The following is a 57,671-nucleotide window of genomic DNA, read 5'->3' as shown; positions in this document are numbered from 1 at the left end:
GCAGAAATCTCTCCATAGGAAAAGAGGGACACCACCCCGGTCCTAGAAAACTTCGCAGACTCAGTCAGGATATTCACTTCCTTGGCATTATCCGCCATGGCCCGCACCGCTTCAGTGCGCATAAGGTCACCGGACATGGCTCCTCGCTCATTGAAGCCGTCCGTGCCAACAAAAAGCTTGTCCACATAAAAGGACTCGGCGCATTTCCGGACCAGCGGCCCCACCATCACCTGGGCCTCCTTCTGGAACTCCCCGCCCATCAGGATGATGCGTGCCCCTTGCTTGTCCCTGACAAAGTTGGCAATAAAGACCGAATTCGTGATAATGGTGATGTCTCTCCTGACAGTTGCCAGTTCCTCTGCCAACAAAGCACAGGAAGACCCCGACTCTATCATCACTGTTTCCCCATCAACCACAGACGCCGCCGCACACTTGGCGATACGACGCTTGACCTCGTAGCCTATGGCCATGCGCTTGCTTACATCGTCGATCTCCACCATGGTGGCAAAGCCATGTTCCCTCTTCAGAAGCCCCTTATCCTCCAAAACAGACAGGTCTTTCCTGATAGTGACCTCCGACACGCCAACAGCTGCCGCCAGCTCAGTCACAGCACTGCGCTTTTCCTTGTTGACAATATTCAGGATTTTTATTTGACGCTCATTCATAGCCAAAGCCCCCTTTATGTTAAGTATAGCATAAAGGGAGCTTTTACAAAAGCATTATGTTTTCGTATGAAAGTATTTATCGTTTATTTTATCCTCTTATTTTGGGGAGAATAATGCGCTATATCATCTTTAGCATAGAGCAGGAAATCGGCTGGGGCGGAGCGAAATAAGAGGAAGTGGAGTATATGCTGTCGAGCTTTACGAGGAGGGTGATTTGTATGGCTGTGGAAATCAAAGGCCTGGAGGATATGGAAGTGCTTACGCATAAAGGGTACAGCATCCCGCGCTGGGATTTCGTGGAACCTGTACACGGTGAGGGCGAGAAATTCGTGATGTTCTGGCGCAGCCGCCCCCATTCGGATGGCAAGCTGGCCGAGGAATGCCTTTCGCCCTGGTTCGCGCGCAAATTCGAGGCTGACGGCGTGACATATTCCTTAGTGGAACAGTATATTGTCGCCCAAAAGGCAATGCTCTTCGGCGATCGCGTCAATCTCAGGAAGATCAGGGTCAATACCGATCCCAAGGACCTCAGGATCATCAGTATGCGCATCCAGGGAGTGGACAATGCAGTCTGGCAGGAATTCAGCCACAGCATATCCTGCACAGGCAATTTCCTGAAGTTCAGCCAGCACCCGGACATGAAGGCATATCTCTTGAGCACGGGGGACGCTACCCTGGCTGAAGCCAGTCCCTATGACAGGACAGGTGGCATTGGCCTGGACAGGCTTGACGAAGACGCCACCCACCCGGAGCGCTGGCTGGGCAGGAATCTCTTTGGCTATGCCCTGATGCAGGTCAGGGAGAAGCTGCGCAGCCTGGAATAAGGAACTGTGCATCAATAATCGCAATCGCTTCATTCTGCTTGTCTGCAGGTTGTTAAAGAAAGTTTCTTAGAAGAATAACGGAATAACAAAAGGGGCTGTTGCACAAACCATGCGACAACCCCTTTTATTTTTGTATCCTGCTTTGTTCCCTTAGTATCCCAGCCCCTCAGCAGCTCTCATTGATTAGTATCCAAACACGCTCTTAGCCTTCTCCATATTCTCCCGAACCTTCACACCGAAGGGGCATCTGGTTTCGCAGATGCCGCATTTTATGCACTCTCCCGCATGGTGCTCAAGAGCCCTGTAATGCTCCCGCACTGTCTCCGGAATCTCTCCCTGGGCTACAGTGAGGTTCAAGAACTTCGTGACATATGCCACATCTATCTTCTGAGGGCAGGGAGCACAGTGGCTGCAATACATGCAATGCCCTGTCCAGCTGATCTTCGGGAAGGAGGCAAATGCCTCGGCATAATCTTTTTCTTCCTCTGAGGCCTCCTCATAGGCCAGGCTCGTCTTCAGCTGCTCTATGGAATGGGCACCTGCCAGCACCACTGCTACCCCGGGACGTGTCAAGGCATAGTGTATGCACTGATTCACGGTAAGCGCAGCACCGGCGGGAGACAGCTTGGCATCCAGCAGATCTCCGCCACCAAAGCATTTCATGACCGTGATGCCTACTCCCAGCCTCTGGCATGTTTCATAGAGCCTCTGCCGCTCCGGATCCATGTTTGTCAGGGTGCCGCTGTAGTTCTTGGCCGCCCACAGTTCCTCTACATCCTCATTGGCTGGCTGAAGGTCATAGCAGGGATTGACACTGAACATCAAAACTTCAATGGCGCCACTTTCCACAGCCTTGAGAGCCACTTGAGGATTATGGCTGGAAAGTCCTATATGACGTATCTTTCCTTCCTTTTTCAGCTGACGTGCATAGTCCAGCACGCCGCCACTTACTATCTCATCCCAGTCAGACAAGGCATCGCAATAGTGTATCATGCCCACATCAATGTAATCCGTCTGCAAAAGCTCCAGCATTTCTGCAAAGCCAGCCTTCACTTCAGAGATTTTGCGGGTGCGCTTGTACTGACCATCCTGCCAGACAGAGCAAATATGGGACTGCACGATGAACTTTTCCCTGCGCCCTTTCATGGCCTCCCCTACAGCCCTTCTGATAGCAGGATTGCTGGTATATAGGTCAAAGTAGTTGACCCCGCGCTCCTCCGCCAAATCAAACAGCTTCCTGGTCATTGCACAATTGCTTTCTCCGAACCCTTCACAGCCCATGCCAATCTCGCTGACCATAATTCCGGTATTTCCAAGTGCTCTATATTTCACAGCAAACACTCCCCTATGAAGCACACATCTACTATTGCAATTCTACAACCTGGAGTACGCTTAAAGTCAAGCTTATTTAAAACATAAATTCCGCACGATTCCTTAAAGCTCACCAGCCGCTCAAATATAGCCCGCTATCTGCTCCAGGCACCGACTCAGATTACGCCTGATTTCGCTCTCCCAGAATCTCAGCACCAGCCAGCCTTCTTCGGTCAGGGCATCGTTCACCTCTTTGTCCCGCTCCACATTCCTGCCCAGATGCTTCTGCCAGTATTCCTTGTTGCTTCGCACCTGCTCACCGGGATTGTCCTGATGGCCCTTGGCGTGCCAGAAGTCGCCGTCCACGAAGATGGCTATTTTCTGCCTGGTCAGGGCTATGTCGGGAGTGCCGGGTAGTTTCCTGTAGTTCTTCCTGTAGCGTATGCCCTTATGCCAAAGGGCCTTGCGGAGCATGACTTCCGGCTTCGTGTCCCTGCCCTTTATCCTCGACATGGTGTAACTACGCTGCTCTTCTTTCGTCCTTGCCATCTGCATCCTCCGCCAGCAAGATATCTTCTTCTCTGATTCTATTCCTTCATCACGGAAAAGACAAGATTACTGGTGCAAATATCCTTACATAGACCTTGATCTTATTGACATCAGATGGTAAGATATTATATGCGATACATAGACAAGGAAGAGGATCATACATGAGCTTAGATAAGACGATATGCGAACTGTTCGCCGGGGTCGGCGGTTTCCGGGTGGGCCTTGAGCGCGCAGATGCGGGCTGGCAGACGGTCTGGGCTAACCAATGGGAGCCAAGCCGCAAGCGGCAGGACGCTTTTGAATGCTATTGCAGCCACTTCGGGGGGCATAAGGATATATATGTCAATGAGGACATCGGAAAGATTGACAAGGGCACCATCCCTGACCACAATCTGCTGGTGGGAGGCTTTCCCTGCCAGGACTATTCTGTGGCAGCCACCGGTGCCAAGGGCATCGAGGGCAAGAAGGGTGTCCTTTGGTGGCAGATCTATGATGTGCTGGAGCAGAAGCACCCGCCCTTCGTGCTGCTGGAGAATGTGGATCGCCTGCTGAAATCCCCTGCCTCCCAGCGGGGCAGGGATTTCGCCATCATCCTGGCTTCCTTCTGGAAGTTCGGCTATAGCGTTGAGTGGCGTGTCATCAACGCGGCAGACTATGGCTTCGTGCAACGCCGCCGCCGCACTTTCATCTTCGCCTACCGCAATGATACGGACTTCGACCGGTCACAGGCAGGTAAAAGCCCCCTTGACATCATCAATCGGGATGGGTTCTTTGCCAGCACTTTCCCTGCTGAAGCACACGACAGCGTTGATGAGGGCAGGCTTCCTTCCCAGGACTTGCTGGAAATCTCCGAAAGGTTCTCTTTCCCCTTCGAGACTTCTGGCTTCATGACTGAAGGCCACCTTGCCACGGCCAAGGCTGTGCCGGTCTACCACGGTCCCCGCAAGGTGCTCCGTGACATCATGGACCATGATGTAGACGAGAAGTATTTCCTTGGGGAGAACCTTGCCCAATGGGAATATCTCAAGGGAGCGAAGCATGAGGAGCGCACGGCGAAGAACGGGCACAAGTATTTTTACTCGGAAGGGCCGATTGCTTTCCCCGATTCCATCGACAAGCCTGCCCGCACCATGCTGACCAGCGAATCTTCCGTCAACCGCAGCACCCATGTGGTGGCTGACCTTGATACTGGCAAGTATCGGCTCCTGACTCCTGATGAGGCCGATCAGATACAGGGCTTCCCCAAGGGCTGGACGGACACCGGCATGAGCGAGCGTTTCCGCTATTTCTGCATGGGCAACGCCCTGGTCACCGATGTGGTCTGGAAGATGGGGCTGACGCTCAACAAGATTTTTGCAGGGCAGCCCATAACTGAAGATAACTGATGAAAAATGCTGATGCACAAGACCTTTCGGTCTCAGGCATCAGCATTTCTTATTTCTTGAACCTGTCATCAAGCTGGCTATAGATGTAGCTGTTATTGAGCCAAAAGCAGTGCTTCGGGTAGGTGGTGATATCATCCCAGCCATAGCTGCCCTTGCAAGTTATGTTCAGCTTGGTGCCCTCCGGCAGAGGATAGCGGTCATCACGTGTCTGGGCGTGGGGCCGCACATGGGAGATTGGGTGCTGGCTCTGCTTGGGGAAGTTGTTGCGAATCTTGCCATTGGCTTCTATGACCAGCTGGATCCTGCCCTCTTTCACTATGTCGTGCATTTCCTGCCACACGCTCCGCACATCACCCTCGATGTCTCCAAGGGGCATATTCCAGAACTGGCCTCCGACCAGGTGCAGCACGCCTCCCTCATCTGCCTTGAAGACCACAAAGAAGAATCTTGTCTCCTGCAGGTAACTGCCGAAGGTGCTGGTCTCCCAGGTCTCTTCGGCCAGTTCCCGGTATTTGAAGGCAGGGAAGGACATATTCTCCTTGATCTTGCCATTCGCGCCGATGCGTATGGACTTCACAACAATGCCCGCCTTCTCAAACTCTTCCGCATGATTTCCTTTTATGCCCAGGATACGGAAGGCTATCATGGCCTGGAGGGACTTGGCGTTCTTCTCAAGGCCGAACTTCCGGCAAAGTTCTTCGACCGTCTCGCCCTTGTGGGCATCTATCCTGCCCACCACATAGGTCTCGAAGTCCGTCAAAGGCTGGCCCGCCTTGAGGATTGGCTCATAAGTTGCCTTACCTGGCATGATGTAGTTGTTCAGCACATAGGTCATGTACTGGCTTTTCAAGGAAAACGCCCGGGGTTTAGCCAGTTCCTGGCTGAAAGGCTGCCTCCGGCGGTCTTTGGAGGTGCTGGCTTTCGTGCAGGCTCCAAGGTACAGGGTGTCTCCCTCTGATAGCTCATGGGCCTTGCCAGCGCGTATCTTGGCCATGATCTTCCCATAATCTTCCCGGATTATTTCAAGGTCTGCTGCAGGCGGCGTGAACAGCTGCACGAAGTCTATGGTGCTCTGCAGGTCGCTTTGCCCGCTTATGTGGAGATACCAAACCAAAAGCATCAGCTGGGCCTTCGACCAGACATGGCTGTGCTCGAAGTCCCGCTCCTTGATAATCTCCATGTAGTTTATCATAGTGAGCACAAGGCGCTCCTTGGCGGCATAGCCTTTCTTCGTCTGCTTGTAGGGCGTGACCTTCAGCTCCACGCCAGCCTCGGCAAAGTCAGCTCCCGAATCACTGTTGGCCTTGTATCCGAAAAAGCATTCTTCCACCAGATTCCCCATGCCGCCCTTGTATTTCTTGTCCGCATGCTTCACAGCATACTCGGCTGGGGATTCTTTCAGGATTCCCTGCTCTATGGCTGAATCATATATGTCCTGAAAAGTCCGGCCTATCATCTTCTGCCCGTACTTCTCAATGCTCTTGGGGTCTTTCCTGTCATATAGCCCCATTTCCATTGAACCTCCCCCTACCAGAGTAATTGATACCATTGCAAATCAGGAAATAAGGCCGCTCTTCCACGCCCTACTCCACCTAAGATAAAACAGCAAAAACGGGTCGAGTATATAAAGTTCCCCCTCCTTCCAATCCAAAGTGTCCGCATTGGGCATGGCTTCTTTGACAATCTTTTCCACATTCTTGGCCGTCTTGCTCAAATTCAAGGGAGCAGGCATTGCTTCATTTTCCGCTATAACCTTCTTGATCCGCCTTTGAATCTCCTCCAGGGAAAATTTCAGCATAGGCGGGTCATCGCTTATGCCCAGCAGGAAGATGTCGTAGATATCTCCTTCCCTGCCATCTTTGGTCTTATACATCCTGCGGCGGCTCCGTCCTTTGCTGGGGCCTTCCAGAATCTGTGCCACTACATCCTGATAATGCTTGTATTCCGTTACTGTATCATGAAAAGCTGCCCTGACATCCTCTAGAGTTATTGCCCGCTCCTGCCCTCTCATGGCAAAAGCCAGATTGAAGCAATTCTCCTGCATCAGCTGAGGCGACAGGGCACTTTCACTGGCAAGCATGTCAAGCGCTTCATCGCCTATTTCCATTCCCAAAAGAGCAAAGCCCTTTCTGCCGATCTGCTCAAGGTCGCTCTTTGACCATGGCGCCAGTTCTATGAAAGACACTCTGCCAATCAAATCCGGATTCAGACGAATAGCCTCGTCTGCACGATGCGGCAGGGACAAAAGGACCGCCCGCAGGCCATGGAATATCTGGGCTTTCAGCACCCTTGCAAGATAAAACTGAGTTTCCTTGTCGATGTAATGGAAATCATCTATAACCAGCGTAATGCCGCTTTTTATGAGGGCATTCATAATAAGCGCATTGCTGCGCCTCAACTTTTTCACCGTGTTCTGCCCACTGGTCTGGGTGCTGTCCTGTCCGGTGGCAATACTTGTGGATAAAAGATTAAACAAGGCGGCTTTGGCCGAAGTGGCAAACTTCGTTCCTTCCAACTCCTGCTGTGACAGGCTTACCTGTATTTCCTCAGGTATTTCCAAAGCCTCTGCAATATATTGCCAGAAGTCCTCAGGCTTATTTACCTCCGAACCGTTGATAACTACGCACTGTCCTGCTCCCACTACTTTATTGCAAAGGACACTCTTGCCTGTCTTGGTGCCGCCAGTAATGGAAATCAGATTGCCTTTCTTCATCAAGGCTTTCTCAAGCCGCGCCTCATAAGTGACACCATTCTCTTCTGAGGAACGGTTGATATATGTATGGTCCGGCATGGAACCAGGTGCAAATACATCTGCCAACTGTATTTTCATGAAAAATGCCCTCCTTTTCGTAGCTCTTATTGTTATAGTATAACATTTAAGATGTTTTGCTACAAACTTGAGGGCATTTATGAACTTTTAAAAGTAAAATCCTCCGCTGTTGCTTCCCTGCATGCTTTGCATAACTGTGCTGTTCATCATGGACAGCATGACAGCGCTCTGCAGGGCGGTGTTCAGGGATTTGTGCAATTCCACGGCAGACTTGGCATCTATATTGCCGTTAGCCAGGTCTGCAAAGTTCATGCGCTGGAGGTCGGAAATGTGGAAAACCAGGCTGTTGATGGCTTGCTGGTTCTGATTCTGCTGCTCCCGCAGGGCGTATTTGTAGGCCAGGTTCTGGTATTTGTGGCTGCCGGTCCAAAAGCTGTCCATGGCCTGTATCTTGTACTGGGCGATGTCCAGTTCCTTCATCTTGGCATCCCAGTCCTCCTGCTCTTTCTGTATCCTGGTAAAGATGCTCTGGTAATCATCTTCATCATCTGTCTGCTTCGTTGCATTTCGTGCGCTTGTGGCTGACGACACGGCATTATTGGCCAGATTCTGGAGTTGCTGGAGGTATTTCAGGGTTTCAGCGCTGCTTATCATAAAGGGTGCCTCCTCTCAATGCTATCTATATACTTGTTATCGTCAGAAAGCTGCTCGCACTTAAACAGGCCCGCCAAATTCGGCGGGCCTGGAATGTTGCAATATAATTAGCTAAGTTAGGGATATTGGCATCGTTGCCATTTCCCCCTTCCACCACCTTCGGTGGTCCCCCTCCCCCGCAAGCGGTGGAGGCTAAAACCTTACACAGCGTAGAAGTTGACCAGCTTGGCATCGAAGATGCCATCCACGGCCTTGACCTTTTCAAGGGTAGCAGCAGGCAGGTCGTTGTCGATGGTGAGCACCATAAGGTTGGTTCCTTCCTTATCCGTCTTGCCCACCTGCATGGCAGAGATATTGATGCCATCCCCACCCATGATGGAACCCACCTTGCCGATGATGCCGGGGCGGTTGATGTGGGGGCAGATCAGGATGCGGGCATGGGGCGCCACATCTACGCGGAAGTCGCCTATGGAAACAATGCGTCCTTCCTGACCGAAGAGAGTACCCTGAACAGAAAGCACCTTGTCCCCTGCTTTGGCTTTCACCGTAATGAGGTTGGCAAAGTCCACAGGCTCCTTGTCCTTGATTTCCGTCACCTTCACGCCGCGCTCCTTAGCCAGACTGGGTGCGTTGACATAGTTGACCTCGCTTTCCATGATGGGGTTCAGCATACCCTTCATCACAGCAGTAGTGAGGAGCTTGGTATTGACCTCGGTGATCTCGCCGTTGTATGTGACCTCCACGCTCTTGATGGGAGCTTCGGCCAGGGGGCACAGGGTGCCGCCCAGGCGCTCTGCCAGCGTGAGGTAAGGTTCTATGACCTTCATAGCCTGGGGGGATACAGGAGCCATATTCACGGCAGTAGCCACCGGCTCGCCGTGGAGAGCTGCCCAGATGCCCTCGGCCACATCCACGGACACGCCAATCTGTGCCTCCACGGTGGAAGCACCAAGATGGGGGGTCAGCACGATGCCCGGCACGCCAATGAGAGGATGGTCAGCGGGGATGGGCTCGCTGGTGAAAACGTCGATGGCAGCCCCTGCCACGAGGCCTTCCTTCACAGCTTTGGCCAGAGCCTCTTCATCGATGATGCCGCCCCGGGCGCAGTTCACCAGGCGCACCCCCGGCTTCATCTTCTTCATTTCCTCATAGCCGATCATGCCCTTGGTATCCGGGGTCAGGGGCATGTGCACGGTGATGAAGTCAGCTTCTTTTATGACCTCTTCCAAAGTGCCCACCTTGACGTCCAGTGCCTTGGCACGCTCCTCGGTAACATAGGGGTCATAGGCAATGATATCCATATCGAAGGCCTGCGCCCTCTTGGCCACGCCGCTGCCGATGCGGCCCAGGCCCACCACGCCCAAGGTCTTGCCTCTGAGCTCTACGCCCACATATTTCTTGCGATTCCACTCGCCCTTCTGCATGGTCTCGTTGGCCACGGGAATATTGCGGGACATGGAGAGCATCATGGCCATAGTATGCTCCGTAGCGGCAATGGTGTTGCCACCCGGGGAATTGATGACGATGATGCCCTTGGCAGTAGCCGCAGGGATATCAATGTTATCCACGCCAACGCCTGCACGGCCGATGATCTTCAGCTTCTCTGCCTTCTCAATGACCTCTGCCGTAACCTTGGAAGCAGAGCGCACCATCAGGGCGTCAAATTCAGGGATAATTTCCAAGAGTTCCTCTGCGGAAATCTTGTCCTTCACCACTACCTCGAACTCCTTCTGCAGGAGCTCAATGCCCTTTGGGGAAATGCCATCAGCTGCCAAAACCTTCATACCCATCTCTCCGACTCTCCTTTTTATAGATTATACAATATTCTTTTTCAGACTAACAATACTATAAGCCATCCTCTTTCGAACGTCAAGTGTTCTCTTGAGAAAAACAAAGTTTATTTTCATCCTTGCTTTTAGTCAAAATTACAGTTACAATATTAAAAACGGCGCTGTTTACACTAAATAAAACAGTGTCGGCAAAAGCAAGAAGTCCCATGAATCTCTTTGTTTTAGGAGGTATTATCATTGGAAGCAGATCGTATCTATAATTTCAATCCGGGGCCGGCTGTGCTGCCCCTGGAAGTACTGAAGGAAGCCCAGGGCGAATTCCTGAATTTCAACCACAGCGGCATGAGCATCCTGGAAATCAGCCACCGCGCCAAGCAGTTTGACGAAGTACTGGAGAAAGCCAAGGCAGATGTGAAAGAGCTGATGGGCCTGGGCGATGATTACGAAGTCCTCTTCATCCAGGGCGGCGCCAGCCTGCAGTTTGACATGATTCCCATGAATTTTGCCACCAAAGAACACAAGGGATCTTATGTGCTGTCCGGCAGCTTTGCCAGCAAGGCATATAAGGAAGCCGAAATCCTTGGCGTAGGCGAAGTAGCTGCTTCAAGCAAGGACGTGGATTTCCGCCACATCCCCACCCAGGATGAGCTGAAGATAAACCCTGAGGCTGCCTACGTGCACCTCTGCTACAATAATACTATCTACGGCACTGAGTACCATTACATCCCTGAGACCAATGGCGTGCCCCTCTTTGCAGACATGTCCTCTGACATGCTCTCCCGTCCCCTGGACTTTTCCAAGTTCTCCTTTATCTACGCCGGTGTCCAGAAGAACCTCGGCCCGGCCGGCACCGTGCTGGTAGTAGCAAAGAAGTCCCTGCTGGAAAAGAGCCCGGAAACTTTGCCCACCATGCTGCGCTATGACACTTTCTATAAAAAGAACTCCCTCTACAACACCCCCCCTGCCTTCTGCATCTACATGGTAGGCAAGGTGGCAGCCTGGATCAAGGCCCAGGGCGGTCTCTCCGTCATGGCAGAGCGCAATGCCAAGAAGGCAGCCCTGCTCTATGAGGCCATCGACAGCTCCGAAGGCTTCTACAAGGGACATGCAGACAAGGACAGCCGTTCCTTCATGAATGTCACCTTCCGCCTGCCCAGCGAGGAGCTGGAGAAGGAATTCGTAGCCGAAGCCGGAAAGGTTGGCCTGGGCGGCGTCAAGGGCCACCGCAGCGTAGGCGGCATGAGGGCTTCCATCTACAACGCCATGCCCTATGAGGGCGTAGCCAAGCTGGCAGAGTTCATGGAGAGCTTCCGCAAGGCTCACAAGTAAAAAAAGCAATGCAAAAGGCATCTGCAACCATCATGAGATGGTCAGCAGATGCCTTTTTATCATTACTGTTCGTTCTTCAGTTTCTGGACTTCATCCAGCAGGTACTCATTGAGAACCTTGATGTAGGTGCCCTTCATGCCCAGGGACTTGGACTCGATGACACCGGCGGACTCGAACTTGCGCAGGGCATTGACGATGACGGAACGGGTGATCTTCACCTCGTCTGCAATCTTGGAAGCCACCAGCAGGCCTTCGGTGCTGTCCAGGGCAGACAGGATGGCGATGGCTGCCTTGCGCTCGGAGAAGGACAGGGTGTTCAGGGCAATCTGCACCGTAGCCTTCTTGCGTGCCTCAATCTCAATCTTCTGGGCGTGGTCGCGGAGCATCTCCATGCCCACCACGGTTGCGCCATACTCGCAGAGCAGGAGGTCATCATCGGTGAACTCTTCATCGTATTTGGCGATGATAAGGGTGCCAATGCGCTCTCCTACGCCATAAATGGGGACAACTGTGGTATTCTTGCCATTGAACAGGCAGCGGCTGTTCTCAGAATATGCGCACATGCCAGTCTTGGAGCGCAAGTTGGCATTGGTCTCGTCCATGCGCATGAGCCAGTTCACATAGTGCTTGGGGAACTCGCCCTGGTTGATGACCTTGTCCACCATCAGGTCGCATTCGAAATCGTCCACAAAGGCATAACCAAAGATCTTGCCCTTCTTATTGGTGATATAGACATTCGCATTGAGTACGTTGCTAAGGACACGGGAGATGCCATCGTACTCCACGTTCTCGGAACGCTGCAGCAGACGGTTGATCTTCCTTGTTTTTTCCAGCAATGATGACATGTAAGCCTCTCCCTTTCTGACTTTTGAAACTTTAAAACACAATAGCTGTATTTTCGCACTTTTTACATACCATTGTTATTTTATCATATTTTTCACAATTATCATAGATGGCAAGGAAATTTTTTTAATTAAATTTTCTGCTTTTACTCACTTTCAAAGACAGAAAAGGAAAGACGGCAGCCAAAGAAGCTGCCGCCTGCCATAAACTTTCTGAAATAGTTACTTCGGAACTGTTCATAAATAAATTTTCGATTTTACTTGTCTAAATCTCCATAGGCATCGTTGTCGTCAGTCGACATAGCACCCGCTATGCCTCCTTCCTCCGCCTTGTCTATGAAGATTTATCCTGCGTCCTATCTTAAAATTTATTTATTGCCAGTTCCTTACAGTATGAACTGGGAAAGGTCCCTGTTCACCACAATATCTGATAACTTCTCATCCACATAGGATGCGTCAATGGTCACATGCTTCTCGGTAAGGTCGGGAGCGTCAAAGCTCACCTGCTCCAGGAGCTTCTCCAGAAGAGTGTGGAGACGGCGGGCACCGATGTCCTCAGCCTGCTCGTTCACATCGCAGGCCAGCTCAGCCACCCGGCTGATGGCATCAGGCCGGAACTCAATGGTCACACCTTCGGTAGCCAGCAGTGCCTCATACTGCTTCAGCAGGGCATTCTGAGGCTCGGTGAGGATTTTCTCAAAGTCTTCCTTGCGCAGGGACTTCAGCTCCACGCGGATGGGGAAACGGCCCTGCAGCTCGGGAATCAGGTCGGAGGGCTTGGCCGTGTGGAAAGCACCGGCAGCGATGAAGAGGATGTGGTCAGTCTTCACGGGGCCGTACTTGGTCATGACCGTGGAACCTTCCACGATGGGCAGGATATCACGCTGCACGCCCTCCCGGGACACATCAGCGCCGCCGGAGGTGCCGTTCTTCACTGCCACCTTGTCAATCTCGTCCAGGAACACGATGCCGGTATATTCGGCTACCTTCACGGCCTCTTCTGCCACAGCTTCCATATCGATGAGCTTGGCGGCCTCTTCCTGGGCGAAGATCTTGCGGGCCTGGGCCACGGTGACCTTGCGCTTCTTGCGGTTCTTGGGCATCAGGCTGCCGATCATATCCTGCAGGTTGTCACCCATGCCCTCCAGGCTGGAGCCTGCGAACATGCCCACCATGGGCTTGGAGGACTCTTCCACATCGATCTCGATGGTTTCCTCCTCCAGCTCGCCCTTGTCCAGGCGCTTCTTCACCCATTCACGCCCGGCAGGATATTTGGGTTCTGCGGGCTTCTCCTCTTCCTCCTCGGCAGCCCCGAAGAGCTTGCCCAGAGGGTTCTGGGATTTCTTGGGCTGGGGCACGAAGACATCCAGGATGCGCTCCTCTGCCAGTTCCCTGGCCTTGTCCTGCACGGCTTCCATGCGCTGCTGGCGCACCATGCGCACGGCAGTCTCTGCCAAATCACGGACAATGGACTCCACATCCCGGCCCACATAGCCCACCTCGGTGAACTTGGTGGCTTCTACCTTGATGAAGGGAGCCTTTACCAGCTTTGCCAGGCGGCGGGCAATCTCCGTCTTGCCCACACCGGTGGAGCCGATCATGAGGATGTTCTTGGGTATGATATCCTCCTTCATGGCTCCCGTCAGCTGGCGGGAACGCCAGCGGTTGCGCAGGGCGATAGCCACGGAACGCTTGGCCTCCCCCTGCCCCACTACGTATTTATCCAGCTCCGCCACGATTTCCCGGGGAGTCTGCTCATTCACGCCAATTTCCTCTATCTTCTTCTCGATGTCGCTCATGCCAGTTCCTCCACCTTGATATTATGGTTCGTGTAGACGCAGATGTCTGCGGCAATGGAAAGAGCCTCTTTGGCCACCTCTTTGGCTTCCATATCCGTATGCTGCACCATGGCCCGGGCTGCTGCCAGGGCGTAGAAGCCGCCGGAACCGATAGCTGCTGCATCCCCGTCCGGCTCTATGACTTCGCCGTTGCCTGAGAGCATGAGGATTTTCTCCTTGTCAGCTACCAGCAGCAGGGCCTCCAGCTTCCTGAGCACCCTGTCCGTGCGCCAATCCTTGGCCAGCTCCACCGCAGCCCGCTGCAGGTTGCCATTGTAGCTTTCCAGCTTGCCCTCGAACTTCTCGAAGAGGGTGAAGGCATCTGCCACGGAACCGGCAAAACCTGCCAGCACCTTGCCATGATAGAGAGTACGCACTTTCCGTGCATTGGCCTTCATGATGGCGCTCTGTCCAAAGGTCACCTGGCCGTCACCAGCAATGGCAGTCTTGCCATTCTTGCGCACGGCACAGATAGTAGTAGCATGAAATTCCATTCTGCTTTCCATAAGATCAACTCCTAGTAAGGCTGTGTCAGATATTGATGTGTCAGATATTAAGCTGGGACTTGAACTTTTCCAGGCTTTCCAAAGCCCGTTTGGCCAGCCATTCTTTCTTGTATTTTTTCCGCTCACTGCGGGGGATAGCTCTCAAATCCTGCTTGGTCAGCCCCGCATCCGGCAAAAGACCGAAATTCACATTCATGGGCTGGAAATGCTTGGCTTCGCTGGTGGTGATATAGTGAGCCAGGGCTCCGTGGCAGGTTTCCTCCGGGAACACCAGCGGCTCCAAATCCATGGCCACCCTGGCGGCATTGATGCCTGCCACCAGTCCCGAAGAAGCGCTTTCCACATAGCCCTCCACCCCTGTCATCTGCCCGGCAAAGAAGAGATTGTCATTGCCCTTCAGCTGATATGTAGGGCGCATGTGGCGGGGAGAATTCAGGAAGGTATTGCGGTGCATGACACCGTAGCGCAGGAACTCTGCATGCTCCAGGCCAGGTATCATGCCAAAGACCCGTCGCTGCTCAGGCCACTTCAGGTGAGTCTGGAAGCCCACGATATTGTAAAGGGTGGCTCCCGCATTATCCTGACGCAGCTGCACCACGGCAAAGGGCAGTTCCCCGGTCTCCGGGTGCTCCAGCCCTACAGGCTTCAATGGACCGAAAAGAAGCGTATCTTCGCCACGGGACGCCATGACCTCCACAGGCATGCAGCCCTCGAAGAATTTCTCCTTCTCAAAATCCTTGGTGGGAGCTTTCTCGGCATTCACCAGTTCCTGCCAGAAGGCCCGATACTCTGCCTCGGTCATGGGGCAGTTGATATAGGCAGCCTCTCCCTTGCCATAGCGGGAAGCACGATAGGCCTTGGTCATGTCCACGGATTCCAGGCTCACGATGGGCGCTGCCGCATCATAGAAGTACAGGGAATCGCTATCCGTGCGGCGGGCAATATCCTCTGCCAAAGCCCCTTCCGTGAGAGGGCCGCTGGCAATGATGGTCACCGCCCCCTCTTCTTCGGGGATGGCAGTGACTTCCTCATGAATCACCGTTATGTTTGGATGGTTGCTTACCTTTTCTGTAATGTAATCGCTGAAGCCGTGCCGGTCCACCGCCAAGGCGCCCCCGGCGGGCACCTTGGTAGCATCAGCAGCCTCCATGATGATGGAGCCCAGCCGGCGCATTTCTTCTTTCAGCACGCCTACGGCATTTTCCATGCCTGCCCCACGCAAAGAGTTGCTGCACACCAGCTCCGCAAAACCTGCAGTCTTGTGGGCCGGAGTGGATTTCTCCGGGCGCATCTCATATAAGGTCACCTCAGCGCCCATTTTGGCTGCCTGCCAGGCGGCTTCCGCCCCTGCCAGGCCTGCGCCGACGATGATAACTTTCTTCATGCCTTTTCTCCTTCGGCTGCGGCCTCTGCCTCAGCTTTTTCCAATTCCTTGGCCCGCTTGGCCTCGGCCCGCTGGCGAATCTTCTCCAGCTCCTTGTTGATGGGGTGATTGATGCGGCTCTCGCAGTCATCGTTGCTGCAGTAGGTGATGCCTCTGCCGTTCTTATAGTGGTGCTTCAGCATAAAGGCACCGCACTTCTCGCACTTCTCCTGCAAGGGCTGATCCCAGGTGTTGTAATCACACTCAGGATAGTTCTCGCAGCCGTAGAAGGTGCGGCCCCTGCGGGTGCGACGCTCCACGATGCGTCCCCCGCACTTGGGACAGGTCACCCCCGTGTCCTTCAGCAGTGGCTTGGTATTGCGGCACTCGGGGAAACCCGGGCAGGCCAGGAACTTGCCAAAGCGCCCCTGCTTCACCACCATCATGCGGCCGCAGAGATCGCACTGCACATCGGAAACCTCCACCGGCAGCTCCACATGGCCTATGGCCTCGTCAGCCTTTTCCAAAGTCTCCTCGAAGGGGCCGTAGAAGCCCCCCAGCAGGTCGTTCTTCTTCACCTGGCCCTCGGCAATGCCGTCCAGCTCGTTCTCCAGGTCTGCCGTGAACTTCACATCAACGATATCCTGGAAATACTCCTCCAGCATATCCACCACCACAAAGCCCAGCTCCGTGGGCTGGAAGTGCTTGTCAATGCGCTGCACATAGCCCCGGGCCTGAATGGTCTCAATGATTGGGGCATAGGTGCTGGGGCGCCCGATTTCCTTTTCCTCCAGGGTCTTGACCAGGGAAGCATCGTTGTAGCGGGGAGGCGGCTCCGTGAAGTGCTGCTGGGGCAGGGTCTTCACGAGATCCAGAGCATCCCCTTCCGCCAGCTCCGGCAGGATGACATCCTTTTCCTTCTTGGTGGCATCTGCCCCGGCATAGACTGCCGTGAAGCCCGGGAATTTCAGGCGGGAGCCTGCAGCCCTGAGGCCGTAGCGGCTGCCGGCCTGAATGGCAATGCTCATGGTATCGTACACTGCCGGCACCATCTGGCAGGCAATGAACCGCTGCCAGATCAGGGTGTAGAGCTTCAGCTGGTCCTTGCTCAGATACTTTTCCACCGCCTCAGGAGTCAGCTCCGCCTGAGTGGGACGGATGGCCTCATGTGCATCCTGGGCCTTCTTGCCCGCCACATAGACATTGGGCTTTTCTGGCAGATAATCCTGGCCGAAGTTCGCCTCAATGTAGCTGCGGGCCTCATTCTGTGCCACCTCGGAAAGGCGGGTGGAGTCGGTACGCATGTAGGTGATAAGACCCACGGGCCCCTTGTGGCCCAGTTCCAGACCTTCATAGAGCTGCTGGGCCAGCATCATGGTCTTGCGTGAGGTGAAGCCCAGCTTGCGGGCAGCATCCTGTTGCAGTGAGCTGGTGGTAAAGGGCGCTGACGGCTTCCTGCGGCGCTCGCTCTTCTTGATGGCCTGCACGGCAAGGTCCTGCTTCTGCAGGTCAGACACCAAAGCCATGGTCTCAGCTTCTGTATGGAGTTCCAGCTTCTCGCCGTCCACCTGAACCAGTTCCGCTTCAAACTGGGGGGACTTGGCTTTCCTGAGCTTCAGCCCTACTGTCCAGTATTCCACAGATTCAAAAGCCTGGATTTCCTTTTCCCTGTCGCAGATGAGCTTCACCGTCACGGACTGGACGCGGCCCGCAGACAACCCCTTCCTTACCTTACGCCAAAGCAAAGGAGACAGCTTGTAGCCCACAATGCGGTCCAGCATGCGGCGGGCCTGCTGGGCATCCACCTGGTCAAGGTCAATAGAGCGGGGATGCTTGACTGCCTCCTGGATGGCAGGCTTGGTTATTTCGTTGAAGACAATGCGGCAATCCCCGGCAGGGTCCAGTCCCAAAATATAGGACAGATGCCAGGCAATAGCCTCACCCTCGCGATCCGGATCGCTTGCCAGATAGACTTTGCTGGCGTTCTTGGCATCTTTCTTCAAAGCCTTGATTAGGTCGCCCTTGCCCCTGATATTGATGTACTTGGGCTCGAAATCGTTCTCCACATCGATGCCAAACTGGCTCTTGGGCAGATCCCTGAGATGTCCCATGGAGGCACGCACCATGTACTTCTTGCCCAGGTATTTCTCTATAGTCTTGGCCTTGGCCGGTGACTCCACCACCACCAGGGTCTTCTTCACTTTGCTGGCCGTAGCTTTCTTCTTTGGCCTTACCTTTTTCTTCTCTTCTGCTTCCGCAACTGCTGCAGCCAAACTGTCACTCCCTCTCCGCACGCCTGTAGGCATGCAGTTCGTTTTCTACCACAATGCCTTCCATCTCCATCTGCAGGAGCAGGAAGGACAAGGTGGAAACCTCCCCTTCCGGCAGGCATTCTATTATTTCATCCATAGTCAAAGGGTGCTCAAAAGAAAGCACCTGATACACACGGCGCTGCTCCGGGGTGAGCTTTGGCTCCTTGCGGGGCTTCTTTTCCTCTGCAGCCAGCCCCAGTCCCTCCAGCACATCCTCTACCGAAGCAGCCATGCTGGCCCCTTCTCTCAGCAGATGATGGCAGCCTTCACTCGTGCTGGAGAAAATGCTGCCAGGCACGGCAAACACCTCCCGACCTTCGCTCAGGGCCAGTTCCGCCGTAATCAGGGAACCGGAGCGCTTTGCCGCCTCCACCACTACCGTGCCTCTGGAAAGGCCGGCGATGATGCGGTTTCTGGCAGGAAAATAAGCCGGCAGCGGCTGAGTGCCTGGCTCATATTCCGAAATAATTGCCCCGCCCCGCTCCACGATAGTCTCAAAAAGACGGCGATTCTCGGGAGGATAGACCACATCCACCCCGCAGCCAAGCACCGACACAGTCCTGCCATTTGGGGCCTGCAGCGCCCCCTTGTGGGAGGCGGTATCAATGCCCCTGGCGCCGCCGCTGACCACCGTCAGCCCGGCCTTGGCAAGCCCCATGCCAAAACTCTTGGCCACGGCCTCCCCATAGGGAGAAAACTTCCTGGCCCCCACCATGGCAATGCGGGCAGCTTCCTTCTGGATAGTTCCCTTCACATAGAGGATGGCGGGAGCCTCGTAAATCTCCTTCAGCACGGGGGGATAATCCTCATCCCAGATGGTGAGCAGCCTGACGCCAAGGCGGCTGCACTCTTCCTGCAGCTTCTCTGGCAGTCCGGGTTCCTCCTTGCGGAACTCCGCCAGCCGCCTGAGGAGCTTCTCCCCCACTCCAGGCACTTGCCAGTCTGCAGGCTCAGCCTCCCAGACCGCCCGGGCAGATCCCAGGCACGTCACCAGCGTCTGCAATTTGCTGCCGCCCACCCCCGGGCAACGGGATACCGCTGCGCCGTAAAAGGGGTCCATTCCCTCCATCTGCCTCACCATCCCAGCTCAAGCCTTCCATGCTTGCCTATACGTTTCATTATCTTACATTATATTGAAGCATTCTGCAACTATCTCACTGCAAATTCAACAAATCCACTGGCGCTTACAATTGCATCTATCAGCTGCTTGTCCGGCCTTTTGTAAAAGTAAAAATCATTTTCATGGGATATGACCTCTCTTATTTTTTCTTCATCAATTCCTCAGCAATGCAGTAGGTCCGCTTGAGGATTCCTTCCCCGAAGGATTTGACCAATTGTGCCCCACAGCAGTTGTTGGAGTGTATGAAGGTATCACAGCGGGAGACAAGATAAATGCCGTAGAAATAGTTCACCGTGGTGTCTTCCACATAACGCTCGTATTCCTCCGGCCTTCTGCGCATGGTTTCCAGCTCGCTTATGGTCTGGGCCACCTCGAAATCCGAGACACTATAACGCTCCTGGGCTACGGTGATGACCTTGCCGGGAAATGCTTCCTTCGTGGCATGGAGAAGATCCCTGTCCTCCGTGGCCAGCATAATGCCATCATATCCCCCCTCTTCAAAAAATTTCCTGATAATGGGAATAGCAGTTTCGGCAGGAATGGCAGCTGCGCCACCCTCGAAATTGGCCTTGAAGAAGTCCGAGCCACGCAGGAGCACGCCAAGCATCCTCCTGCCCTGCAGCACGAAGCTTTCGTACTCCCGCAGATGTTCCAGGAGGGTGGGGCTCAAGGTGCTGAGCTTGAAGCTGGTGACGCGTTTGCCGCCAAAGTCCTTGCAAATCAGCAGGGGCAGAAAATTCTCGATGCTGAGGACACTGTTCCTGCTGTAGGCATCCAGCGGCGTCATTTTCACATTGAAATACTTTGACAGCAGCCTGTCGCTGTAGCGGGAGGTGCCGGGACGGGCGGTGACCTTCAGCCCCGTGGGCTTCATGAAATTCACCAGATCCGTATAGGTGCCCAGGATGGAGCCGATGCCTTCATCCCTGGGAAGGTTCAGTTCCACATAGCGGGCACTCCGGTGCCTGCCTTTGGCAATCCACTGATGGAGCATCACATGGTGGAAGCAGGTGATGGAATCCACCGTGTCATAGTTCTTGTTGAACATGGAGGAAAAGTAGGTGGCTATCACCCTCAGAAGCCCCGGCTCATCCTTCTCCGGCATCTTCCCTCCCACCTGCAGCCTGTCAGAAGCCGGATAAAACCACAGCATACGCTCATCCTGGCAGAAAATCTTCACTTCCGTATCCCGCAGGAAAATCAGCGTGAGTGCCACGGTGTATTCATTGGCTTCCTCAAACCACACCCTGTCTTTCCCCTCCAGCAGGGTGAAACATAGCAAGTGGCTGTGTTCATCGTAATCGTGGTATGGGGGGAAGGAGTAATAGGTGCGGAAAAGCTCAGCAGTGGAATAGTCAGGAGAGGCCTCAGCCCAGGCTTGATTGTCCACATACTCCAGGTCATACATTTCGCCGTTTTCCCGCTCCACATGGAAAAATCTTTCCCCATCCATGATGCCCTCCTGAGCCGCATGGAATACCAGCGGGCTATGAGGAATCATGCGGTAGGATTTATTTTTGTCATAGGGTACGATTTTGAGCATCGTCTCAACCTCCCAAATAAGCCAGGCTTTCCCGCAGGTATCTGACAAAGTTCTCCGCCTTCGCCTCCGAGTAAAAGCCTCCTGAATAGACGAACTGGCGGGTAAGTTTTTCAGCGCTTTCCGTATCCACCAAAGTCAGCAGCAACACTCCCATGGGCTGGGAGTGGTCAGCTGGGATGGGCACCTCCTCCGCCAAAGCGGCGATTTTCCCCAGGGAAAAGATATCCTTTTGGTAGAGGTAAATCAAGCTATTAACCGTCGAGTTATCCTTGAAAAGCCCTCCCTGGAAGGCCCTGTTATGGGAAAGAGTGAAGGCGGTCTGGGCCTGCACCCTGGCCTTGATAAGTGCAGGGGAAGCCCCCGGCTCCACTTCCAGCTGCAGGGGCAGGTACTTCACAAAGCCCCCAGCACTATTGCTGCGCAGGTAATCGTCCCGGCCATTGTATGTCCAGTAAATAGCAGCTCTGTCTTCCCCGTTGCACCTGGCTGCCGCCATGGCAGCAGCTGCCAGATGGCAAAGATTCTCGTCATCATCATGACGGGGAAAAGTTTCCGTCAGCACCTGAGGGGACGCATCAGGCCCAGGCAAGTCAGGCGCCAGCAGGCCGCTGCAATTTTCCAGGCCATACTTCTCCTCATATTCCCGCAGCACAGCCTCCCTGTCCTCGCTGAATTCCTGCTCCAGCAGATAGTAGTAATAGTCCGGGGGCAGTTCCTCGCCCTCATAGGCACGGCAGATATTGTCCCGGATTACCTGCAGGCCTGTGCCGTCCATCAGCACATGGTGGAACAGCATATAGAAGTAAATACCCTGCTCCGTCTTGAAGATGCGCCGGTGATGCAGCAGCCCCTTAGCCATATCAAAGGCATAACCGCCTCCCTGCACCAGTTCCCACATCTCCGCTTCCGTCACTTCCTCTGCCTCGGTAGGTGCAAAGAGTTCCTGGTCATATCGCTGCACGAAGCTGCCTGATTTCGTTTCGACCAGCCTGGTCAGCAGAATGGGATGATGGCGGTAGACCTGATCCACCGCCTGAAGGAATCTGTCCAGTTCCACAGACTCCTTCAGTTTCAGGAGAGTCTGGACCCTTGCAATGGGGTAATTCAGCTCCGTCCCCAGCCTGTCCTGCCAAAGGCACATCAGCTGCAGCAGGGGCATATCCTTTTGCCGCGCCTTCCTCTCCCTCTCCTCCATATCTGCCGCCGCTTTTTTCATCAGCGGAGCTAGTTTCCGGGGAGTTCTGGCCTTGTAGAGATCTGCTGCGGAAAAAGTCCAGCCCCTTTCCCCCGCCAGGGCAATCAGGCGGATAGTGCCCAGGGAATCTCCCCCCAGCAGATAGAAGTCATGCTCTGCGCCAAAGTCTTCCACGCCCAGTTCCAAAACCTCTGCCATGATCTGGCAAAGATCCTTTTCTGCCTCCCCTACGGGCGCAACGTAGTTCTGACTGCCAGCATCCACCTTGGGCGGCTCCAGCAGACGGCGCACAATCTTGCCGTGGGCATTGGTGGGCATCTTCTCCAGAGGCACATAATAAGTGGGCAGCATATAGTGGGGCAGGATATCCGCAAGGGGTGCCAGGCTCACCGTCAACTCGCCCGACGCGCACGGATGCGCTAGTGCGGACTCAGGAGCGTGACGCGACTGTTTTGAGTCTGCCTCCTTGAAGATTCCCGCCGCTTCCGCTTCGCCCTCAAGGTAATACAGGCAGATGTAGGAGCGGCCTTTTTCCTCGAAGCACTTAGCCATGACGGTATCAAGCCTCGTGAGCTTGCGGAAGGCTGACTCGATTTCCCCCGGCTCCACCCGGTTGCCGTTGATCTTGAACATATCATCAGAGCGGCCCATGTAGTAGTACATGCCGTCTGCCTCCCTCCGGGCCAGGTCTCCCGTGTGGAAATAACCTCCCCGGAAGGCTTCGGCAGTTTTCTCCGGCAGGTGCATATACTCGCGCATATATACGTTTTTGAAGCAAATCTCTCCTTCGCCGGGCCCTTCGATGCGGTTGCCCTCCTCGTCCTCCAGATGCAAATCCAGGCTTTCAATTACAGGCTTCCCCAGAGGGGCGTTGTCATAGCTTCTGTCCAGCTCCTTTTGCAGCACGCAGAATCCTGCTTCGCTGAGGGAATAAAGAATCCGCACCCGGGGGCTGCCACCCTCGTAATAGATGCCGCTGGCACTTTCCCCACCGATGACAATGTAATCCAGATAGGGGCTGGGGTCTTTATACATGCGCAGATAGGAGGGGGTGACAAAAAAATTGTATACCTTCTTTTCCTTGAAGACAGCCTGCAGCCTTGCAAAGTCGCGCAACAGTTCTGCAGAAACGATCAGCAATGGGCGCAGGTAGTTGAAGAAATTTACTGTATAGATAATGGTGGCCACAAAGGAAAAAGGTGTCAACAGGGCCACAGGCTCATCATGGTACTCATGCCGACGTTCTTCATACAGGGCAATGAGATCCAGATTGCCATACTCATGCAGGATGCCCTTGGGATTGCCCGTGGAACCGGAGGTGTAAATGGCCAGGGCGGCATCATGAGGAGCAGTCTCCTCGAAACCTTCAAGCATTTTTTCTTCCGACATGATACGGTTATAAGCTATTTCGTCAATAAGGGCCTTCGCTCCCGTATCCTGGTGTATGAACTCAAGTCGGTGGGCAGGATAGCCCTGTTCCGAAATCACCAGGGCCGCCCCGGCTTTCCACACCCCCATCATGGCCACCAGCCCCGTCACGCCCCGGGGCATGACCAGCTGCACAAAGTCCTCCCGTCCTATGCCCTGGCCCTTCAGCCAGCCATAGATTTTCCCGGAGGCCTCGTCCAGTTCTCCGTAAGTCATTTCCCTTTTATCATCAATCAAGGCGATTTGGTCCGCATATTTTTTCATCACGCCTGCGGCGTGCTGCATAAAATCTCCCATGCTTATCCCTCGCTCAAATAAGCCACTGCTTCCAGGTAAAGCTGCTGGAACTTCTCCACCTTTGCTTCGGAGAAACGCTCCGGGGAGCAGATCACGCAAAGGCGCAGCATCTCCTCCTCCGCATCGTCCACCACCGAAGCCACGAAGAAGGGCCAGGGCTGCTCCCCGCTGGGCAGGTGGTTCAGCTCGCAGTCAATATATTTGCCCAGCTTGCCCAGGCTGAACACATCCTTCTGATAGAGGAACTGCACCGTATCATTCATCTCTGCTGCTTCCTCGGGGAAATGGCTGTAGGGGGCGTGATTTGCGCCGAAATAAAACTGCTCCGCTGCCTTCTTCATCAGGCTCCCGGGAGTGTCCCCCTCTTCCATGACCAGATAAACAGGCACATTGAAGGCAAAGCCCCCGGCGCTGTTCATCTTCAGCTGCTCATCCCTGCCGCTATAGGTGCTGTAAACCAAAGCCCTGTCCCTGCCATTGGCCTTGGCCATAGCCAGCGCAGCTGCCGTCAGATAGAAGACATTGGTCCGTTTTTCATCCCGGGGAAAAGCATCCGGCTGGCGGTAGAACATTAGGCTCCTGCCCTCCCCCTGTAAATCCGGCTGCAGGCGGCAGGCCCCCTTGTCCATGTCCAGCCCCTCATAGTAGGCTTCTGCCTCCCTATAGGCATCACCTGCCCGCCCCTGCTCTGCCTGCTGCAGGAGATAGTAATAGTAATCCGGGGCAGGCTCATAGCTCATGTCCTCATAGCACTCATAAAGGCTGTCCCGGAAAAGAGCCAGGCCCCCGCCATCCATATAGGCATGATGGGCGTGGAGCAGCAGATAACAATTTTCCTCAGTCTGGTAAATCTTCACCCTGCAGCCCCCGGCAAACATATCCAGTTTTTCCAGAGGAGTGACCTGCAGTTTCTCCATCTCAGCTTCCGTGGCTTCGATGATTTCCGAAGCGGGAATGACAGCTTCATCATAGACCTGCCTAAGCTGCCCGCCCACCCCCTTCACGAAGCGGGTGGCAAAGATGGGGTAGTGCCTGAGCACCTTGTCCACAGCTGCTTTCAGCCTGACGGCCTCCGTATGGGGTTTCATCTTGTAAAACACCACAATATTCTCCATATTCACCTGGGGATTGACCTCTTCCAGAGCAGCCCAGAGCCGCTGCATGGGCAGCAAAGGCTGGGGCTTCTGCCTTGCCAGCTGCTCTGCCTCCTGCAGTTCTTTGCCCGTCAGAATTTTCATGCCGCCTAAAAGCTCTGCCAGCTGCCGGGGGGTGCGGGCGGCATAAACATCAGCCGCCTTCAGGGCCAGGCCCCTATCTCCTGCCAGAGCAACCAGACGGATAGTGCGCAGGGAATCTCCCCCCATCTGGTAGAAATCAAGATTGCGCCCATATTGATTGATACCAAGGATTTCTCCCATCAATCCGCAGAGGATTCGTTCCTTCTCATTGACTGGCGGGACATATTCTATCTGCTGAATCTTGACCTGCGGTGCAGGGAAAAGCTTGCGGCTCACCTTGCCATTGGCATTGGTAGGAAATTTTGCCAAAGTCTCATAGCAGGTGGGAATCATATACTGGGGCAGTCTGGCAGCCAGCTTTTCCCGGAGGGCTGGAATATTTTCCTCAGCGAACCCGTCCCCTATTTCTTCTGCCATACCATAGAGGGCCACAAAAGCGCCATCTTCGCCGGAGAATCCCTTGGCAATGATATTGTTCACCCCCAGGATTTCCTTGGCGGCAATTTCAATTTCCTGGGGTTCCACGCGATTGCCATGAATCTTTATCATATCGTCTGAGCGGCCACAGATAACCAGGTTGCCCTCAGCATCTTTATACCCCATATCCCCCGTATGGAAAATGCCACCTCTGAAGACCTTTTCGGTCTGCTCGGGCAGGTTGATATAGCCCCGGAAATAGGGATTGTCAAAGCAGACTTCAGCTTGCTCGCCGTCTTTGACGGGATTCCCCTCCTCATCCAGAATCTTGATTTCCAATCCGCAGGCATTCTTCCCTACCGGGGTTCTGTGATAGGGCCGGTCAATGGAGAATGCTGACACGAAAAAGCCTGTTTCGCTCATGGCGTAACAATTCCTGAGCTTTACATGAGGAAAATACGACTCGCTGACACTATCACTGCCGGTGCAGATTAGGCGCAGAGTGCCCGGGGCATCTTTGTATAGCTTCAGCAAGGAGGGTGAGAGGAAAAACTCGGAAATCTTTTCCTCTGCTACAAACCTGCTGAAAGCCCGGATATCCTTGACCAGCTCGTAGGACAAAATGTATAAACTGTTGCCATAATAGAGGTGAGGCAGGGACCACATAAAGCAAGCCACGAAATTCAGCGGAAAGAGGGTCGCAAAGCGATAATTGCCATCGTAGGCAAAATCAGGTTCTACATGATAGCTGTCAATGACCATCTCCATCTTGCCATACTCGTGCAAAGCCCCCTTTGGGTTGCCCGTGGTTCCGGAAGTGTAGACGGCAAAGCAGGCATCATGTGGATCAGTTTCCTCCCAGCCCTCCCTTGCTTCACAGGCCATCATTTCCTCGTAAACTTTTTCGTCAATAACAAGTTTTGCCTGGCAGTCCTTCCGTATGTACTCCACCCGCTCGGCAGGATAGCCTTTTTCCGTGATAGTCACCGCTGCCCCTGCCCGCCAAACGCCCAACATGGCCACGGCAATCTTCGGGCCGCGGGGCAGGTTGATTAAGACAAAATTCTCCGACGCGCACGAATGCGCTAGTGCAGACGCCCCTAAAGGGACTAACTTTCGCGTCGAAGGAGCGTGATGCGACTGTTTTTCGTCTGCCTTATCAATGTCGTGAGCTTTCAAGTAAGCATATACTTTCCCCGACAGTTCCCACAGTTCGCCGTAGGTTACAGTCTCATCTCTATAATCAAGCGCAAAGGCCAAACGCCCGGCAAACTTCGTGCAGTTGCGGGCAAGTTGTTCCATAAAGGGCCGCATGGGTTGTCCTCCTTCAGACTATCTCTATCCCCAACTCCTTAAAAGTTTCCCTAATCGCTGCCACATAATCTTCACCGGCAAATCCCTGTGCATACTGGACACTTATCTTCTCTCCCATTTCCCAGAAATAAAGCATCACAGGGAAGGGCGGCTGGCCCTTATAGGCAGGTTCCATCTTCACCACGGCCTCACTCATATCCGCTCCTGTAGCGCCGCCGATGTAGCTGACACAGAGATTACTTCTTCCTACATAGTCAAGGATCACCTTCGTGAATTCTGCCGCATCGCCCTTGGCCGCTCCGGCCAGAACATTGGTCTCATGGGCGATATGCTCATAGGACAGTTGGCGATAGAAAGACGCGCTGATTCTCTCAGCTTCTTCCCGGGGCAGGCCGGGCAGCAGCTTATCGGGATAAAAGTCCAGATACATGTGGGGCACGCTGGCATTCTGGAAGGTTTCCTTCACCCCCAGGATATCTCTGGTGTCAATGGGACAGCGAATCCTGATGGTCTTGTCATTGTCCAGCGCTGCCAGCTGCAAAGCTCTGGCCAAAATATAAGCTGACAAGCTCTGGGGCGACAAACCCATTTTCCCCCGGCAGGCCTCGAAGGACTGGCGGTCTATCAGGAAGTCCCGGCAAAGGCTGCCCTCATTTCCCTGCGTTTCTTTGACCTCGAAAATTTCCTTTGAGTCCGCTTCCTCCGGCTTGAATGTTTCTGGCAGAGGCCATTCGTACTTCATCACATCAGCGCAGCAGTCCTTTGATGCCTGGAAGCTGACTTCTTTGCCGCCATAAGCCTCTAAAAGAGCCTGCATAAATTTCATAAAGCCATGGCCATCAGTGATGGCATGACATACGCAGAGAGTCAGTTCGCCTCCCCGATAGCTGGCAAAGGCGAAGTGCCCCTGCAGCTCTGGTTCATCAAAGCGCTGAGGCAGATAACCCTGGAAAAGAGGAATCATGTCATCCAGCCTTTTGAACGTCAGACGGGGCACATTTTCGTGGAACTCCAGTCCAAAGGCCACATAGGGGCAAGCCTGCACAGCCTTCCGCACAGCCCGCTCCAGCCTTTCTCCGTCCACTTCTTCCCGCAGGGTAAACTTGAAATTGATTCCTGCGGCAGCAGACATGACCTCGTCCTTATTCCGGGTGAAGAAGCTGCCTGTATAGGAATCCAATTCCCCGGTGGCCAGATACTGCTGATAGTCCCCGGCAAAATGCTGTCGGATTTCCGCCAGTTTCCTCAGCGTTTCCGGGCTCGTCCCGCTGCCCTTTTCCAACAGCCGGGCAAGTTTCCTGGGGGTGCGGGCTGCATAGATATCCCCCGCTTTCAGGGCATAGCCCCGCTCCCCTGCCAGGGCCACCAGACGGATAGTGCGCAGAGAGTCCCCACCCATCAGGTAAAAGTCGTGAGTTGCGCCTATACAATCCAGTCCCAGCACCTCTGACATAAGCTGGCAGATAATGCTTTCCATTTCGCTGGCCGGGGCTGCATAGGCCTGCTGTTCAGCCTCCACCTTGGGCGGCTCCAGCAAGCGGCGCACAATCTTGCCGTGGTCATTCACCGGCATCTTTTCCAATGGTATGTAGTAAGTGGGCAGCATATAGCGTGGCAGGATATCCGCAAGCTGCGCCAGGCTCACCGTCAGCTCACCAGCTTGTAAGATTCCCGTCGCTTCCGCTTCGCCACGGAGATAATACATACAGATATAGGAGCGGCCTTTTTCCTCAAAGCATTTGGCCATCACGGTGGACAGGCCTGTGACCTTGCGGAAAGCTGACTCGATTTCTCCCGGCTCCACCCGGTTGCCGTTGATCTTGAACATATCGTCAGAGCGGCCAATATAGTAATACATACCGTCCGCATCCCGCCTGGCCAGATCCCCCGTATGGAAATATCCTCCCCGAAAAGTTTCGGCGGTCTTCTCCGGCAGATGCATATACTCGCGCATATATATGTTTTTGAAGCAGATTTCTCCCTCGCCGGGTCCTTCTATGCGGTTGCCCTCCTCGTCCTCCAGATGCACATCCAGACTGGCAATCACAGGCTTGCCCAGAGGTGCATTGTCGTAGCTCCTGTCCAAATCCTTCTGCAGCACATAGAACCCTGCTTCGCTGAGGGAATAAAGAACCCGCACCCTTGGCTTGCCGCCTTCATAATAGATGCCGCTGGTATTTTCCCCGCCGATGACAATGTAATCCAGATAGGGGCTGGGGTCTTTGTACATGCGCAGATATGACGGGGTGACAAAGAGATTGTAAACCTTCTTTTCCCTGAAGAAGGCCTGCAGGCCGGCAAAATCACGCAACAGTTCTGCAGAGACAATCAGCAGGGGCCTCAGATGGTTGAAGCAGTTGACAGTATAAATAATGGTGATCACAAAGGAAAAAGGCGCCACCAGAGCCACCGGCTCTTCGTGGTACTCCTGCTGCCGCTCATCATACAGGGCGATGAGGTCCAGATTGCCATACTCATGCAGGATACCCTTGGGATTCCCCGTAGAACCGGAGGTGTAAATGGCCAAAGCGGCATCGTGGGAGTCAGTCTCCTGGAAACCGTCAAGCATGGCTTCTTCCGCCATAATCCGCTGGTAGGTCTTTTCGTCAATAACCACCTGCGCCCCCATATCCTGGCGGATAAACTCGATGCGGTGGGCAGGATAATCCTGCTCCGAAATCACGAAGGCCGCCCCTGCTTTCCACACGCCCAGCATGGCCGCAAGGCCCGTCACCCCCCGGGGCATGACCAGCTGCACGAAGTCCTCCCGGCCTATGCCCTGTTTTTTCAGCCAGCCATAAATCTTGCCGGAAGCCTCGTCCAGTTCCCCATAGGTCATTGCCCTGTTTTCATCAAGCAGGGCAATTTTATCCGCGTATTTTTTCATCACGCCTGCGGCGTGCTGCATGAAATCCCCCATGCCGCCTCCTCCTTCAGGAACGCTTGGTATCCAGCACTATATGGGTGCTGTTCATGCCCATGATATAGTCATAAGTAATCTGGCTGGCCAGCTTCTGCAGCAGGCAGAGATTCACCAGATTATCCTTTTCGCTGTACTCCGTGGGATTGCCTGACTCCCCCAGGCTGCGGTAGTCTATCTCCACCCTGTTCTCATAGAGCCGCAGCAGCACATCCAGCGGCTGGCCCTGTTTTTGATACTGGCTGGTATAGACGGCCATTTCCTCCACGGCCAGCCCCGCAATATTCGCTTTGTTCTCCGGCAAGCCAGCCCTTTTCAGCCTCCTGTAAACCTCCTCCGAAACCTGGGAAATGACCTCTGGCTCACTGGTCATGGTGAAATCCAAAGTCTCACAAGCATCGCTTTTCTCCTTCAGGAGGAAGCCCTCATATACTCCCTGGGAAGACAGAGCCGTGAGCCTGTTTTTCCCCAGAACAATCAGCAGCAGCAGGAGGGAATTCAAGGGGAAGGTCCACCAAAGCCCCGTAAGCCCCCCCACATAGCAGCAGAGCAGGGCCAGGGGCACCGTGCCCCCAAAACCGTCGAAGATGCTGATGAACATGGCATAGCTTTTCCGTCCCAGTATCTGCAGATAGTACATGAAGATGATGTAGAAAGCCCGGGGCAGGAAGGCCAGGGCCACAATGGGCAGGGCAGACATGGACAGAGCCAGTTCCTCCGCTGCCGTAACCTGATAGATTTCTGCCACCCCTGCGGGAGCCAGCATAACCCAGAGGGTAAAGGGTGCTGCCAGCACAATGCCGTAAAGCAGGGAAATCTTCAGCAGCCTGTGCCTACCCGACAGATCCCCCTGCCCCTGCAGCATGGACAGCAGAGGATTGGCTGCACCCAGGGGGCCCGCATAGAAGATGGAGCCAAAGGAGCTGACCTGCACGCAGAGGGAAAAAGCCACGGCCCCCTCAGCTCCCCCATACTTGATGGCCAGCACGTTGCAGGCCGCAAATTTCAAGGACATGCCCAGCTGGCTCATGGCCGCTGCGCCCCCCCGGCTCAGGGCCTCCCACAAAAGGGGCAGGTCAGCCCGGCCCGCTTTCTGCACCTTGAGGGGCGTCCTGCCCAGCCACAAGGGCACAATCAGGATGGCAAAGCCCACCAGATAGCCGGTGATGGTAGCCCAGGCCGCCCCGGACACATCCATGCCGAACCGGGCGATATACACATAGTCCATGATGAGGTTCACGGCGTTGGCCGCTACATGTATGCAGGTAGCCAGGGCAGGAGCCCCTGCCGTAGACAGAAAGCCGAAGAGAGTCAGCACCGACGTCATCACCGGCGCCGTAATCACCAGGGCCCGATAATAAGCCGGGAACCCCGCTGCCATCAATTCCTCATCGGGGCAGAGCAGGGGCATGATGGCATCGGCAAAAGCCAGGCCGATGAACATCAGCAAGAGCCCCGACAGGAAGGAGGCCCAAAGGCTGAGATAGCAGACCTTGGCCGCCTCCTCCGCCTTGTGCTCTCCCAAAAACAAGGCATAGAGGGTACCTCCCCCGGTGCCTATGAGGGTGTAAAGGGTGGCGATGATAAAGAGGATGGGATACCCCAGGCTCACCACCGCCATGGCATGGCTGCCTATGAGATTGGCCACCAGCATGCCGTCCACAAACTCATTCACCGTCAGGGCCACAATGGCCAGCATGGCGGGGAAAAGATAGATGTGAAATTTTTTCAGCAGTATCCAATAGGAACGTCCCGGCAGCCAGTTATTTTTCGTCGTACTGTCTCCCATAACTTCACGCCCTGCCCATGACACAATCCGCCCGGTCTCCCGCAAGCAGCTCCAGCTGCAGACCTATGATGAGCATCAGCATCTCTGCCCCCTGGCGGCCATAGGTGATGCAGTCCAAAGTGCCGGGAGGGATGATCACCCTGCCGCCTTCCCTTACAAGGGCCATGGTGTCGAAGAGGAGCTTCAGCCTCTCGCTTTCCTTCAGCCCCACCAGAGTTTCCCTGTAGGCCAGTATCACATAGTCGAAGCCCTTGTGGGCATCAGACAAAGTATCCGGCGTCACCCACTGGGCCCCTTCCCGTTCCTGCAGCTTGTCCCCGGCTATAAGCACTGCTCCGTGGCAGTCGAACTTCTTCAGGACTGCTTCTATATCATCAGCTGCCCCAGGCCGGGTGACGGCCATTTTCCCGTCACTGAGGAGTAATTGGAAAAATTTCTTCTCCAGCCTGCGCAAGAGTTCCAGCTCGGACAGCACCACCTGAGGGTCATCATGCACCATGAAAATAGTGCCGCCACTGGTTTCCAGATCCCGGGTCTTGGGATAGTGGGCAGGGCCTGTCTCTTTGGCATTGACCTTGAAGACGCTCTTCAGCCGCCTCGTCACCTCCCACAGGGGGAAATCCACGGCCTCTATCTCCTGGGGCACGATGATGTTCTTGAACAGGCCCTTTCTCAGCATGCGGTAAGGACGCTCCCCCCCTGCCAGACGCTGAGGCTCCAGCATGGTCTCCAGGGCCACATCTGTCTCATGCTGCCCCTGCACCAGGTCCAGAAACTCAGCCGGATTGCCACCGCCCATGGGACGGCAATTCACTTCAATGAGTATGGGGCCTTTTTCATCAAGCATGTATTCCCCGTGAATCACGCCGTTTCGGAAATGCACCGCCTCTGCCACCTGCAGGGCATAGCTGGCCAGCTGGCTGGCGGCTTCATCCAGCACCTCGACGTTTTCGGTATAATCGTAGACATAGCCCCCCTCCGGGGTCTTTTCCTTGGTATAGACCCAGATGTCATTGATGCGGTGTACCCCTGCGGCGGAGAAGGTATTCACCACATACTCCCTTCCCACAATCCGCTCCTGTATCAAAGCTTCCTTGATGGGGTGGCCGAACATATCCAGCATGGTGAGGATTTTTTCCATGGCCTCAGCCGCTTCCTCACGGGAATCGCACAGGAACAGCCCCTGGCTGCTGGCGCTTTGCAGGGGCTTCACCACCGCCATGTCCAGTCCATACTCCTCACAGAAAGCCAGCGCTTCCTCCGGGGACTTGATCTTCCGTCCCCGGATATAGCGGAGCCCTGCCTCTTTCAGGGCCTCGTGCATGCCGTCCTTCCTGGTCATGGCAGGCAGGTGGACGGTGGGATTGGAGGGCAGCCCCAGGTCCTCTCCCAGGTGGTTGGCCAGCAGCACCCCGGATTCCGCTCCAGGCAGAACGGCCGCAGGCGCATAACTCCGCACCATGGCAAGGGTTTCCTCATAACTTTCCTTCGCCTGCAGCCACAGGGGCTTATGATACATAGCTGCCAGGATATCTGCCCTGGTTTTTTCAATTTCATCCTTGAAAAGAGCCAGTATCTCAGGCGGCACATCCTTCCACGCTTCCAGGACCACGGGATTATACCCCCGCCGCACGATGTCTTCCACAAAGTTATAGCCAGTGGAGCCAGGCTCCACGATGATGATATTCCGCATGTCTTACCTCCAGCCAGTTATGAGCGTATCTCTTTGTCCTTACTTCGACAACGATATCTTTTTTCCTTTTCCTGGCTGGCACTACAAAACTTCGTGCGAAACAATGTTTCGCATCCATAAAGGGACTAACTTCGTGTCGCTACGCCCTTACACGAAATCTAAGTTCATCTGCGCCCTGTCGGGCTTGATTCACTAAGATTTCATAGTAAAAAAGCCCCGGCAACATAAGCTGCCGGAGCTTCACAAAACTTATTTATTTGGCATGACGGGTAATCTCTGCCTCTACATAATCGATAGGTCCGGAAATAGGCACAGAAGGTTTCCTGATGGTGGTCCTCACCGATGCAAAATGAGCATACTTAGCCAAGATCCTGTCACCAATATGGGCAGCCAGGGCGAGGAGCATCTGGAAGCGCTTGTTCTCAGTGACATCCTTTACAATATCATAGATGGCTGCTGTATCCACACCATCGCTCAGGGCATCAGTCTCAGCCACCTTGTCATCCTTGGTCTCAACCTCTACATCAATGTAGAATTTCTGCCCCTGCTCACGCTCATACTCGTAAACACCATGGAAACCATAGAACATCATGTTGTGAATCCTGATCTTTGCCATTACGGTCACTCCTTATACAAGCAATTATTTGGGAAGCTGAGAATCCTGCTTAACTACCTGCATATTTCGCTACATTGGGCAAAAATCCTGCTTAGTTCGTAAAAAGTTTATCCCAAAAAGCATAGGCGGCCATAAGGCCAACCAATGCCAAAAGAAAGAGGTCTCCCATAAGCTTATTCCTTCCTCAGATTAAAAGAAAATAAGGAGAGGCTTACCACCTCTCCTAAAGTGCAATATCACATTACACGGCGTGCCCCAATGTAGCAGGAACCCCAATAGGAGCTGTACAAAGAGTCAATGGCAACGCCACGGCTGGAAGAGGCATTGATGAAGCTGCCATCCCCCAGATAGATGCCCACATGGGAAGCACCATAGTCATACGTAGAGAAGAATACCAGGTCACCTGCCACCAGTTCGTCGGTAGAAACAGGATAGCCGCATTCATACTGCTCGTCCGCCATGCGGGGCAGATAAATGCCTGCCTGGGCAAATACATAGCGCACATAGCCGGAGCAGTCAAAACCGCTGGGCGTCGTACCGCCAAAGACATAAGGTACGCCGATATACTGCATGGAGTCCGCCACTACACGGCGGGAAATATAGTTAGAACCACGGCTTACCTCAGGCATTGCCTTGCCCAAAAGTGCGGTATAAGTGGTAGGACCAACCAGTCCGTCAGCCTCCAGCCCCTGTGAAGCCTGGAATGCCTTGACGGCCTCGGCCGTCGCCGGCCCGAAATCACCATCCGCAGCAACATCATACCCTAAACTAGCCAACTGTCCCTGGATTTCTGCTACATCGCTGCCCTGATCTCCCACGCGGAATGCGGAAGCCGCTGCCACCATTGTAAACCAGCACATGAGGACAACCGATAAAGTCATAATGCGAAACGCCTTACTCAAAAAACCTCTCCCTTCCTCACACTACATTCATTTGTTTCAGACAATTTTCAGATTTGCCTCAAACATAGAAACAGGCTGCCTCAAAAGGAGCAGCCAGTCCATATTTCAAGCAAATATAAGTCAGCGTAAGCAATCAATAAGCCGAGTTCTGTGCCGCCGGATGGCGGTGATGATCATTTATCTAGGCAGGGGGATTGCTCCCTCGCTCAAGCGACTTAACCCGGAAGGTCCGCGGGCCGCATCAACCCTTCCCTATTCAGTCTTGCTCCGTGTGGGGTTTACCAAAGCCAGCCAGTCACCTGACTGCTGGTGCGCTCTTACCGCACCTTTCCACCCTTACCGGAATCCTCCGGCGGTCTAAATCTCTATGGCACTTTCCCTAAGGTCACCCTCGCTGGACGTTATCCAGCACACTGCCCTGTGGAGCCCGGACTTTCCTCATCTGTGCACAAGGCACAGCCGCGATCATCCTGACAACTTACACCAACGTGGACGATTATAACACATTTAGTATGTCATGTCAAATCAGGTACTAAATATGCTTATAACGTCGTTGTTCCAGTTTTGCCAAAGGCAAAACTACCTCTTAACGTTTCAACGAGGAAGGTATTCCTCGTTATAAACATTTTTATGCGCGCGCACACGCAGCAAAAATGCCCCCGCCGAAGCGGGAGCACTTGATATTGCTTGTTATTTCTTCGCAGTATTAAAAGTAGTTATACCCTTCTGGTACAGATCCACAGCTTCATCCCTCAGCTCAGGGTTATCAATGAGCTCTATCCTGTAGCACTCCCCATTGTCCCCGCGGAAGAAGGTCACTGCACTCTGGCTGTTGGCCTCAGCAGTGGTGTCCGGCTGGCCGTCCCCATCGGTATCGATTTCCAATACCTTGGCGGTGATGGCGTAAATGCCCTTGTTGTGGTCATTTACCGGTACCAGCTCGATAGCCTCATAGCCGTTGCTGCGCATGATGCTCTGCAAAAGCTTGCCTGCCTCCTCATCGCTGATCTTGTTGAGGTCTGGCACACTCTGATCTGCGAAGGCATCCTTCACAATCACCCAGGCGTTCTTGATATCATAGCCTTCATTGTCAAAAATCAGCACCTCTCCCTTCCTGTCCTCATAGAGAGCGCTGGCGGGAATCACCTGAGGCTTCTTGGGGCACTGGATGGTGTAGCCATACTCCTGGCTCTTATAAGTATAGGGAAGTTCTGCCGGAGCCTGCACATTCTTGGCAGACTTCTCTGACTGGGTTTCAACCTGGGGCTGCTTTGCCTTCTTGGCGGCATCTGCAGGCTGTACTGCGCCAAAAATCAGGCCGGCTGCCACCGAAGCTGCTACGAAGGTCTGGAAAGATTTCTTTAACATAATCTTCAACTCCTATTACATAGTATGCAATCACCAAATAAGAAAAAACTTATCTCTTGCGGGCAGGCTCCACATTCACCTTGAAGCCGTTCACCGTATTGCGGTGCATGGTGCTCAGCACCCTTTCTGCCACCTTTTCCGGCACCTCTACAAAAGAGAACTTCTCATAGATATTGATAACCCCGATGGTATCACCGGGAATGTCAGCTTCGCTGGCAATGGCTCTCACAATATCAGCCGGACGGATTTTCTGTGCCCTGCCGATATTGAAGAAGAAGCGCACCATGCCCGGAGCCCCGCCGGTATTCTCAAAGGACGCCTGTTCCTCTTCCCGGCTCCCCGCCTCACCTTCCAGGGAAAGCTGCAGGGCAGCAGCAGCCACATCTACCGGATCATAGCCCTCTTCCAGCACATCGGAGATAATGGTGTGGTAATCATCATAGCGGTCCTGCTTCAAGACCTTCAGCAGGCGCTCCGTCACCAGTTCCTTCTGCCGCTCCAACACATCTGAAGCCGTGGGAAGCTCCCTGCGCTGGATCTTGGTATGGGCCAGCTTCATGATCAGGCGCAGCTGGCGGTATTCCCTGGGGGAAATGAAGGTCATAGCCACCCCCTTGCGGCCTGCCCGGCCGGTGCGGCCGATGCGGTGCACATAGGACTCATGGTCCTGGGGAATATCGTAGTTGATGACATGGGTGATGTCGTCGATATCGATGCCCCTTGCAGCCACATCCGTAGCCACCAGGGTGTCGATGCGTCCGTCACGGAACTTCTTCATGACCCGGTCACGCTGCACCTGGGAAAGGTCACCGTGGAGGCCGCCGGCCAGATAACCACGAGCTTCCAGCGAAGCCGTCAGGTCATCCACTGCCCGCTTGGTGCGGCAGAAGATTATGAGCTTGCCCGTCTCCTCAATGTCCAGCACCCGGCACAGGCCCTCGAACTTCTCCCTGGTCTCATAGTAAACCTGATCAATCAGGGGCACCGTGAGATTTTCTTTGGTAATGCTCACCCGCTGGGGGTGATTCATGTACCGCTGGGAAAGCTTTTCAATGGGCGCGGGCATGGTGGCGGAGAAAAGCAGGGTCTGCCTTTCTTCGTTGGAAATGGCCCCAATGATTTCCTCGATATCTGAGATAAAGCCCATATCCAGCATTTCGTCTGCTTCGTCAAGGATCAGGGTACGGACACCGTCAAGGCTGATGGTGCCCCGGTGGAGATGATCGATCAGTCGGCCCGGCGTGCCCACAATCAGATGGACGCCGCGCTTCAGGCCGCGAATCTGGCGGTCAATGGACTGGCCTCCATAGATGGGCAGCGTGCGCACCCGCTTGTAGTGGCCAATCTTGTTGAGCTCCTCTGCCGTCTGGATAGCCAGCTCCCGGGTGGGAGTCAGCACCAGAGCCTGCACTTCATGGACGCCCTCCACGATCTTTTCCACCGTGGGGATACCGAAAGCAGCCGTCTTGCCAGTGCCCGTCTGAGCCTGCCCCACCACATCATGGCCTTCCAGCACCAGGGGTATAGTCCCTGCCTGGATGGGAGAGGGCTCCTCAAAGCCCATGTCGGCAATGGCGTGGAGCACCTTGCGGCTGAGTTCGATATCTCCGAATGACTTTAATTCCTGTTTCAAATAAATCCTCCTGAATAAGTTGACGATGTTAAGTATATCTTGCTTTTATCTAAAAAAGCTGAAAAACAAATTAGATTTCCATTAGAGTGTGTAGTAATCCACCAGCATGCGCAAGGCTGTGGAAACAGCCTGCAATTTCACTTCGTCCCGGTCACCGCTGAAATCATTCATACGCACCTGCTCCCCCTGGGGACCTGCCACGGCAATGTAAACCCGTCCCACAGGCTTTTCCTCCGTGCCGCCCCCCGGGCCCGCAATGCCCGTGATGCCCACGCCGATATCGGTGCCCATGAGCTTTGCCGCCCCCCGGGCCATTTCACGGGCTGTCTCCTCGGACACAGCCCCGTACTTCTCCAGGGTCTCATGCTTCACGCCCAGGAGCTTTTCCTTCACATCGTTAGCGTATGCCACCACTGCTCCCTGCATGTAGGCAGAGCTGCCCTCCACATCCGTCAGCAGGCTGGAAAGGAGGCCTCCTGTGCAGGACTCGGCACAGGAGATAGTAGCCTCCCGCTCAAGGAGAGCCTTACCCACAGCTGTGGACAAATCCCTCATGGTCTGCAGGCTCTTGATGACAAGATAGTAATCACTCATTGATTTTCTCCCCTACCACATCATAAGTGAATCCCTGGAGGACACGCACCTTGATGATGTCCCCGGGCTGGCTGTCAGTATCGCCTTCAATGTAGACCTGACCGTCTACATCCGGAGCCTCACGGTAAGAACGGCCAACGGCAATGATATTCTGTTCCTCATCGCGCCCCTCAACCAGGACCTCGATGACCTTGCCCTCCAGTTCCTGATTGATCTCCTCGGAAATCTTGCTCTGAAGGCTCATGAGGTCATGATATCTTTCCTGCATGACGTCTTCCGGCACCTGGTTGGGCATGTCGTAGGCAGGAGTCCCTTCCTCCCGGGAGTAGGTAAACACCCCTACCTTGTCAAAGCGCATCTCCTCCAGGAAATTGCGCAGAGACTGATACTGGGCATCGGTCTCTCCGGGGCAGCCCACAATGAAAGTGGAGCGGATGGTGACCCCTGGAATGCGCTCCCTTATCTTCTTCACCAGTGCCACAATCTGCGCCCTGGTGTCCGGGCGGCGCATGGACTTCAGCATGGCATCATGGGCATGCTGCAGGGGCATGTCGATGTACTTGCAGATTTTCGGCTCTTTGGCATAGAGGTCAATGAGCTCATCAGTGAAGAACTTGGGGTAGCAGTAAAGAGTACGCACCCACTGGAGCTTCTCCACCTTCACCAGCTCGCGCAAAAGCTCAGCCAGTGCCGGAGCGCCGTAGATGTCTTTGCCGTACAGGGTGCTGTCTTCGGCAATGAGGATGATTTCCTTCACCCCGTTCTCGCAAAGCTGCTCCACCTCTGCCTTGATATCCTCGATGCGGCGGCTGCGGAATCTGCCGCGGATAAGCGGAATGGCACAGAAGGCGCAGTGGTTGTCGCACCCTTCGGCAATCTTCACATAAGCCGTGTAGCTGGGAGTGGTGAGGATACGGGGATTCTTGGCATCATAGAGGAGCTTGTCCTCCCCGGCAATCACCAGGCGGCGCCCCTTCAGGGACTCCTCCACCGCCGTCATGATTTCCTTGCAAGCGCCGGTGCCGATGATGGCATCTGCCTCAGGCATGTCATCCAGCAGTTCCTGCCCATAGCGCTGGCCCAGGCAGCCTGCCACAATCAGGCTGCGGCAGCGGCCGCTTTCCTTGTACTCCGCCATATTGAGGATAGTGGTGATGGACTCCTCCTTGGCAGACTGGATAAAGGCACAAGTATTGACAATGAGAATATCTGCCTCCGAAGGATCTGCCGTAATCTCAATGCCGTGCTCCTTGAGGATGCCCAGCATCATCTCTGTATCTACCAGGTTCTTGGAACAGCCAAGACTGATGAAACCTGCTTTCACTTTCTGATAAACCTCCTAAAAACTATCGATAAAACTATCATGCAAATAAAAGGCCGCCCGCAAGCAGCCCTCTTGTCAATTGAACCGAACTTCCTTCACCCAACGGTCCAGCAAATCATGCCTCTGCTGGGCATTGAACTGGGGACGAACGCTGAACAGCAGGAGATTCTTTCCCGCAAAGGTCTTGTAAGCCATAGTGCCCGGATTGGTGGGCAGGAAATAGAAGCCCTGGCTCTGCAAGGCCAGCTGGGCCTCATCGGACAGCAGCCAGTCAGCAAAGGCCTTGGCAGCCTGCTCATCCTGAGCCGAAGTCTTGAAAGCAATGCCCGTGCCCGTCACCATGGCAGCCGTGCCATCGGCAGGATAGATGACTTTCAAGGGGTAGCCATCATGGATATAGCGCAAAGTCTCGCTCTCCACTGCCACCGCCACGTCAACCTCTCCCATACCTGCCTGACGTACAGGATTGGAAAGGTAATGGGCGTACTGCACCACCTTGGGATGAATCTGCCGCCAGATATCATAGGCTGCCGTATCGCCAAACTGGGCAATCATGCTAAGGAGAAGATTGGCTGAGGCATCTGCCGCCAGGAAATCCGTCACCCCCACCCGCACATTAGGCGCCGCAGCCAGAGCTTGCCAGGTATCAGGCACCTGCTGCCGGGCCTTCAGGTAATCCTGATTGACGCAGAAGACTATGGGGTCATACCAGACACCAATCCAGTATCCCTCCGTCTGGCGGAACTTTTCCGGCACCTGATCCCCGTGCTCCGACATGTAGGGCAAAAGGTAGCCCATAGCAGCCGCCCTGTAAAGGAGCTCGCTGTCCCCCAGCACCAAAGCAGCCTGTCCAGCCCCTTCTCCCTCTACCTGAGCCTTGAGCCTGTCCAGTATCTCCTCCCGGCCCAGAGGCACGAAGTTCACCCTGACGCCGCTGGCAGATTCATAGGCATTGGTCAGCACCACCGCCGTCTCCGTAGGCAGATTGGTATAGGCAGTGATTTCCCTAAGGGGCTTCTGCCCCCCATCATGGTCAGCCACCGCCAGATAGCCGGAGCCCAGCACCACCACTATCAAAAGCAGGAAGGCTGTCACCAGCAGTGATGTATAGCGTCTCATGCTAAACATACCTCTCAATAAAACGAACTCTTACATAACTAGTACATTTCATTGTACCATTGCCAGAAGCGACAGGCAAGGAAAAGTCTTGACACTCCCCATGGCTAAAGCCAGGGGATTCTTGGTTCGTTGAACACTGCGATCCGACCGTAGCCAGACTGACTTACACGTTCTCCCCAAGCGTGAATTCCCGTGTGTCCCACGGTACTGACTTTTGTTTAGGCGCTCTGCTTTTCTTCGAGTGCCCTACGCAATATGTTTATTGCGGCATTGGTATCTCGGTCATGGTGCGAGCTACATGCAGGACAAGTCCAATCCCTGATACCAAGATTTTTAGTTTCCGTGTTCTGATAGCCACATTCAGAACAGGTTTGACTAGACGGGTAGAATGTATCTACCTTCAGAACTTCAGAGCCATGCAATTCTGCCTTATACTCAAGCTGACGGAAGAACTCAGACCAGCTTACATCTGATATAGCACGAGCCAATTTATGGTTCTTCAGCATATTCTTGATTTGCAAGTGCTCTATGGCTATAGTTTTATTCTGCCTGACCAATGCAGTTGATGTCTTGTGCAGGAAGTCCCTGCGGATATTGGATATACGCTCATGTACTCTGGCAACACGGATTCTGGCTTTGCCGCGATTTGCAGACCTTGGCATTTTTCGAGAAAGCTTTCTTTGCTCTCGAACCAACTTTCTAGTCAAACACCGCAGGATTCTGGGATTGGCAACAGTATTTCCATTGCTGTCTGAATAGAACTCCTTCAAACCTACATCAATGCCTATTTCTCCGCCGTCATTGGTCTTGAGCAAACTTCCCCTGTCCAATTCTACGCACAAAGACACAAAATATTTGCCAGAAGCAGCACGGCTGATCGTAGCATTGAGGATTCGCCCGTCAAATTCACGGCTCTGCTTGATTTTCACAGCTCCGATTTTTGGCAGTTTAATTCGATTCCTTATGATACGGATACCGTTTCCCTGATTCCTGGTGCGGTAGGATTGGCTATGGTTATGCTTAGACTTGAAGCGTGGGTATCTTGATTGGTGCTTGAAGAAATTCTGGTATGCTATATCGAGATTCTTCAAGGACTCCTGCAATGCCATGCTGTCCACCTCTTTCAGCCAGCCATACTCCTCATACTTTTTCAAGTTCGTCAGCATAGCACTGGTCTGAATGTAGGTTACGGAATTGTGGTTTGCAGTCCATTCATCCCTGCGAATAGCGAGGAAATGGTTGAACACGAATCTGCAACAGCCTAAGGTACGGTTAATCAGTTCCTGCTGTGCATGGTCTGGATATATCCTGAACTTGAAACCCATTGTGTACGTGTCCATTTTCTCACTTCCTTTGCGAAGTTTTCTGATTCTCGATATACTGCTTCACTATGTTTAGCGGAGCACCGCCAACAGTAGAGCAGAAATAGCTGTTTGTCCACAAGCTTGGTAACTTAGTAGTAAGCCATGGAAATTCCTGCCTCAAGATACGAGAGGTCTTCCCTTTTATAGTTTTTACGGCTTTGTGTATGCCGAATTGAGGGTGAACCTCCAGCAGAAGGTGTACGTGGTCTGGCATGATTTCCATTTCGATTACATCGACCTGGATTTCTTCGCAGATTGACTTGACCAGCTCCTTCAGTCTGGTGTCAACGCCATTGACAAAGACTTTTCGGCGGTATTTGGGGCAGAACACAATATGGTATTTGCATGAATATACTACATTGTGACTCGAGTGGTATTTGATTTCTCCCATATTCATATTATACCACCCTAAGGAAACTAATACGACACTATCTAGGTTGTCTGGCTTCAATTGCTTACGCAAATTCGCCAGACACGCCTTATATCCCCATAGCTGAAGCTAGGGGTTTTACGACGGTTTGGATAAATCATCGGCTCGCACGGCCCAGCGCAATTTAGTAGAATGGGCCCGGGGATTGGCTCTGCATTCTTCCCTGCCAGGCCGTACCACCTCATCTGCCACCTCGCTGTACAGGCCCTGCTGCCTGAAGGCCTTGAAAGCTTTCTTCACAATGCGGTCTTCTCCGGAATGGAAAGTAAGGATAGCCACCCTTCCTCCCGGAGCCAGGGCATAGGGCAGTTTCTCCATGAATTCATAGAGCACCTCATACTCATGGTTGATATCTATGCGCAGAGCCTGGAATACGCGTGTGGCGCTTTTCTTCACCATTTCCCGGCGGGCAGCTTCCTGCTTCTTGCTGCTGTAGCCTGTGCGCTCGAACACCTCTTTAGGCAGGTCAATCTTTGCCAAAGCCATTGCTACTTCATCGTAGAGTTCTTTCGTTGTCCGGGGGCATTTTCCCTTTTTCCTGCTGTTTATGATCTGACGGGCAATTTCCTCAGCATAGGGTTCATCAGCATTCTCATAGAGCATGCCCACCAGTTCCTCCCTGCCCACTTCAGCCAGCCGCTGGGCAGCGGTAAGCCCTGCCTCAGGATTCAACCGCAGGTCCAACGGCCCGTCGGCCTTATAGCTGAAGCCACGTTCCGGATTGTCTATCTGCATGGAGGACACGCCAAGGTCTGCCAGAATGAAATCAAAAGCCCCTGCTTCTTCTGCCAATTCATCAATCTGGCAGAAGTTCATATTCCGAAGCTCCCAAAGCTCAGGTCCAAAGCCCGCCTCGCGAAGGCGCCTCTCAGTCTTGGCCGACTCAAAGGGGTCAATATCCCCACTGATAAGATGTCCCTGCCCCTGCAAGGCCTCCAGCATAGCCCTGGTATGGCCGCCATAGCCCAAGGTTGCATCAAAGCCCTTCTCCCCGGGCTTGATGGCCAGCACCTCCAGTATCTCCTTCACCATGATGGGAATATGCATCCCTGCAGGAGTATTGCCCTTGGCTATCACATGCTCTATCTCCTCGCCGTACTTCTCCGGCTGCAGTTCCTTGTACTTCTCCTCGAAGCGACGGGGATACTTGCCGCTGTAGTGAGGACGGCGCTTATGGGTCTCGGACATTTGCTTACCTCCAGATTCTTTCTTATGTATTGGTAGATATTACTACATGATGCAGGAAAATACAAGGACACCTTGCAATATAAAAGGCAGGCCATAGCCCGCCCCGCATAAAACTCATCTATATCCAAAAAATCATCTCTTCGCCAATCCTCATAGCCTTCAATTCGCTGCGTATCTCGAGCATTCTGTCCCGATTCTTGACAGCAATCACCACCTGCTCAAAGCCGCCCTCCTTTAGCCGCTCTACTGGTTCTACCGGCAAGCTTTCATCTTGCAGCTTCTCAGCCTGCTTATCAATCCAGCAGACTACTTCTTTGCCCCGCACCTGCAACAACTCATATAAGTCACGCCCCATACGGCCTGCCCCATACAGGGCAACCTTGTCTGCCAGCACTCCCACCGGGTATCTGTTGGCCAAGCCAAAGGGCAGGAATTCCTCATCAGGCAGTCCGGACAGAGTATCCAGGGAAACATCCTCCCCCTGCAAGCGACGCAGCCGCAGCCCCCCTACTGCCAGCTGCAGGGAGACATCTTCTTCATGCTTGGCCATGAGTTCACTTTCCCTGCGGGTAAGGGCCGCTCCGTTGTAAAAGACAGTCTTGATGCCCAGATCCCTGGCCTTGCCTATATCCGAACCTTTATTGTCCCCCGTGTGCACCCAATGGAAGATATCCAGATGCTCCCGCTGCCTGACCAACTTATAGCCGTTGCCGCTCCACTTGCCCTTCCGCATATCTGCTGAGGAATAAATAGGAATGTCACGGAATACTTCATCCACCGTCACCAGCAGGGAGCGGATTTCCTTTTCTCCCAGGTACATGTCTGAAATCAGGATCACCCTGTGACCGCTTGCCAGCAGTTTCTTCAGTTGCCCCATGTTCTCTTCAATGCCCACGAGATTACGTTCTTCAAGCTCAAGCTCCAGCCTCATCAACCCCTGCAGCAGCTCCTCGCTCAGCCCCTCTGCCTCTCCCAGGCATTTATAGATTTCCTCAAAGGTTATATCCTCCCGGCTGTCCTTCTGCCAGCGCTCCCGCGCCACCCGCTCATAATACCAGCGCATGTCATAGAAGCCCTTCCGTACCCGCCGGGACAGCCCCGGCAACAGAGTCGCATCTGCCAAATCTTCCTGCATAAGAGCAAAGATGCCCCTAGGGGTAGCAACTTTCCGCGTAACCAAGGTATCAAACACATCAAAGGACATCACATCATCTTCGTGGTAGAGAATCCTTTTTTTCAGTTCCTCCCGTATGCGGGTAGAGCTGGTGCTTTCCGTATAGGGAAAGAACTCCACCTCCGAGCCACGCTCATGAAGAGCGGATATCAAAGGCCCCCAGTTCCCATGGTCATCCCCGCAGAAATGGCAGTCAAAAGGATGCTCCTCCCAGATTTTCACCTTATCATCATGACCCACATCCACACGGATGACTTCATCTACATATTTGCAGGCGCCTACCAAAGCCGCCCGCTCTTCATAGGGCACATATGGCTTTGCCCCCTTGTAGACTTCGTTCAGCTCATCAGACACCACCCCTGCTATGAGATAGTCACAACGCTCCTTGGCCCGCTTGAAAAGATTCAAATGCCCCACATGAAAAAGGTCAAAGGTACCCTGCACATAACCTCGCCCGTACTTCTTCAACACCCCTCACCTCTCCTGCTCATCTTCCAAAATCCATTCTTTTTCCTGAACATAAATTTTGTAGTCCGTCAGCCCCATGCTCTCCAGCTGCTTGCCTATAGCCTTATAGTGTATGCTGCAGATAATGAGGTACAATTGGCTTCGCGGCATATCCAAAAGCTTTTCCGGCTCGACGATCTCCACCCCGTGCCTGGTGGTGCCCCATTTCTTTGCGTCGTTGTCTACGATGAAAGCAGGCGGGTAGGCTCTCCCCCACTTTTTCATATAGTCTTCGAACATGAAGCCGCCTCCGAAGAGCACCACAGTCTTGCCCTCTGCCCCCTCGAAGAGCTTCCAGAGCATATCCCGATAGCGGGTATAGGGCACATCGGGATTAAAGATGCCCAGATGGTGTGGCTTGCGCTTGGACATGGGAGGAAATTTCATGTAATCCCTGCCTGCAGTCAGCTGCAGGCATTTTTTGTACTCCTTAGGAGCCTTTACCCTCAGGGAGCCGAAGGTGAGATCAACCCCATCTCCGAAAAAATCCCGCTCATAGATTCCCGGCATGCCACCACTGGTAAAGATAGCAAAATACTTTGAGCTTTCATCAATATCCCTTAGGAAAGCCTCCTTGAGCTTTCTCCGAAGGAAGCTATGTGGCAAGAGACAAGCTAAGCCCTTATGCAATTGACGCACTAAAGGCGGCATATACCTGCGCGGCTCTCCATAAATCTTGGCATAAAGCAGATTTTGCCAGAAATGTATGCATCTGGCTTTTTTCTTCACCTGCTTTTTATCCGAGGAGCAGAAGTCCAGGGGCATGATATCCATCCAGATGCCCAGATGGCAGTCATGGCCAAAGTCCTCCCGCCCTATGCCAGTGGTAGCATCATTTCTGAGACGGGCAAATCCGCCGAAAAAGGTATCCGAATCATTGTCCATGGTCTGCAAGAAATACGGCGCGGGGAATTTCTCCCCCAAGGCCAGCAGACGATCATAATCCTCCCTGGGCATAACCACATCCGTATCATCATCCCAGGGGATAAAGCCCCGATGCCGTACCGCCCCCAGGAGGGTGCCGAAGAATACATAGTAGCGCAAGCCATGCTCCCGGCAGAACTCGGTAAAGGCTCCCAAAAGCCCATACTGCACCTGCCAGATTTTCCGCATCTTCTCCGACACCACATACTCCGGGCTGTACTCCTCGTCAATGCCCAGGAGCAGGCTGTTTAGGCGCATTTGTTTCTTGTCCACTTGCAGCCACTTATAGAAGTGACGGTAGAGCTTATGCTGCCGCACCTCCGGCAGGAAGCGTCCATTTTCCTCCTCCACAAAGACCTGCCACATTTTCTCCGTGATGCCAAATCGTTCCATAAGAGATTTACGAGGCACCCTCTTCTCCAGTTCCGGGGTAAAAACGTAAGCATAGTGGATAGCACGGAAGAGCACATACTTGGCGGGGTAGTCCTCCCGCACATACTCCTGATCGAAAAAGAGGATTTCTCCCCGGTCAAAAAAGGCGTTAAGGGGGATAAGCTCCAGATAGGCCTTCCTAAGAATCGGTTCCCAGGGCTCATCAGAGCAGGAACCGGCACCCGGGAGAGCATTATCCGCCTTTGCCAGATGCTCGGAAGACTGTAATATATATTCCCACAGCTTATCAAAAACAGCTATGAATTCCTCTTGCGGTGCGTCCTTCAAATAGGCAGACAGCATAGAAGCTTCTACCCGCTTCATCTGCACGGCTCCCCCCTGCCACCAGCAAGCCAAAATAGGCAGGCCCCGGCTGCGCAGTTCCGCTGACTGTGCCGCCAGCATCTGACCATAGGCCTGTCCCTCAGGGAACAGGGGCCGCTTCACCGCCCGGCCGTCACTATAGAGCACTATAGCCAGAGCCTTTTCCCTGCCCCTGTCACTGGAAAGAGCGGCGTAAACAGCCCTGGAAAGGAACTCCGGCTCCCTGGCAATCTCAAGCAGGAAGGAATTGGCAAAGAAGGGGAACGCTCCCCCCTTGATGACCTGGCTATAAAGCCCTGCCTCATCGGCCAACAGGGTCTTATTCTGCGGATGGTATAAAAGCAGCCGCTCATTGAGATTGTCCTCAGGCAGATATTCGTCCGTATAGACAAGCTGCGGCAGGCGCCAGTCTGGCAGGGGATAATAGCATTTCACCGCCCCTGCTCCCCCCTGTCGAACGGTTGCCAAGAGTTCCTGCCGTGAAAAAAGTCTCCACCCCTCCCGCACCTGCGGGCTATTTATCCCTGCAAAGGGACGCCCCGTATGCCTTTCCGGCTCCCCGCAGAAATACCTGAGCCCCAGCCTGTTGTCTATCGCCAGCAAGAGCCTGCCCCCAGGCTGCAAAAGCCCCAGCAGGCACTTCACCATCCCCACCGGACCGAAAAGTCCCCCAAAGGAAAAGTCCTCTGAAACCTCTTCCAGTCCTCCTGCCAGCACGATGTAATCAAACTTCTCCTGCAAAGACTGCACATACTCACGCCAGTCCTCCTGCACCACTGTGAGCCTGTCACTCTCCCCGCAGCGCAGGCGCAGTCCCTCAGCCCTCAGTGCATCTTCCTCCACCGCAGCCACATGACCGCACCTGCGGCAGAAAAGCTCCGTCAGCCTGCCAAAACCAGCCCCTAGTTCCAGCAGGCGCCCCTCCGGCGAAAAATCATACCAGCCCAAAAGCCCCTGACCATAATCAGACAGTTCTTCAAAGATGCCAAAGCGGGAATCCTGCTCCAGGACAGATGCATAGCCGCGTCCCTGCCCTGATTTTATGTAGTTCAGTATATCCTTGTCCAACTCGTGCATAATCTGTACCTCTTGCTTTGATAAGTTTAGCTTCAACTACCCAATACGGCATAGCCTTCTTTGGAAAAAAATGCCGTATCTTAGCAAAAGCTTAATGCCTCAGCAGTCTTAGTACTGGTACGATGGAGGCTTGCTTCTCACCCAACAGCACTTTACAACTTTTAACAAAATAAAGATCGCGTAACGAATCCTTACAGACTTTCAGAGTATACTGCAGTTCCCAAGGGACCAATGTTCCACCTATGACCTTATCACGCTTATCCACTTTTTGTCCTCCTATATTGGCAACGGTTGTTTATAATTGAGGATTCATGGCCAAGGGGGTTCCATCCAAAGGATTTTGTTATCAGGCACTCGCATGCACTGCAAACGCTGTCTGATTTCCTCTGCCATATTTTTCTTTAAGACTGCAATAACAATGGCCTCAAATGATGTATCATATTCCAATATCGACTCAACTGGAGATACAGGCATATTCTCTAATATAAATTTCTCTGCATTTTCATCCACCCAGTCAATTACCTCATGCCAGCCATCATCCTGCAGTTTCTTATACAGACACCGTCCAAACTTTCCTGCACCATACAAAGCAACCTTTTGCGGCAATAGACCAATTGGATACCGATTAGCCAGACCATAAGGAAGTGTTTGTGCATCAGGATGAAGTATATCCTCCACAGTGTATGCACGTCTCTTTTCTTCACTATATGCTGCCATTGCCAGCAGGCTGCGGTTCTCCTTAATTCCCCGTCGAGGTTTATTGGCCCAATCATAGATAGTCGCATACCTATCCCAATTCCTCACGTCTCGTAAAAATTCCTCGCAATCCTGTTTCTGCAGCAAAAGCCAAAGCTTCTCCAGATGGAAATGATTGATTACTTTTGACTGTGCCACATATTGCTCCGCTTCCGGATAGAATAGATAAAAATTATAGATAGAACGATAGAGCATATATATGGCAGGGCAATTGTGGAAGCAATATTCCTGATCGAAAAAGACAAACTTCCCTTCATTATAGAAGCAATTCAATGCATTCATCTCCACATAGGCTCTTTCAAGGACTGGCCCCCAATCCTCTGTTGGAGCTAAGGATAGCCATATATTTTTTCCTGAAGATACATGTGCAGATGACTTTTGGATAATTTCCCAGAAATGCCCCCACAGTCTCATGTATTCGGCGGAATCTTTCCTTATGCTTATCCATAACTGTTCCATCAAAGTGGGAGCTTTCATAAACTGCATCCAAAGGGTGTCATCAATATAACGCATGTTGACAAAATCTACGCCATGCGTTATCAAATCATTTGCTGCCTCCATCAGCCTCTGAAGATGCCTTCTGCCTTCCTTAAACATACAAGCTTTCTTTACTCTGCCATCACTATAAATGACCGTAGACAGGGAGCGTTCTTTACCACGATCTGATGTGAATGTTGCAAAAATGGCCTTGGAAAGACTCTCTCTCCGTCTGCTACACTCTACTAGGAAAGCATTTGCCGCGAATCTAAAACCATCGTTCGCTACTGCATCCCGCAAAATTTGATATTCATCTGCTATCAATGTGGCAGAACACTGTTGCAATCTAATCAAGCGCTCATCAAGCTCTCTGCCCGGCAATTTGGTATCACTGTAAAGGAGCTGTGGCATCTGCCAATCAGGGACCGGATAATAAACGGAGTAAAACTGGATACCGCACTTTTCCATATATTCCGCTATTTCTGCTCTTGTGTACGCTCCATATCCACGTTCTAGTACCTCAAAGGGCAGCTGCCCATCTCTTGCTTCACCGGCAATTCGTCTGGCACCATAGCGATTATCGAGCGCAAGAAGGATTACCCCATCCTCTTTTAACGCTTCCAATAGAGATGGCAGTTGTTCCATCAGCCTCCATTGTTCTCCTGTGACCAATATGTAATCAAATAATTTTTCTTTACTATTTCTAAGAGCTTGTTCTATCGTAACAGCCTGGACAAGGTTGCCATGACACCGCCATGGCAGAATTTCTTTTGCAATAGCCTGACCTTTAGAAATCAGTAGTATATCTGCCTCTTCCCTAAAATCATACCAACCAAAAGTTCCTGCCCCCAATTCATCGTGACCAAGATTCATATTAATTCCGCCCTCTAGCTTAAATAGTCACTTTCCGTAAAGAAATCATAAATTTTTCTCTCTTCAATCCCCAAAGCGAGCAGTTCGCGCCTTGCTTCCTCTGCCCAATTGCGCTTCACAATGGCCAGGAACAGCACGTCAAAGTCCGTGCCCTTAAGTGACAGTGCATTGCCTGTAACAGGCAGTCCCTGAGCCTTTTTTTCCGCAAAATTCTTATCCACCCATCCGACAACTTCCACCCCAGACTGTTTTTTTATGTATTCATACAGCCTTGTTCCATATATTCCGGCCCCGTAGATCACAAATCGCGACCCCAAAAAACGAAGTGGGAAATCCTGCAAAAGTCCGACTCTCTTTCGCTCGGGCACCAAATCACGTTTCCATATGGACTTGAAACGATTGGTAACAGCATATGCACAACGTCGATAGAACGCTATCCTTCTCTGCTCGGGCAATGCACATCTGGCAATAGAAAGCTCAAGATCGGCTCCCTTATAATACTCTTCCCAGACATCCAGTCGATGCAGCAGGAAAATGTTTCTTATATCCTCCCTTGATAATAGGGGTGCGAACACACTGACGGTATCCTTTCTGCCAAAATGATTATAAGGCATATCAACGATATACCGAATTACATCTTCCTGCACATAGTTCGAAATTTCTTCTATATATCTGACAATCGCCGCCAATTTTACCGTATCCTTCACATTTGCATATTCAGCATACAAGCGGCAAAAAGCAAGGCAGCCCTCTATATATTCTTGATAGCCGTAATCTGACAAAATGCAACCTGCATCATCCAGAAGTACCGGCTCCCAGACACCAGCCCTGCATTCGTACTTTTGTGCAGAGCCATGCAAGGCACGCGTCAAAGGTTCAAGAATCATGCTATTTTTGAGTGGCCCAGGCAGGAAGACCATATATTGACATAGAGGATTATCCGGCCACATACGGTAAATGTTGAAATAAAAGGATTTTATAGGATGTTCGTAAAAAAACATCATGCAGGCTGACAAGCACTGCTGTGTAAAGCCGGTACCATTTATTTCCACAAAGGCAAACGCATCGTCACTTGTATCAATTTCCTGCTTAAGATACGCTATTACGCTTTCTCTTTGGCTGCGATACTTTTCTCTGAGCATAGAACGGAAATTATCATCCCGGCAAAGTTTTCTTGCCACAGCAATGCGTCCGGCCGTAGTGAACTTTTCATCCACATCCAGCCCTGAAAAATACTTTTGAAAAACTTCGGCGCTAATTCCCAAGGCACCAGCTAAAGCACGCAGATTATTTGCATTAGAGTATAAAATCACTAAACGCAAAGATTCTTCCGTGCCATCAAAAGAAGGCATTCTCCACGCTTTTCTAGAGCCATAAATATAATATATTTTAAGTGGCAAACTCCACGCTTTGATTAGGATATCTGCCATCTGCTTCAATATATATCCGTCACGGGCAATGAAATACAGCCTCTTGATGCCCTTGCGTAGGGAAGTTTGAAGCAGCCATTGCACATAAACTGTTAAGAGCGTTCCTCCTAAAGAATTACCAGCAGCTTCTGCTATCGATAGATTATTCTTTCGTTCTATTAAGCTTTTTGTGATACCAGTGCAGCATTGCAGTGTGGCATCAAAGGGAAATTTAGCCAGCAAATCCTGTTCCAATCGTGGCAATTGTCTAAGATCAAATTTCTCAAATTGCATGCCGGCTTGCTTCAACCATACCTCACAGGGATACGCTACTGTTGATTTATGTCTCCAGCCTTCAAAATCCTTCCATCTGTGCTCGTCTCTGAGCAAAGCAAACAAGCTTCCGCTTGAGGAACGCTTCTTGTAATCCACAGACAAGCAAAGCCTTATTTCCCCAAATATGGGATCTAATTCTTGTAGCCATGGACGCAGGACTTCCTCCCCCAAAATAGAGTCTGCTACTATAATCACAGGCGTATCAGACTGCAAATCCTCCTGCAAATGCCCTATCCCTACATCCACAAGGCGCAATTGCTCTTTCCAAAGAGCAATTTCCATATTGAGTATACCCTGCATTTGTTTCTCAGAAATAAATCCGTTCAGTAGGATTGCCTGATAAATTTGTTCTAAAGAAATTTCCTGCACACCGGCTTTAACGTAAGTGTTAAGTGCTAAATTTACAGCTTGTTTCCGATATATGCAAAATTGCTCCACAAAATGTGGAGCTAACCTCAGAGTTTGATTTTCTTCCAGCCTACTCTGCAAAATGCGGATAACTCCGTCAAAGCTGCCTGTTTTCCAGTCAATTAGCGTCCCGAACAAATCATAGCTTATGAGCTTGTCCCCAGCCATCCTTGCAATCACTCCCTTCAATGCTTTGTCAAGCCTTGGCTATGATGCGCGACATGGACAAAATAAAATCCTGTCCATCCCACACTGGCCCCATCTCTGCTGTACGCCCTACCGGCACAATCCTGTCAACGCCATAAAGCCCATGCTGGCATACAAACTCTTGTAGTTTTCCAAGTTCAAGACCATAATAAGAGATAGTCTGGCAATGTTCATCAGTCAGCGTCACCAAAGGATCAAGTGTTTCTGCAACATACTCGTGGAAAAGACCGCCAGCAGCTCGTAAATCCAATAACTGCTTAGTCAGCTCGGGGATTTCTATGCGCACGATACGGTTATCTGTCATAGGTTCATGCATAGAGCCGGGCACCTCCACACCGGTGCGGCAAACAGAAATCAGCTTGTCTACCGCCACAACAGGTTCTACCGGATAGCGCTCCCTGATATTCGCCCAAACCGCTTGCCAAAAGAGTGACTGAGCCTTTGTGACAATTTCCCGTTTCCCAAACCAATAAATCAGTCTGGGGCTGGAGCAGGCGTTCTGGTCATAGAGATAGGTGTCGTTATAAAAGTCTTGCGCCAGCTGGGGCAAATCGGCCTTCAACACCGCCGCCGCATCCAGCACTGCCAGGGAATAGCGGTCAGCAAAGGTCAGCTCCAGCGCCCTTGGTGGCAGCGGCGCACGGCGCACGGCTTGGATGGTCTGATCCCCGCCCCAGATAATACGCAGGTTGCAGCCCGCAGAGAGTGCCTCCGTCACATCCTGCCGTTCCCTTGGATAAGAAACCACCGTGACATAGGGACGCAGGGACGCATAGGCTTCCTGCATGAGGACACGGTTCATGGCCTCGGTCACCAGCCTGGTCTGCACGAAATCCTTGGAGGAGGCCTTGACAATGCAGGAGTTTCCGGCCAAAAGGCCCATCACCAGAGTATAGGCAAAGTTGATGGGTACATTGCTTGGTGCTATATGAAAGGACACGCCCCGGCCCAAGCGTTTTCCTTGGTTTTTATATTGCTCGGACAAACGCTTGATATTTCCCCTGCGGCAGAAGAAGGCGAAGGTTGTCACATCGGAATAAGCACGCACAGCCTTGTCATGCAAAAGCAGCCTTGATGTCTCTTCCAAAAAGGAACAGATCTGTTCGTCGAAAATTGGTCGCACAGGCGGGCGGTCTCCCTCTAGGCTACCGCAGTATAGCTTAATGTCTTTCAAGTTTATCTGCATAAGTATCGCTGCACCCCCTCAGTTCTGCCTGCTTGACACGTCCCAAAATCTGGAAGTACCTGCCCTTGCGCCCGCAGGGGCAGTCATCCTCGCCTAAAATAACACCCTCATCCTCGGTTAATATGGCATGACCTGGATAAGAACCAGGCAGCACCGAAACCAGCTCTATAAGCCCCCGCTCCCCCTGCGGCTGCAGAGACCAATCTAGGGGATTGCGTATCAGCACCTCGCTGAAATTGCTGGCATGCATATGCCCGTGCTCGCAAGTCACGTAGACACTGCCCAGCTGCTCAGCCATGCCGTAATAGTTGTGAACAGAGCTGATGCGACAGCGCTCCTTCATTGAACGCTGATAGGTCGCATCATCAACGGCCAGCTCCTTGAGCTTCTTCCAGCCACCGATGTGGAAGAGCTTTGCATTGTCCTCGAAATCAAGACTCACGCCCTGCCGCTGCAGTTCCATATAAAAATACTGCCATATCATAAAGGTGTAGCCAAAGAGCAGCTTCGGCTCTCCCCTGTGCTTTTCAAGAAAAGTTTGCACCGCCTGCAAGTCCAGCTGCATATCACCATCCAGAGCATAGGTGACATCCCTGCCAAAGATGGAAAAGCCCAAAATGCCTGCCCCCCGTGCTCCGAAAGATTTGCGGTCACGCAGGGTAGCCTTGGAATCAAGAATCAGCAGCGGCACCCGCTTCTCCCCGATATAGGAGGCAATAATATGGTGCAGCACCTTTTTCTGATTTTTAGATGTCTCTGCGTCCAGCGCGATACGGCTGACCTGCTGGCCGCTGGTGCCTGAGCTGGTCATGGTAGTAACGATGTTCTCTTTGGGCACACTATGCAAATAATATTCCTTGAAGAGACGCACAGGCAGGAACGGAATGTCAGCCAGGCCCTGCGCACTGGCACTTGCATAGCCCAGCGTGTCCAGGATGCGTCCATATTCCAAGCAGCCCTGCCTGTGCTTTTCCGTCAGTTCCCGCAGCATCTCCGTCAGCACAGACTCTTTTTCTGCCTGAGACAAGGCGTAGGGTGGCATCCCCAGCAGTTGCTCCATATCCATAAAATCAGTTCTCCCTGCAGTCCTTAACATATAAATCCCGTGGATGATAAAAATTGGCTTCCAAACGGGCATAGAGATTCATCACATCCGTATTGGCCGCTGAAATACGTCCCGTCAGCAGGCGTTTGCTCGCCTCAACGGAAAAATCCGCACAAGCCCGGTAAAGCTCCACTGCCGCCCCGGTCTTCTGGTACTCCGGCAGGACACCGGCCAGATAGACCTCATAGGCAGAATCATCCTCCCGCAGGAAGGCGCAGCCTGCCAACTGACCCTGATAACGGCACTGCAGCAAGGGCATGCCCTCCGCCTGTGCCACTCCGATATAGTAGTCTATTAGGCGGTTCGCCAAATTCTGCTCATAGCCCCGCCCCAAATGCATGCGCCTGTCCCGGGTGAATGCTGTATGATAGACCTGCTGCAATTCCTCAACCTCAGCTGCGCCCACGCCCGTCTCGAAACGCATGCGCTTTGGCTTCTCGGGCAGCTTGTGCAGCAAGATGCGGCAATCAAGGAAACGCTCCAGGAAGTAAAACCCCTGCTCCTCCAGCCAAAACTTCTCCTCCGTCTGTCCGGGCTCCAGCCAGCACTCAAGAAAATCTGCCTGGCAGGACAGCAGCTCTTCGCGCTGCTCCGGCAAGGACTCCCAGACAGCGCAGACCACACCCTTGCAATCTCTTACCATATCTGCTGCCTCTCTTTACATAACACACAATATCATTTCATATATCCTCAAGCTGGCCGGTGACCATCAAAGATGGTGGTGGGGGGAACAGTTGGTGCTAGTGAATATACCTCATCAACTCCTGATACAATGTCTTACCCGCATCATTATGGGGAATTTCTGCCAGCGCCACCGTACGGAACGCCGAAGGATGCAATCCGGTCTCTTTGGCAAGATATGTCTTATACTCCGGCAGCCGCATCTCATCCGTGCCGAAAATATACAACTTATCATCTATGCCACCGCAGGCCACATCCGCCGTCTTGAATTGCGCTTTCAGCAAACGCTCTGCATCATCCAGATTTACCCGATTGCCAAAAACCTTGAGAAAGCGCTTCTTGCGACCCACAATCGTATAGAAGCCCTCCCTGTCCCGTTTGGCCATATCTCCTGTCAGATAGCGCCCCCGGCGCTCGTCCCCCTTCTGCAAGTCGGCGGCGCACTCGGCATAGCCCCAGGTCACATTCTCACCGTAATAGACAAGCTCCCCTACTGTGTCCGTCTCCTGCACCGGGGAACCATCCTCATTCCATAGCTCGAAACGTCCGCCGGGGATGGCAATCCCCATGCAGCCCACCTTCTCCAGGCTCTGCTCAAAAGGCAGATACCCCATGCGGGCAGTAGCCTCGCAGGCACCGTACATGACCACGAACTTCCTGCCTTTGTCCTTTGCCCAGCGGGCAAATTCCTCATGCAGCTTAGGCAGGATTTTGCCGCCGGCCTGAGTCAGTGTGCGCAAAGCAGGCAAATCCATGCGCGTGAAACGCAGTCGTTTCAACATTTCATAGGTATATGGCACCCCGGCCAAGGATGTTGCTCCCTGCTCGCGCATAAACTGCCAGAACTCCTTCTGCATCAGGGAACTGCGCGTCAGGAGCACGGAGGCGCCCACTGCCAGATGGGTATTGATGATACTAAGGCCATAGGTATACTGCATAGGCAGCGAAGTAACTGCCCGTTCAACCTCGTCTATATGCAAATACTCAACTATCGAGTCAGTATTGGCACGGATATTTCCATATGTTTGCCGCACGAACTTCGGGCTGCCGGTGGAGCCGGAGGTGGTCAGCAGTAAGGCCAGATTCGGGTGCAATACAGTCTCACTGCCATAGGGTAGGCATAGCAACTCATAGCCCCAGGCTGTGTGAACTGGCTTAGCCCCACAGACTGGGCAACCATGCCCCTGAGCCTGCCAGATAAAGGCCGGATGGTAAGCTTCTATCAGCTCTTGCAATCTGTCCTCAGGCAGGTCATGGCGCAGCATCACTGGTACAATTCGTCCATTAAGGGCACCAACGTAGCCAATCAAACTGCCAAGCACGTTGTCACTGAGGATAAAAATCAGACACCTGCCCCCCACAGCTTCCGCAAACTCAACAGAAGCTGTGGCTAACTGGCCATAGGTCAAAACATGACCACAATCATCCCGAAGGGCAATATTATCTGCATATTTTTGCAAGTCCCACATGGGATGCATCTCAGAACTGCACATCATATTTGCCGGACAAGATTTCCTTGCCCTTTTCATAGGAACTGAGGTCGATGATGTCTTCCGTCTCCATCATAATATCAAAAGCTTCCTCGATTTCTGCGATCAGGCTCATATGTCCTACGGAATCCCATTCCTCAATCTCGTTAAACTTTAAAGCCGGTACGCCACTTTCCTCAACGCCAAAAGCATTGACAAAAGATTGTACATATTTTTCCTCGTTAGACATATTACCTCACTCACCTTCCGGAACAGCGTAAAGAACTAAATCGTACTCGTGTGTCAAACCATACTTTCGTAAATAAAGACGATATCCACCCAGACTATTAATGTATTGTGGTAATGTTATCAGATCGTCTGTACGATGATACGCGCAAACGGCCAAGCTAGGGCGATAACGCCTTATAGATTCTTCGGCTCCGCGCAAGGCGTTCAATTCTGCTCCCTCGATATCCATTTTTATAAAATCTACTTTAGAGCCATTCAAGATATTATCAATAGAACATCCTTCTACTTCAAATTGCCCCTTATTATTGGAAACGGCAGCTCCATATTCGCCCTCCAGATTAAAGAATAACTTTTCTTCTTTATCCCATGTAGCTTTCGGTATGATTTCTACATCGTGCCATCCATTAATTTCCGTGTATAGACGCAGAGCAGCAACATTAAACGCCT

At 52.9% G+C, this 57,671-nt stretch carries 42 protein-coding genes and 1 other RNA gene (2 of these 43 cut by a window edge); 3 read left to right on the top strand and 40 right to left on the bottom strand.

The window, feature by feature from the left end:
• On the bottom strand, positions 1-665 hold the 5' portion of the coding sequence (locus BLW59_RS07420; RefSeq protein WP_074697276.1) for a DeoR/GlpR family DNA-binding transcription regulator. 79 nt of this gene lie to the left of the window's left edge; only the first 665 of its 744 coding nucleotides appear in the window; its start codon is at positions 663-665; its stop codon lies off the left edge, out of view.
• Between the two features lie 218 nt (positions 666-883).
• Between BLW59_RS07420 and BLW59_RS07415 the strand changes: the two genes are divergently transcribed.
• Positions 884-1,489 carry an NADAR family protein gene (locus BLW59_RS07415; protein WP_175463379.1) on the top strand — a complete coding sequence of 202 codons (606 nt, stop codon included), beginning with the start codon at positions 884-886 and terminating at the stop codon, positions 1,487-1,489.
• A 183-nt stretch (positions 1,490-1,672) separates the two neighbouring features.
• Here the strand turns inward: BLW59_RS07415 and BLW59_RS07410 are convergent, their stop codons facing one another.
• The gene (locus tag BLW59_RS07410; protein WP_074697275.1) at positions 1,673-2,821 is read right to left on the bottom strand and encodes an aldo/keto reductase; all 1,149 of its coding nucleotides are present in this window, start codon (positions 2,819-2,821) and stop codon (positions 1,673-1,675) included.
• A 120-nt stretch (positions 2,822-2,941) separates the two neighbouring features.
• The gene (locus BLW59_RS07405; RefSeq protein WP_074697274.1) at positions 2,942-3,349 is read right to left on the bottom strand and encodes a very short patch repair endonuclease; all 408 of its coding nucleotides are present in this window, start codon (positions 3,347-3,349) and stop codon (positions 2,942-2,944) included.
• Between the two features lie 161 nt (positions 3,350-3,510).
• On the opposite strand from BLW59_RS07405, the gene dcm reads away from it, so the two are divergent.
• Positions 3,511-4,734, top strand: a complete 1,224-nt coding sequence (gene dcm / locus BLW59_RS07400; protein WP_074697273.1) for a DNA (cytosine-5-)-methyltransferase — start codon at positions 3,511-3,513, stop codon at positions 4,732-4,734.
• Between the two features lie 49 nt (positions 4,735-4,783).
• Here the strand turns inward: dcm and BLW59_RS07395 are convergent, their stop codons facing one another.
• The 4 genes from BLW59_RS07395 to serA all read right to left on the bottom strand — a co-directional run bounded on the left by BLW59_RS07395 (position 4,784) and on the right by serA (position 9,942).
• The gene (locus BLW59_RS07395; protein ID WP_074697272.1) at positions 4,784-6,250 is read right to left on the bottom strand and encodes a Sau3AI family type II restriction endonuclease; all 1,467 of its coding nucleotides are present in this window, start codon (positions 6,248-6,250) and stop codon (positions 4,784-4,786) included.
• Positions 6,251-6,289: 39 nt separating this feature from the next.
• Complete coding sequence (locus BLW59_RS07390; RefSeq protein WP_074697271.1) at positions 6,290-7,564, bottom strand: hypothetical protein; 1,275 nt, start codon at positions 7,562-7,564, stop codon at positions 6,290-6,292.
• An 87-nt stretch (positions 7,565-7,651) separates the two neighbouring features.
• A complete protein-coding gene (locus BLW59_RS07385; RefSeq protein WP_074697270.1) occupies positions 7,652-8,158 on the bottom strand; it encodes a hypothetical protein in 507 nt (168 codons plus the stop codon).
• 200 nt (positions 8,159-8,358) lie between these two features.
• Positions 8,359-9,942 carry a phosphoglycerate dehydrogenase gene (gene serA, locus BLW59_RS07380; protein ID WP_074697290.1) on the bottom strand — a complete coding sequence of 528 codons (1,584 nt, stop codon included), beginning with the start codon at positions 9,940-9,942 and terminating at the stop codon, positions 8,359-8,361.
• Positions 9,943-10,185: 243 nt separating this feature from the next.
• Between serA and serC the strand changes: the two genes are divergently transcribed.
• On the top strand, positions 10,186-11,277 hold the full coding sequence (gene serC / locus BLW59_RS07375; protein WP_074697269.1) for a 3-phosphoserine/phosphohydroxythreonine transaminase: 1,092 nt from the start codon (positions 10,186-10,188) through the stop codon (positions 11,275-11,277).
• Between the two features lie 62 nt (positions 11,278-11,339).
• Here serC and codY read toward each other — a convergent pair whose 3' ends face one another.
• The 33 genes from codY to BLW59_RS07210 all read right to left on the bottom strand — a co-directional run.
• Positions 11,340-12,122, bottom strand: coding sequence for a GTP-sensing pleiotropic transcriptional regulator CodY (codY, locus tag BLW59_RS07370; protein ID WP_029544320.1), 783 nt, complete (start codon positions 12,120-12,122; stop codon positions 11,340-11,342).
• Positions 12,123-12,505: 383 nt separating this feature from the next.
• Positions 12,506-13,897: an ATP-dependent protease ATPase subunit HslU gene (gene hslU / locus BLW59_RS07365; protein ID WP_139283591.1), complete on the bottom strand. Its 1,392-nt coding sequence runs from the start codon at positions 13,895-13,897 to the stop codon at positions 12,506-12,508.
• 17 nt (positions 13,898-13,914) lie between these two features.
• Entirely contained in the window at positions 13,915-14,451 is a 537-nt protein-coding gene (gene hslV, locus BLW59_RS07360; RefSeq protein WP_029544324.1) for an ATP-dependent protease subunit HslV, read from the bottom strand.
• Between the two features lie 52 nt (positions 14,452-14,503).
• Positions 14,504-15,847 carry a methylenetetrahydrofolate--tRNA-(uracil(54)-C(5))-methyltransferase (FADH(2)-oxidizing) TrmFO gene (gene trmFO / locus BLW59_RS07355; protein ID WP_074697267.1) on the bottom strand — a complete coding sequence of 448 codons (1,344 nt, stop codon included), beginning with the start codon at positions 15,845-15,847 and terminating at the stop codon, positions 14,504-14,506.
• Positions 15,844-18,132, bottom strand: coding sequence for a type I DNA topoisomerase (gene topA / locus BLW59_RS07350; RefSeq protein ID WP_074697266.1), 2,289 nt, complete (start codon positions 18,130-18,132; stop codon positions 15,844-15,846). The genes trmFO and topA overlap by 4 nt, the downstream gene beginning before the upstream one ends.
• Positions 18,104-19,207 carry a DNA-processing protein DprA gene (gene dprA, locus BLW59_RS07345; protein ID WP_074697289.1) on the bottom strand — a complete coding sequence of 368 codons (1,104 nt, stop codon included), beginning with the start codon at positions 19,205-19,207 and terminating at the stop codon, positions 18,104-18,106. Before dprA ends, topA begins: the two co-directional genes overlap by 29 nt.
• A 190-nt stretch (positions 19,208-19,397) precedes the next feature.
• Positions 19,398-20,801 carry a hypothetical protein gene (locus BLW59_RS07340; protein ID WP_074697265.1) on the bottom strand — a complete coding sequence of 468 codons (1,404 nt, stop codon included), beginning with the start codon at positions 20,799-20,801 and terminating at the stop codon, positions 19,398-19,400.
• A gap of 4 nt (positions 20,802-20,805) precedes the next feature.
• On the bottom strand, positions 20,806-23,721 hold the full coding sequence (locus BLW59_RS07335) for an AMP-binding protein (protein WP_074697264.1): 2,916 nt from the start codon (positions 23,719-23,721) through the stop codon (positions 20,806-20,808).
• A gap of 2 nt (positions 23,722-23,723) precedes the next feature.
• Complete coding sequence (locus tag BLW59_RS07330; RefSeq protein ID WP_074697263.1) at positions 23,724-26,690, bottom strand: non-ribosomal peptide synthetase; 2,967 nt, start codon at positions 26,688-26,690, stop codon at positions 23,724-23,726.
• Positions 26,691-26,703: 13 nt separating this feature from the next.
• The gene (locus tag BLW59_RS07325) at positions 26,704-29,610 is read right to left on the bottom strand and encodes a non-ribosomal peptide synthetase (protein WP_074697262.1); all 2,907 of its coding nucleotides are present in this window, start codon (positions 29,608-29,610) and stop codon (positions 26,704-26,706) included.
• Between the two features lie 13 nt (positions 29,611-29,623).
• The gene (locus BLW59_RS07320) at positions 29,624-31,399 is read right to left on the bottom strand and encodes an MATE family efflux transporter (RefSeq protein ID WP_074697261.1); all 1,776 of its coding nucleotides are present in this window, start codon (positions 31,397-31,399) and stop codon (positions 29,624-29,626) included.
• A gap of 4 nt (positions 31,400-31,403) precedes the next feature.
• On the bottom strand, positions 31,404-33,092 hold the full coding sequence (locus BLW59_RS07315) for an ATP-grasp domain-containing protein (RefSeq protein WP_074697260.1): 1,689 nt from the start codon (positions 33,090-33,092) through the stop codon (positions 31,404-31,406).
• A gap of 253 nt (positions 33,093-33,345) precedes the next feature.
• Positions 33,346-33,708, bottom strand: coding sequence for a dihydroneopterin aldolase (folB, locus tag BLW59_RS07310; protein ID WP_074697259.1), 363 nt, complete (start codon positions 33,706-33,708; stop codon positions 33,346-33,348).
• Positions 33,709-33,944: 236 nt separating this feature from the next.
• Positions 33,945-34,589 (bottom strand): C40 family peptidase, encoded by a 645-nt coding sequence (locus tag BLW59_RS07305; RefSeq protein ID WP_413778182.1) that lies wholly within the window; start codon positions 34,587-34,589, stop codon positions 33,945-33,947.
• Positions 34,590-34,732: 143 nt separating this feature from the next.
• Positions 34,733-35,091, bottom strand: an RNA gene (gene rnpB, locus BLW59_RS07300) — RNase P RNA component class A.
• A 209-nt stretch (positions 35,092-35,300) separates the two neighbouring features.
• Positions 35,301-35,978: a hypothetical protein gene (locus tag BLW59_RS07295; protein ID WP_074697258.1), complete on the bottom strand. Its 678-nt coding sequence runs from the start codon at positions 35,976-35,978 to the stop codon at positions 35,301-35,303.
• 49 nt (positions 35,979-36,027) lie between these two features.
• A complete protein-coding gene (locus tag BLW59_RS07290) occupies positions 36,028-37,611 on the bottom strand; it encodes a DEAD/DEAH box helicase (protein ID WP_029544354.1) in 1,584 nt (527 codons plus the stop codon).
• A gap of 81 nt (positions 37,612-37,692) precedes the next feature.
• Positions 37,693-38,205 carry a CinA family protein gene (locus tag BLW59_RS07285; protein ID WP_074697257.1) on the bottom strand — a complete coding sequence of 171 codons (513 nt, stop codon included), beginning with the start codon at positions 38,203-38,205 and terminating at the stop codon, positions 37,693-37,695.
• The gene (gene rimO / locus BLW59_RS07280; protein WP_074697256.1) at positions 38,198-39,529 is read right to left on the bottom strand and encodes a 30S ribosomal protein S12 methylthiotransferase RimO; all 1,332 of its coding nucleotides are present in this window, start codon (positions 39,527-39,529) and stop codon (positions 38,198-38,200) included. Before rimO ends, BLW59_RS07285 begins: the two co-directional genes overlap by 8 nt.
• Before the next feature lie 75 nt (positions 39,530-39,604).
• Entirely contained in the window at positions 39,605-40,648 is a 1,044-nt protein-coding gene (locus tag BLW59_RS07275; RefSeq protein ID WP_074697255.1) for an ABC transporter substrate-binding protein, read from the bottom strand.
• A 218-nt stretch (positions 40,649-40,866) separates the two neighbouring features.
• Positions 40,867-41,988, bottom strand: a complete 1,122-nt coding sequence (gene tnpB, locus BLW59_RS07270) for an IS200/IS605 family element RNA-guided endonuclease TnpB (RefSeq protein ID WP_081348438.1) — start codon at positions 41,986-41,988, stop codon at positions 40,867-40,869.
• A 4-nt stretch (positions 41,989-41,992) separates the two neighbouring features.
• Positions 41,993-42,403, bottom strand: a complete 411-nt coding sequence (tnpA, locus tag BLW59_RS07265; RefSeq protein WP_081348443.1) for an IS200/IS605 family transposase — start codon at positions 42,401-42,403, stop codon at positions 41,993-41,995.
• 117 nt (positions 42,404-42,520) lie between these two features.
• Entirely contained in the window at positions 42,521-43,630 is a 1,110-nt protein-coding gene (gene rsmH, locus BLW59_RS07260) for a 16S rRNA (cytosine(1402)-N(4))-methyltransferase RsmH (protein WP_074697253.1), read from the bottom strand.
• Between the two features lie 118 nt (positions 43,631-43,748).
• Entirely contained in the window at positions 43,749-45,275 is a 1,527-nt protein-coding gene (locus BLW59_RS07255) for an adenylyltransferase/cytidyltransferase family protein (RefSeq protein ID WP_074697252.1), read from the bottom strand.
• A gap of 3 nt (positions 45,276-45,278) precedes the next feature.
• Positions 45,279-48,068, bottom strand: coding sequence for a LicD family protein (locus BLW59_RS07250; protein WP_074697251.1), 2,790 nt, complete (start codon positions 48,066-48,068; stop codon positions 45,279-45,281).
• A gap of 309 nt (positions 48,069-48,377) precedes the next feature.
• Positions 48,378-50,174 carry a hypothetical protein gene (locus BLW59_RS07245; protein WP_074697250.1) on the bottom strand — a complete coding sequence of 599 codons (1,797 nt, stop codon included), beginning with the start codon at positions 50,172-50,174 and terminating at the stop codon, positions 48,378-48,380.
• A gap of 14 nt (positions 50,175-50,188) precedes the next feature.
• On the bottom strand, positions 50,189-52,495 hold the full coding sequence (locus BLW59_RS07240) for a hypothetical protein (protein WP_074697249.1): 2,307 nt from the start codon (positions 52,493-52,495) through the stop codon (positions 50,189-50,191).
• Between the two features lie 28 nt (positions 52,496-52,523).
• Positions 52,524-53,657 carry an acyl-CoA reductase gene (locus BLW59_RS07235; protein WP_175463378.1) on the bottom strand — a complete coding sequence of 378 codons (1,134 nt, stop codon included), beginning with the start codon at positions 53,655-53,657 and terminating at the stop codon, positions 52,524-52,526.
• 37 nt (positions 53,658-53,694) lie between these two features.
• Complete coding sequence (locus BLW59_RS07230; RefSeq protein WP_074697247.1) at positions 53,695-54,786, bottom strand: acyl-protein synthetase; 1,092 nt, start codon at positions 54,784-54,786, stop codon at positions 53,695-53,697.
• Positions 54,787-54,790: 4 nt separating this feature from the next.
• Positions 54,791-55,468 carry a GNAT family N-acetyltransferase gene (locus BLW59_RS07225; RefSeq protein ID WP_074697246.1) on the bottom strand — a complete coding sequence of 226 codons (678 nt, stop codon included), beginning with the start codon at positions 55,466-55,468 and terminating at the stop codon, positions 54,791-54,793.
• Between the two features lie 97 nt (positions 55,469-55,565).
• Positions 55,566-56,975 (bottom strand): AMP-binding protein, encoded by a 1,410-nt coding sequence (locus tag BLW59_RS07220; RefSeq protein ID WP_074697287.1) that lies wholly within the window; start codon positions 56,973-56,975, stop codon positions 55,566-55,568.
• Between the two features lie 10 nt (positions 56,976-56,985).
• Positions 56,986-57,225, bottom strand: coding sequence for an acyl carrier protein (locus BLW59_RS07215; RefSeq protein ID WP_074697245.1), 240 nt, complete (start codon positions 57,223-57,225; stop codon positions 56,986-56,988).
• A 6-nt stretch (positions 57,226-57,231) separates the two neighbouring features.
• A protein-coding gene (locus tag BLW59_RS07210) for an FkbM family methyltransferase (protein ID WP_074697244.1) crosses the window boundary here: on the bottom strand, positions 57,232-57,671 show its 3' end. It continues 652 nt past the right edge of the window; only the last 440 of its 1,092 coding nucleotides appear in the window; its start codon lies off the right edge, out of view; it ends in the stop codon at positions 57,232-57,234.

Source organism: Selenomonas sp. KH1T6, assembly GCF_900108415.1.
Classification (GTDB): domain Bacteria; phylum Bacillota; class Negativicutes; order Selenomonadales; family Selenomonadaceae; genus Selenomonas_B; species Selenomonas_B ruminantium_A.
The sequence above is the reverse complement of the archived record's forward strand: the minus strand, read 5'-3'. Positions and strand labels throughout refer to the sequence as shown.

Excerpts from the sequence above, each read along its gene's own strand:
- BLW59_RS07275 (WP_074697255.1), bottom strand. The coding sequence starts at position 40,648 with ATGAGACGCTATACATCACTGCTGGTGACAGCCTTCCTGCTTTTGATA.
- folB (WP_074697259.1), bottom strand. The coding sequence starts at position 33,708 with ATGGCAAAGATCAGGATTCACAACATGATGTTCTATGGTTTCCATGGT.
- BLW59_RS07330 (WP_074697263.1), bottom strand. The coding sequence starts at position 26,690 with ATGCGGCCCTTTATGGAACAACTTGCCCGCAACTGCACGAAGTTTGCC.
- BLW59_RS07315 (WP_074697260.1), bottom strand. The coding sequence starts at position 33,092 with ATGCGGAATATCATCATCGTGGAGCCTGGCTCCACTGGCTATAACTTT.
- hslV (WP_029544324.1), bottom strand. The coding sequence starts at position 14,451 with ATGGAATTTCATGCTACTACTATCTGTGCCGTGCGCAAGAATGGCAAG.
- BLW59_RS07395 (WP_074697272.1), bottom strand. The coding sequence starts at position 6,250 with ATGGAAATGGGGCTATATGACAGGAAAGACCCCAAGAGCATTGAGAAG.
- BLW59_RS07220 (WP_074697287.1), bottom strand. The coding sequence starts at position 56,975 with ATGTGGGACTTGCAAAAATATGCAGATAATATTGCCCTTCGGGATGAT.
- BLW59_RS07320 (WP_074697261.1), bottom strand. The coding sequence starts at position 31,399 with ATGGGAGACAGTACGACGAAAAATAACTGGCTGCCGGGACGTTCCTAT.
- BLW59_RS07250 (WP_074697251.1), bottom strand. The coding sequence starts at position 48,068 with ATGCACGAGTTGGACAAGGATATACTGAACTACATAAAATCAGGGCAG.
- trmFO (WP_074697267.1), bottom strand. The coding sequence starts at position 15,847 with ATGAAGAAAGTTATCATCGTCGGCGCAGGCCTGGCAGGGGCGGAAGCC.
- BLW59_RS07230 (WP_074697247.1), bottom strand. The coding sequence starts at position 54,786 with ATGGATATGGAGCAACTGCTGGGGATGCCACCCTACGCCTTGTCTCAG.
- BLW59_RS07385 (WP_074697270.1), bottom strand. The coding sequence starts at position 8,158 with ATGATAAGCAGCGCTGAAACCCTGAAATACCTCCAGCAACTCCAGAAT.
- BLW59_RS07305 (WP_413778182.1), bottom strand. The coding sequence starts at position 34,589 with ATGACTTTATCGGTTGTCCTCATGTGCTGGTTTACAATGGTGGCAGCG.
- BLW59_RS07340 (WP_074697265.1), bottom strand. The coding sequence starts at position 20,801 with ATGCTCAAAATCGTACCCTATGACAAAAATAAATCCTACCGCATGATT.
- tnpB (WP_081348438.1), bottom strand. The coding sequence starts at position 41,988 with ATGGACACGTACACAATGGGTTTCAAGTTCAGGATATATCCAGACCAT.
- BLW59_RS07295 (WP_074697258.1), bottom strand. The coding sequence starts at position 35,978 with ATGTTAAAGAAATCTTTCCAGACCTTCGTAGCAGCTTCGGTGGCAGCC.
- dprA (WP_074697289.1), bottom strand. The coding sequence starts at position 19,207 with ATGGAGGGAATGGACCCCTTTTACGGCGCAGCGGTATCCCGTTGCCCG.
- BLW59_RS07390 (WP_074697271.1), bottom strand. The coding sequence starts at position 7,564 with ATGAAAATACAGTTGGCAGATGTATTTGCACCTGGTTCCATGCCGGAC.
- BLW59_RS07285 (WP_074697257.1), bottom strand. The coding sequence starts at position 38,205 with ATGAGTGATTACTATCTTGTCATCAAGAGCCTGCAGACCATGAGGGAT.
- BLW59_RS07325 (WP_074697262.1), bottom strand. The coding sequence starts at position 29,610 with ATGGGGGATTTCATGCAGCACGCCGCAGGCGTGATGAAAAAATACGCG.
- BLW59_RS07215 (WP_074697245.1), bottom strand. The coding sequence starts at position 57,225 with ATGTCTAACGAGGAAAAATATGTACAATCTTTTGTCAATGCTTTTGGC.
- BLW59_RS07225 (WP_074697246.1), bottom strand. The coding sequence starts at position 55,468 with ATGGTAAGAGATTGCAAGGGTGTGGTCTGCGCTGTCTGGGAGTCCTTG.
- BLW59_RS07405 (WP_074697274.1), bottom strand. The coding sequence starts at position 3,349 with ATGGCAAGGACGAAAGAAGAGCAGCGTAGTTACACCATGTCGAGGATA.
- BLW59_RS07335 (WP_074697264.1), bottom strand. The coding sequence starts at position 23,721 with ATGGGAGATTTTATGCAGCACGCCGCAGGCGTGATGAAAAAATATGCG.
- BLW59_RS07245 (WP_074697250.1), bottom strand. The coding sequence starts at position 50,174 with ATGAATCTTGGTCACGATGAATTGGGGGCAGGAACTTTTGGTTGGTAT.
- topA (WP_074697266.1), bottom strand. The coding sequence starts at position 18,132 with ATGCCTACAGGCGTGCGGAGAGGGAGTGACAGTTTGGCTGCAGCAGTT.
- serA (WP_074697290.1), bottom strand. The coding sequence starts at position 9,942 with ATGAAGGTTTTGGCAGCTGATGGCATTTCCCCAAAGGGCATTGAGCTC.
- rsmH (WP_074697253.1), bottom strand. The coding sequence starts at position 43,630 with ATGTCCGAGACCCATAAGCGCCGTCCTCACTACAGCGGCAAGTATCCC.
- tnpA (WP_081348443.1), bottom strand. The coding sequence starts at position 42,403 with ATGGGAGAAATCAAATACCACTCGAGTCACAATGTAGTATATTCATGC.
- dcm (WP_074697273.1), top strand. The coding sequence starts at position 3,511 with ATGAGCTTAGATAAGACGATATGCGAACTGTTCGCCGGGGTCGGCGGT.
- BLW59_RS07240 (WP_074697249.1), bottom strand. The coding sequence starts at position 52,495 with ATGGCTGGGGACAAGCTCATAAGCTATGATTTGTTCGGGACGCTAATT.
- codY (WP_029544320.1), bottom strand. The coding sequence starts at position 12,122 with ATGTCATCATTGCTGGAAAAAACAAGGAAGATCAACCGTCTGCTGCAG.
- BLW59_RS07415 (WP_175463379.1), top strand. The coding sequence starts at position 884 with ATGGCTGTGGAAATCAAAGGCCTGGAGGATATGGAAGTGCTTACGCAT.